Consider the following 55,930-nt stretch of genomic DNA (forward strand, 5'->3'; position numbering starts at 1 on the left):
GGCGCGAACACCTCCCCGGCGAACTCCTCCAACCGGCCACGACACGCTGAGAGTTCATCTGCCCTCATCCCTGCAGAGAAGCACCAGCCTGCCGCCGCGACAAGAGACCTAACAAAGCCCTACTAGGACCTGTCGTTTGGATCACGTCTGGGCCGCGGGGTGTGGCACGCACATCTGCCGCGTTGTCGTCACTCGCCGACGCTCCGCGTCGACTCCCTCCTCCGCCTTGCAGCTGCACGCACCACACCCCGCTCACCGGCAGAAACACGGCACCGCAGCCCGGAGCCGACGTGATCCAAACGACAGGCCCTAGGCGCCGGGACCCGATCCGGCGCCCGCCTCTCCCTTGCCTACCGTCACCAGCGCGGCAGTCGCTTCTCGTACTCCGGCCTGATCCGCCGCATGTACCCGGTGTCGTCCCGGTCCCGGATGCCGGAGTCGAGGTAGCGGCGGTGGGCCCGGGCGAGGGCGTCGGGGTCCAGCTCGACGCCCAGGCCGACGCCGGTCGGCACCTTCACCGCGCCGTCGCGGACCTCGATGGCGCCGGGGACGATGACGTCGTCGGCCGAGTTCCACGGGTAGTGCGTGTCGCAGGAGTGCGCCAGGTTGGGGATCGCGGCGCCGACATGGGTCATCGCGGCGAGGCTGATGCCCAGGTGCGAGTTGGAGTGCATGGACAGTTCGATGCCGAACGCCTCGCAGACGGCGGCCAGTTGGCGGGTCCGGCGCAGTCCGCCCCAGTAGTGGTGGTCGGTGAGGAGGACCTGGATCGCGTTCTGCTCGACGGCGGGCCGCAGGTGTTCCCAGGCGATCACGCACATGTTGGTGGCGAGCGGCATCGGCGCGTCCTTCGCGACCTCGGCCATGCCCGGGATGGTGGCGGTCGGGTCCTCCAAGTACTCGATGACACCGTCGAGTTCACGGGCGACGTACTTCGAGGTCTCCACCGTCCAGGCGGTGTTGGGGTCCAGGCGCAGGGGCTGGCCCGGGAAGGCCTCGGCGAGCGCCTTCATCGCGGCGATCTCCTCGTCGGGCGGGAAGACTCCCCCCTTGAGCTTGAACGAGGTGAATCCGTACCGCTGTTGCATCAGGCGGGCCTGTGCGACGACCCCGGCCGGGTCCAGCGCCTCGCCCCACTCGTCGCCGATGGCCTCGCGGCCGTCGAGGGCGGGGTGTTCGGCCCACTTGTAGAAGAGGTACGCGGCGAAGGGCACCGCGTCCCTGACCTTGCCGCCGAGCAGGTCGGTGACCGGGCGGCCGAGCAGCTTGCCCTGGGCGTCGAGACAGGCGACCTCGACGGCCGAGGTGGCCCAGCCCCGGTCGTGCGAGCGGGGCACGGTCGGTGCGAGGACGGCGTCGATCGCGGCGGCGATGGCGGTCGTGTCGAAGACGTCCATGCCGACGACGACCTTCGCGGCCTCGTGCAGCCGTTCGAGGCGGGCGGTGCCGCCGGGTGACTCGCCGAGGCCCACCGTGCCGTCCTCCAGGACGAGTTGGAGGACGCAGCGCAGGGCGAGCGGCTCGTGCACCCCGTCGGCGTTCAGCAGCGGCGGGTCGCTGAACGCGATGGGGGTGACGACGAGTTCGCGGATTCGGGTGCCGACTCCGGTACTGCTCATGCGCGGACCGCCTCCAGACCGTGGTCGATGAGTTTCGCCAGCCGGGCCAGGTGCTCCGGCGTCGGGTCGAGCAGCGGGGCACGGACGCCGCCGACGTCCAGGCCCCTCAGGGTCACCCCGGCCTTGACCAGGGCCACCGCGTATCCCGGTACCTCGTCGCGGAGTTCGACGAGAGGACCGTAGAACTCGTCAAGGAGCTTGGTGACCAGGGCCTGGTCCCCCTCCCCCAGCGCCCGGTGGAACGCGGTGGCGATCTCCGGGGCGAAGGCGAACACGGCTGACGAGTAGAGGTCGACGCCGACGCCCTGGTAGGCGGCGGCCGTCATCTCGGCGGTGGGCAGGCCGTTGAAGAAGGCGAAGTCCTCGCCGCCGGGGAGTGCGCGGATCGCGCGCACGATGCGGTGCATGCGTTCGAGGTCGCCGAGGCCGTCCTTGAGGCCGACCACTCCGGGCAGCGAGGCGATCTCGACCGCCGTGGCCTCGGTGAGGCGGGCGGTGCCCCGCTGGTAGAAGATCACCGGGAGCGCGGCAGCCGACGCCACCTCACGTGCGTACCGGACGAGGCCCTGCTGCGGCGCGGTCACCAGATACGGCGGCAGCAGCAGGACGCCGTCGGCACCGGCCTCCCGGATACGGGCCGCCTGGTCGAGGGCGACGGGCAGCGGACCGCCGGCGGCGGCCAGCACCGGGACGCGGCCGGCCGTCGTGGCGACCGCGATCCTGGTCGCCTGCTCGATCTCGGCCGAGGTCAGCGCGTGGAACTCACCGGTGCCGCAGGCGACGAACACGCCACCGGCCCCGGCCGCGACCCCGGCCTCGATGTGCCGGGCGAGGAGTTCCCCGTCCAGCGCTCCGTCCGCCCCGAAGGGCGTGACCGGAAAGAACAGCACTCCTTGGAACTTCATGTCTCCCTCAAACGTGGGGGGTTGATGGGGTGTCAGCCCGTGTCGTGTCAGCCCTTGGTCGCGCCGGCCGCGATGCCGGAGACCAGCGAGCGCTGGAGGAGCAGATAGACGATCAGGCTGGGTACGAGGGCGATGACCGCGCCCGCGAGGACCACCCCGGAGCCGACCTCGGGGTCGGTGCGCAGGACGGACAGGGCGACGGTGACCGTGTAGTCGGTGGGGTCCTTGGCGGCGATCAGCGGCAGCAGGTACTGGTCCCAGATCATGATGAAGCCGAGGACACCGGCCACCCCGAGCGCCGGCTTGCACAGCGGCAGCACGATCTGCCACAGCATGCGCAGCTCGCCCACACCGTCGAGACGCGCGGCCTCCTCGATCTCGTCGGGGATGTCCTTCATGAACTCGGTCAGCATCATCACCGAGAAACCCCAGGCACCCAGCGGCAGGATGACGCCCCAGACGGTGCCCTTGAGGTCGAGGTGGACCACCGGGACGTCACCGAGGACCAGGGACAGCGGGATCGCGATGACCTCCTCGGGGAGCATCATCGTCAGCATGAACAGGGTGAGGACCAGGGCCTGGCCCCGGAAGCGGTGTCTGGCCAGGGCGTAGGCGGCGAGCGTGCAGACCACGAGCTGGAGGAGCAGTCCGCCGCCCGCGATGACGAGCGAGTTGGAGAAGTAGTCCCAGATGCCGCGCTCTCCGGCGACCGTGAAGTTCAGCAGCGTGCTGTCGTGCGGGAGGAAGGACAGGGAGGAGCCGCTGGCGTTCTTGGTGAAGGCGCCGGAGAGGATCGCCAGGAAGGGCACGGCGAAGATGCCCAGGGCTGTCGCGCAGAGCAGGATGCGCAGGGCCCAGGCGGCACCCGGCTTGTCGTTCCAGCCGAGGGCGGTGTCGAAGCGGGCCGGGGTGGTCCGCTGCCCCTTGCCGGACCGTTTCGGCGCCGGCCGCGGAACCGTCGTACGGACGGGGTCGATGACGGGGGCGCTCATCGCGCGTCTCCCCTCTTGCGGAAGTGGTTGACCGTGACGGTGAGCAGCAGCGTCACGCAGAGCAGCACGACGGAGGCCGCGGAGGCGCCGCCGATGTCGTTGCGGGTGAAGCCGAGGGTGTAGGCGCGGGTCATCCAGACCTCGGTGGACCCGGCGGGGCCGCCGCCGGTGAGGACGTAGACCTCGGTGAAGACGCGCAGTCCGCGGATGGTGGCGAGGGTGAGCACGATCATGAGCGCCGGGCGGATCGCCGGGAGCGTGACGTGGCGCAGCCGCTGCCAGAGCGAGACGCCGTCCATCGCAGCCGCCTCGTACAGCGAGCGGTCCACACCGGCGAGACCGGCCAGGAGGATCACCATGTTGTAGGGCGCCCAGATCCAGATGCCCATCGCCATCGTCGAGTACAGCGCGATGTCCGGGTTGTCGAGGAACTGGACCGGGCCGAGGCCGAGCAGGTGCAGGCCGCTGTTGAGAAGGCCGTCGGAGGTCGGGTAGTACATCAGCCGCCACAGCTCACCGACGACCGCGGTCGCGGTGACCGCCGGCAGGAAGACCGCCGTACGCAGGATCTTCAGCGAGCGCGTCTGGCCTTCGAGCAGCAGGGCGAGGGCGAAACCGAGGAGGATCGCGCCGAGGGACTGGCCGATGCCCAGGATCAGGGTGTGTCCGATGGCGTCCTGGAAGCGGTGGTCGGTCAGGACCCGGGTGTAGTTGTCGAGGCCGGTCCACTTGTCGCCGAGGAAGGGCCGGACGTCGAAGAAGCTGAGCCAGACGCCCTTGGCCATCGGCCAGAACTTGAAGACGAGGGCGAGCAGCAGGCCGGGGGCGAGGAACAGCCACGGCACCACGGACTTCCTGGTCGGGCCCCGGCCCCTGCGTGTCGCGGGGGTGGTCACGGTAGCGGTCATTTCAGCAGGTCCTGGTCCTTGAGGTCGCCGTCGAGGGTCTCGTTCAGCTCCTTGAGCTGGGAGCGGACGTCGCCGCCGCAGTAGGTGAAGATCGCGTTGAGGCTGTCGGCGGTGTCCTGCTTGATGGGGGCGAAGTCCGGCGCGTTCGGGAACTGCTGGGAGGCGTCCTCGTATGCCTTCTGTACGACGCTCCAGCGCGGGTCGTCGCGGACGGTGGCCGCGTCGAGCGTGGAGTTCACCGGGATGCGTACGACGGGCTGGTTCTCGCCGGTCATGGCGAGCTGCTGGCCCTCGGCGGAGATCAGGAAGGCGGCGAGGGCCTGTTCCTGCTTGGTCTTGCCGGTCCTGGCGCCGAAGTAGATGTTCTCGCCGTCGGCCAGTACGTCGCCGCCCGCCGGGCCCGCCGGGGCCGGGACGACCTCGTACTTGTCCTTGCCGAGGGTCTGGTCGAAGGTGGCGATGTTGTACGGGCCGGTCAGGTACATCCCGGCGTTGCCGTCCTGGAAGTTGGTGGCGGTGCCGGTGACCGCGGTCAGGGCGCCGGGCTGGGTGACAGCGTTGTCACCGCAGAACAGGTTGTCCTTCATCCAGGTCACGGCGTTGACGGCGGCGGCCGAGTCCATGGCCGCCTTGTAGGTGCCCTTGCCGTCGGGTTCGACGATCTTCGCGCCGCCCTGCCAGAGGAAGCTGGAGCCCCACCAGGCGGCGTAGCCGTTCTGGGCGCTGCCGGGGACGACCATGCCGTAGGTGTCGGCCTTGCCGTCGCCGTCCGGGTCGCGGGTGGCGAAGGCCTTGGCGACGCTCAGCATCTCCTGCCAGGTGGTGGGGGCCTTGAGGCCGAGCTTCGCCAGCCAGTCCTTCCTGATCATCAGGGTCTGGGCCTGGCGGGAGTAGGGGATGCCGTAGTGGCTGCCGTCGATGCCGACGGTCGAGGACCAGGACTTGGCGGTGATCTGATCGTGGCCCGCGATCGAGTCCGGGTCGATGACCTTGAGCAGGCCCTGGCTCTGGTAACTGCCCATCAGCGCCGTGTCGTTGATCATGACGTCCGGCAGGTCCCTGGTGGACGCGCGGCTCTGCAGCTGCTGATCGAAGTTGATGACCGGCTGGTAGTCGATCTTGATGCCGGTCTTCTTGGTGAAGGCCGCGAACACCCGCTCATAGGTGGCCGCGGGGTCCGGGTTGCTCCGGGTCCACACCTCCAGCGTGTTCGGGTCACCGCCGGAGGTGTCGGAGCCGGCTCCGCAGGCCGCCGTTCCGAACGCGAGCCCTGTGGCGACGAGCCCTGCGGCCAGGCGGCGACTTCGTCGGCGAACGCCCATGGAAGTTCTCCGTTCATATTCGTGAACGCCTTTCACGAATCTAAATGATCGCTGTAAGCTACGAACGGTTTCATCCGTATGTCAATACATGGCCGGGAGTTTTCACGGACGTCACACCACCCGCACCGGCCCGATAACCAGGTGCCCTCCCGCACCCCCGTGGGGGATGCTGGCCGGTGTGACCGAGATCGCCTGCGACGAGTCGGGGTCGGACGGCGAGAACCTGACCGGCGGGAACACCGACGTCTTCGCGCACGGCAGTGTGGACGTGCCCATGGCGGACGCGGCGGCGGCGATCCGGGAGATCCGCGACCGCATCCGCTCGCCCGCCGAGGAGTACAAGGCCAACCATCTGCTCCGGGAGAAGCACCGGGCGGTCCTGGAGTGGCTGCTCGCACCGTCGGGGCCGCTGCACGGACGCGCGTACGTCCACCTCACGGAGAAGACCTTCTTCATGGTCGAGCGGGTCGTCGACCTGCTCCTCGGCGACCCGTCCCCCGCCGCTCCCCTCTTCCGCGCGGGCGCACCCGCCTTCGGGCCCGAGCCCTGGAAGGCGTTCCTGGCGGCGACCAACGCCCTGCTCCGGGTACGGGGCGACACCGACGCCGGTCCGGCGGCGCCCGTGGACGCGTTCGCGCACGCGGTGGACGCCCTGGCCGAGCGGGCGCCCGCGTTCGGGGACCAGGAGGTGACGGATGTGCTGAAGCTGCTCGGCGGCGCCCGCTCCCGGGCCGCGGACCACCGGGCCCGGCTGCTCGCCGCGCCCGCGCTGAACCCCGTACTGAACCCGCTGCTGCCCGCGATCGTGCGGACGGCCGCACGCTGGAGCGCGGGCGGCGGGGCCGTCGTCCTTGTGCACGACCGGCAGAACATGCTGACGGACGAACGCATCGAGTGGCTCAAGGAGACCGCCCGGATCGACGGGCTGCGGCTGGTCGTCGCGCGGGACGACACGCGGGTCCAGCTGGCCGACTTCCTCGCCGGGATAGCGCGCAGCGTCGCCTCCCACGAGCTGAACGGACGCGGTGACGCGACACTCACGGCGCTGCTGCGGCCGTATGTGGACTGCGGTCGCGCGTGGGGTTCCGTCTGGGGCGACGAGCGCAGCGGGGAGCGGCTCTTCGGGGCTGTTCGGAACTGATCCGTCAGGACCCTCGCCAACATCAACAACCTTGTCTAGATTGCCGGTTGACACTCCTCCGCAGGCACTCAGGAGCCGTATCCGTGCCCGAGAACTCGCCGGCCGCCTCGCTGCACTCGCGGATCAACTCGCGACAGCCGCACACGGCCCGCATCTGGAACTACTGGCTGGGCGGCCGGGATCACTACGAGGTCGACCGCGCGGCCGGTGACCGGATACGTGAACTGCACCCGGGCATCGGCGAGTACGCCCGCGCGGACCGGCTCTTCCTCGGCCGGGCCGTACGGCACCTGGTCACGGCGTGCGGAATCCGCCAGTTCCTGGACATCGGGACGGGGTTGCCGACCGCCGACAACACGCACGAGGTGGCCCAGCGGATCGCGCCGGACGCCCGGGTCGTGTACGTGGACAACGATCCGCTGGTCATGGTGCACGCCCGCGCGCTGCTCACCAGCACCCCCGAGGGGCGTACCGACCATCTCGACGAGGATCTGCGCAACGTCGACGCGATCCTCGAACAGGCCGCGCGCACCCTGGACTTCACCCGGCCGATCGCCCTGATGCTGCTCGGCGTGGTGATCTTCCTCGGGGACGACGAGGATCCGTACGGCGTCGTACGACGGCTGCTGGACGGTCTGCCCCCGGGCAGCCATCTCGCGCTCTCGCACACCATCACCGGGCCCAGGCTGGCCGAGGTGGACGCGGCGGTCCGCTACTGGAACGCGCACGGCACGCCCCGGCTGGTCCAGCGCACCCCGGAGGCGGTCTCGCGCTTCTTCGACGGCCTCGAACTGCTGGAGCCGGGGGTCGTCTCGTGCTCGCGCTGGCGGGTGGACAGGCCCTGCCCCGGGGAGGACGAACCGGCCGAGGTCGCCATGTACTGCGGGGTGGCGCGCAAACCCTGACCGGATCCTGGACCGGGCGGGACGGGATCTTGGACGCGGTGAACACGAACACCGGCTGCCACGTATGGAAGTGAGGGCCACTCAACGACCGGAGGGCTCCGCGGTGTCGACACCGCGCATTCAGGGTTCGGGAGCCATTGATGAGGCACGCACGACGACGGATCGTCCGGCGAGCGACACGGCTGGCGGCCGTCGGCGGAGTCATCCTCGGCGGATTAATGGTCACCCAGGCCGTGGCGAGCGAACCCCCACAGACCACGAACCTGCCCCTCAGTTCCGCCCGCGCGGCCGGTACCACCGGTACCGGTCTCGTCGACGAGCTGGGCACCGCCCGTACGGCGGGCAGTTGGATAGCCGCCGACGGGAAACCGGTCGTCGCGGTGACCGACGAGGAGGCGGCGGCGGAGGTCAAGAAGGCGGGCGCCAGGCCCAAGGTCGTGGACTACAGCATGGACACCCTCAAGTCCGCGACGGAGACGCTGCGTTCGGCACCGCGTGTGGCGGGCACGGCGTGGTCGGTCGACTACACGAAGAACGAGGTGGTCGTCCAGGCCGACACCACGGTGTCGAAGGCCGACTGGGCCAAGCTGTCCGCGGTCGCCAAGGAGATCGGCGGCTCGGTACGCATGGAGCGCACCCGGGGCACCTTCACCACCCGCATCAACGCCGCCCAGCCCATCCTGTCGACGGGCGGGCGCTGTTCGGCGGGCTTCAACGTGACCAACGGGACGGCCGACTTCATCCTGACCGCCGGTCACTGCGGGCCGAACGGCTCGGTGTGGTTCTCGGACACCGGGGGCGCGCAGGAGATCGGCAAGACGATCAGCAGCAGCTTCCCGATCAACGACTACTCGCTGGTGCAGTACGACGGCGGCTCGGCCGGCGACGGCGCCGACGTCGTCTCCATCGGCAACGGCCGGGGCGTGCGGATCACGGGCGCGGCCGACGCGACCGTCGGGCAGAAGGTGTTCCGCAGCGGCAGCACGACCGGGCTGCGCAACGGTGAGGTGACCGGGCTCAACGCCACGGTCAACTACCCGGAGGGCACGGTGTCGGGCCTGATCGAGACCACCGTGTGCGCCGAATCCGGCGACAGCGGCGGCCCGTTGTTCTCCGAGGGCATCGCCCTCGGGATCACCTCGGGCGGCAACGGCGACTGCACACGCGGCGGTACGACGTTCTTCCAGCCGGTGACGAAGGCGTTGAGCGCGCTCAACGTCCGGTTGATCGGGCAGGCGGGACAGGCGGTCGCGCCCGCGCCTGCCGCGACGGCCTCGCAGAGCGCGATCGCCCCTGGGGACGCGCAGCCCGGTTCAGTGACCCCGGTCACGGGCGGGTCCGCGGGTGAGGCGCTCCTTGAGCGGTTGTCCGATCCGAAGAACGTGGGGCCGGGGTTGCTGATCGTGGGGGGCAGCCTGATCGCGCTGGTCGCTACGCGGTGGTTCCGGGTGGAGCAGGATCGGCGGGACTACCGGCGGTCGTATGCGGCTACCTGGCGTTGAGTCGAGTACTCCGTCGGCCGGGTGGTTCGTCGCCATCCGGCCGGTGGGGGCTGGGCGCGCAGTTCCCCGGGTGTGCGCACGCACAAAAGGCCGGGGCTTCGTCGCCCCGGCCCTGCTGCTGAGATGTTGAACTGGATGGTTACGCGTCGCGTCCGGGGTGCGGGGAGACCGCGGCCCATTCGGCTACGAGCTGCTGATACGTCAGCCGCTGCTCGGTGCTGAGGATCCCGCCCGACCGGAACCACAGGGCCCGGATCTCTTCGTTGACGTCGGCTGCCGATCGATCAGGGGCGGATTGAAGAGTGATGGACATGCTGTGAAGCATATGACGACACCACGGAAAGCCGAATCGGTTAAAACAGACTTTTCCGGCATCACGGACCGTGTTGCTGATCACGTCCGTCGGCCGCCCCGAGCACCAGTACCTGGATGGCGAGTACGGCCGCCCCGCGCGCCCAGTCATGGAAGTCGGAGACCTTCGTCTCCAGGTTGACCGGGTCCGCGAGGGGGTGCCGCTGGGCGCGGATGCTCGCCTCGACCGCTCCCCCGGCCGCCTCCACAAGTCCGACACCTTCTCCGGCCAGCAGGATCTTCTCGGGCATCGCGAAGTTGGCGATCTGGGCGACCAGGGTGCCGAGGGCGTGGGCCGCCTCGTCGACGACCCGGGCGGCCATGGGGTCACCTTCGACGGCCCGGGCGAGGATCTCGTCGTAGGTCAGGTCCTGGCCGGTGGCTGCGCGGAGCTGGTAGCGGATGCTCGGGATGGTGAGCAGGGAGATGGCGCTGCCGCGCTCCCCCTCGGGGGTGAGCGGGCCGTTCGGGTTGACGATCCAGCGGCGTCCGATGCCCCGGCCGTCCTCGGAGGACGGGACCCGCCGGCCGCCGTTGACCAGGCCGTAGCCGAGGCCCGCTCCTATCGTGAGGACGGCGAAGCGGTCCAGGCCCCGGCCCGCGCCGAACCAGCTCTCGGCCTCGACGAGGGCGTTGACGTCGTTCTCGACGACCACTCGCAGCCCGGTGCGCTCCTCGACGAGGGCGGCGAGCGGGACGTCGTACCAGTCGAGGAAGACGGAGTCGGCGACCACGGCGCGGTTCTCGACGCGTCCGCCGACGCCGATCCCGACGCCGGCGACGGCGGGGTGGGCGGCGGTCAGCTCGGCGGCCAACTCGGCCACCACGTCGGCGACTTGAGCCGGTTCATGGGTGGTGAGGGGCCGGTCCAGGCGGGCGACGACCTCGCTGCGGAGGGTGGTGACGACGCCGTAGACCATGTCCTCGGTGATCTTGAAGCCGAGGAAGGCGCGGGACTCGGCGACGACGTCGAGCGGCTGCGAGGGGCGCCCCTGGCGGACCTCGGCGGGGGTGCCGGCGTCGGGCACCTCGACGAGGAGGCCCGATTCGAGCAGCGGCTTGGTCAGCCGGGTGAGGCTGCCGGCCGAGAGGTCCAGCCGTCGGGCCAGTTCGGCGCGGGACAGCGGGCCGTGGACGAGCACCTCGATCGCCACCGAGCGCTCACCGGCGCTCAGCGGCGGCCAGCCGTCGGCCAGTGCGGTCATGACGATCAGACCCCTCACCTTTTCTTTTGCTCTGAAACTAACAGAGCGATCATACGTCTCGATCCGACTGGATCACTGTCCCGAAAAAGATATCTCCCCGCACCTTGACGGATGGATTCTTTCGCCTCGAAAGTAAGTGCCCTGAGGACGAGCCGCCGACGAGCAGACGAGGGAGTCGCTCCATGACTGTCGCCTCCACCAGCCCACCCCTGCGTCGACCACGCGGCGACGGCGCGCTAGCGGCGCTGTTCGTCGCTCCGGCGATGCTGGGCTTCCTGGTGTTCCTGCTCTGGCCGACGCTGCGGGGCGTCTACCTGAGCTTCACCCGCTTCAACCTGCTGACCCCCGCCGAGTGGGTGGGGCTCGACAACTACGTCCGGATGGTCAACGACCCTATCTTCTGGGACTCGCTGACAGTGACCGTCGAGTACGTCGCCATCAACATCGGTGTCCAGACGGTGTCGGCGCTCGCCATCGCCGTACTGCTCCAGCGGCTGACCCAGTCGGCGGTGCTGCGCGGGATCGTGCTCACCCCCTATCTGATGTCGAACGTCGTCGCGGGCATCGTCTGGCTCTGGATCCTCGACACCCAGCTCGGCATCGGCAACGAGATCATCGCGGGCCTCGGCTTCGACCGGATCCCGTTCCTCGCGGACGAGACCTGGGCGATCCCGACGATCGCGCTGATCAACGTCTGGCGGCACGTCGGCTACACAGCCCTGCTGCTCTTCGCGGGACTCCAGGCCATCCCGAACGACATGTACGAGGCCGCCAAGGTGGACGGCGCGAGCGAGTGGCGGATGTTCTGGCGCATCACGATGCCCCTGCTGCGGCCCATCCTCGCGGTGGTGCTGATCATGACGGTGATCGGTTCGTTCCAGGTGTTCGACACCGTCGCGGTGACGACGGCGGGCGGTCCGGCGAACGCCACCAACGTCCTGCAGTACTACATCTACGGCTCCGCCTTCGGCCGCTTCCAGTTCGGCTACGCCTCCGCGATGTCGGTGGCCCTGCTGGTCGTGCTGAGCGCGATCACCTTCCTCCAGTACCGGCTCACCCGGGCCGGCCACACCGACCTCGGCTGACCGGAAGGAGCGACACAATGACAACTCCGACAACGCTGACCTCACCGGCTCCGGCCCCGGCGCCGACACCGACCAGAGCCGTCGTACTACCGCCGCGGCCCAGGCCCACTCTCGGGCGGATCGCCGCCTGGGCGGTACTGGCCGCGATCATGCTGGTCACCCTGCTGCCGTTCTACTGGATCCTGCGCACCGCCCTGTCCACCAACACCGGCCTCGCGGCGAACCCCGCCGACCCGCTGCCGGTGGGCCTCACCACCGGCGGGTTCGAGCGGGCACTCGGGCTCCAGTCGACCAAGGAGGCCATCGCGCAGGGCGGTGCGGGCGGCAGCCTGGACTTCTGGCGCTATCTCCTCAACTCGGTGATCGTGTCGACCCTGATCACCGGCTGCCAGATCTTCTTCTCGGCGATGGCCGCCTACGCCTTCGCCCGGCTGCGCTGGCGGGGCCGGGACACCGTCTTCGGGCTGTTCCTGGCGGGCCTGATGGTCCCGGCGATCTTCACCCTCCTCCCGAACTTCGTGCTCATCAAGCAACTCGGCCTGATCGACAGCCTGTTGGGCATCTCTCTGCCGACGATGTTCATGACGCCGTTCGCGGTGTTCTTCCTGCGGCAGTTCTTCATGAACGTGCCCCGGGAGGTGGAGGAGGCGGCCCTCCTCGACGGCGCCGGGAAGATCCGGATCTTCTTCAGGGTGATGCTGCCGATGGCGTCGACGCCCGTCGTCACGCTGGGCGTTCTGACGTACATCACCTCCTGGAACGACTACTTCTGGCCGCTGATGGTGTCCTACACCGACAACTCGCGCCTGCTCACCGTGGCGTTGGCCATGTTCCGCGCGCAGACACCGCAGACCGGCTACGACTGGTCCGGTCTGATGGCGGCCACTCTCATCGCCGCCCTCCCGATGCTCGTGCTCTTCGGCTTCTTCGCACGGCGCATCGTCAGCTCCATCAGCTTCACCGGCGTCAAGTAAGGGGACAGGGATGCGAATTCACATGCGAACGGTCGGCGCGCTGACCGGGGCGCTGGCGCTGTCCCTGGTGACCGGCTGCGCCCAGGGCGGCACGGCCGGGTCGGACGGCAAGACCGTGACGTACTGGCTGTGGGACGCCAGCCAGCAACCCGCGTATCAGGCCTGCGCGAAAGGGTTCGAGAAGGAGAACCCTGGCCTGAAGGTGAAGATCACCCAGCTGGGCTGGGGCGACTACTGGACCAAGCTCACCGCGAGCTTCATCGCGGGCACCGAGCCGGACGTCTTCACCGACCACATCCAGAAGTTCGGCCAGTTCGCCGACCTGAACGTGCTGGAACCGCTGGACGACCTGGACATCGACGACTCCGCCTACCAGACGGGCCTCGCCGCCAACTGGAAGGGCCAGGACGGCCATCAGTACGGGACACCCAAGGACTGGGACACCGTCGCCCTCTTCTACAACCGGAAGCTGACCGACGCGGCCGGGCTCACCGGCGACCAGCTCAACTCCCTCTCCTGGAACCCGAAGGACGGCGGCACCTTCGAGAAGGCCATCGCGCACCTGACCGTCGACAAGAACGGCAAACGCGGGGACGAGCAGGGCTTCGACAAGGACAACGTCAAGGTCTACGGGCTGGCCACGGGCGGCGCCGGTGACGGCGACGGCCAGACCACCTGGAGCCCGTTCGCCGCCTCGGCAGGCTGGAACTACACGGACAAGGCCCGCTGGGGCACCAAGTACCAGTACGACAGCGAGACCTTCCAGTCGGTGATCGACTGGTACTTCGGCCTGGCGAAGAAGGGCTACCTCGCGCCCTTCACCGACTACACCGACGGCGCGAACCCGGCCAACGCCCAGCTCGCCTCCGGCAAGGCGGCGGCCTCCTTCGACGGTGCCTGGATGATCTCCACGTACTACGGCACCAAGGGCCTCGACGTCGGCACCGCGCCCACGCCGACCGGCCCGACCGGGAAGCGGGCCACCATGATGAACGGCCTCGCCGACTCGGTCACCAAGAACGCCCCCAACAAGGAGGGCGCGAAGAAGTGGGTGCGCTACCTGGCCTCCGACGAGTGCCAGAAGACCGTCGGCGGCTACGGGATCGTCTTCCCCGCCACCCCTGACGGCACCAAGGCGGCTGTGGCGGCGTACAAGAAGAAGGGCATCGACGTGTCCGCGTTCACCGAACCGGTCACCGACAAGAAGAACTCCGCCACCTTCTCCTTCCCGGTCACCGACTACGCGGCGGACGTGTACGCCCTGATGCGCCCCGCGATGCAGGACGTCTTCGCCAACGACGCCCCGGTGAGCGGGCTCGACTCGACCAACGACCAGATCAATCTCATCCTCGGCCAGTGAAAGGCACACACTTCATGACGTTCTCCCTCGGCATCGTGGGCGCCGGGCAGTTCTCCGGCCAGTTCGCCAAGCTGTTCCTCGCCCATCCGGGCGTCGGCGACGTGTACGTGACCGACCTCCTGCCGGAGCGCGCGGAGCAACTGGCCGCCAGTGAAGGCCTGTCGGGCACCTTCCCGTCGTACGAGGCGATGCTGGAGTCGCCCGACATCGACGCGGTGGCGATCTTCACCCAGCGCTGGACCCACGGCCCGCTGGTCCTCCAGGGGCTCGGCGCGGGCAAGCACGTGTACTCGGCGGTGCCGATGGCGGTCACGGCGGAGGAGATCGGCGCGATCATCGACGCCGTGCGGGCGACCGGGCTCACCTACATGATGGGTGAGACGAGTCAGTACAACCCGGCGACCGTCCACGCCCGCAACCAGATCGCGGAGGGCGCCTTCGGCAGGATCTTCTACGCCGAGGGCGACTACGTCCACGACATGGACCTGGGGTTCTACGAGGCCTACCAGTACAGCGGCGGCGAGAACTGGAAGGCGACGGCCAGCTATCCCCCGCTCCTGTACCCGACGCACTCGGTGGGCGGGGTGCTCGGCGCCTGGCAGACGCACGCGGTGAGCGTGTCGGCGATCGGGGTGCGGGACGAGCGCGGCGACGGGGTGTTCGACAAGGAGGTCAGCCAGTTCGGCAACGACTACTCCAACGCGAGCGCGCTGTTCGAGGTGGCGGGCGGCGGTTCGTTCCGTACGAACGAGTTCCGCCGGGTCGGCTACCCGTCCCAGATCCGTGAGTCGCGGTTCCGGTTCTTCGGTACGGACGCGAGCATGGAGCAACTGGCCACGGTCGCCTTCTGGCAGGACAAGAAGGGGGTCACGGACATCAGCGAACTCCTGGAACCCAAGCCCACCCTGTCTCCTGACGATCCGTCACTCCAGCACATCGCGCCCGACCTGCGGGCCGCGTTCACCTCGGGCTCGGCCCCGGTGCACGACCGCTCGCGCCTGCCGAGGGAGTTCGACAACCTGCACAACGGCCACGAGGGCAGCCACCACTTCCTGGTGGACGACTTCGTGACGGCGGTCAACACCCGCACCCTGCCGCCGGTGAACGCGTGGGTGGCCGCCCGCTACACCCTGCCGGGCATCGTGGCGCACGACTCGGCGCGGCAGGACGGGGCGCGGCTGGCGATCCCGGACTTCGGAAACGCCCCCTGACGGACCGTCAATTTCCTTCACCCGGACCGTCCTTGACGGTACGGCCGCCGTCGCCCAGGCCCGCGTCCCGGGCCCGGGCGACGGCGGCGGCACGGTCGGAGACCTGGAGTTTGAACAGGATCGACGACACATGGTTGCGGACGGTCTTCTCCGACAGGACAAGCCGGGCGGCGATCTGGTGGTTGCCGCAGCCGAGCGCGACGAGGTCGAGCACCTCCCGTTCGCGCTCGGTGAGTTCGGGGAACACCCGCTCCGCGTAGTCGCGGTGGGCGCCGGTGAAGAAGCCGACGATCCGGCGGGCCACGACTCCGCCGTACACCGCGTCACCGGCGGCGAGGGCGAGCACCGCCCGGACGATCTCCGTACGGTCGGCGTCCTTGAGGAGATAGCCACGGGCGCCGGCGCGCAGCGCGCCGAAGAGCGCCTGGTCGTCCTCGTACATGGTCAGCACCAGGACACCGAGGCCGGGGTGGCGGGCCACCAGGGCACGGGTGGCCGCGGTGCCGTCGAGGCCGGGCATGGCCAGGTCGGTCAGGACGACGTCGGGGGAGGTCCGTTCGACGGCCGCGAGGAGGTCTTCACCGTTGGCGGCCTCGGCGACGACGTCCACTTCTCCGCTCTCGCGCAGCGCGGCGGCGAGACCGTAGCGGAACATGGGGTGGTCGTCGGCGATGACCACCCGGACGGCGGGGTCTGCGGTCATGTTCCCTCCCTGGTACGGGGGTTGAGCCGACGTTCCGGGCGGGTGTCCCGGTGGCCGGGTGCGGGCGCCCCGCCCGGCCCGGACGATCCGCCCGGCGGGGTCGGGACGTGTGCCTCAGGCGGGTACGGGGGCGGCGCTCCAGGATGGCGGCCTGTGCCGCGACTCCGAGGAGCACCATGAGCATGCCCCTTTCCCCGTCCCCGTCCTCTTCTTCTCCGTCCCCCGGTTCCTCATCCTCTTCCTCTTCCTCCGACGCTCACAACTGGCTGCCGGCCGTCATGGCCTCGATCGCTCCTGTCGTCGGCTCCGTCGTCACGCTGGTGCTGCGCTCGCGCGACGCCGAGCAGGTCGCCCAGGTGGTCGTCGGCGTGCTCACGCTCATCGCCACCGGGCTGCCCCTGCTGCAGCGCTCCACCCTGGCCGACTGCCGCCGGGCCGCCCGACCTGGGCAGTCGCCGCTTCCCGTCCTCGGACCGCCCCTGCGGATCGTGCCGAGCCGAACCACCGTCGTCCTGTCCGCAGCGCTGGGCGTCGCGGCGTTCTGGCTGCTCTATCTGCTGACGACCTGGCTGGGTCTTGGCAGCCTCGGCTACTGGAGCGGCAAGTACCCCAGCGACCCGGCGGCGGTCTATCGCGCGGTCGCGCTGCGCAGCCTCGTCTTCCTGCTGGCCGGCATCTTCGCCCTGGCGGTCGCGATCGCGCACCGGCTGCGCCAACGGGCGCAGCCGGTGCTCACCTTGGCGGTCGTGCTGTACACCGGCGCCGTACTGCTCACCAACCTGGTGCTGGTGCACCACAAGGGCAGCGAGCCCCTGCCGGAGAACATCCTGGTACCGCTCCTGCTCGGGGTACTGGCCTGGCCGGTGTGCCGTGCCGCCTGCCGGCGTGCGGCGCGCACGCAGGACTTCTTCGACCTCGTGCAGGAGTTGAGGGCCAGGTCTCACCGGTCGGTGGGGTGATCGCCGAGCCAGAGGAGGGACTTCGTGGCGTTGGCGAGTCCGTATCCGGTCGCGGGGTCGTGGCCGGGGCGCGCGACGCCTCCCGTCATGAGGTTGCTGTGCCCCCTGACGACATCGGTCGCACCGCGTCGCAGGGCCTCACGGATCTCGTGCGGCTTCGCCTTCGGATATGCCTGCAGCAACAGTGCGCAGATCCCGGCCAGTTGTGGCGCGGCGGCGGACGTGCCGCTGGAGACGATCCAGCCGTCGGACGCCTTGGTGCCGTCCCCGTACTCGGCGTAGTTCCGGTCGATCTCGGAACCGGCCGGCGCGGGCAGCCTGATGTAGGCGCCGTTCGGCTGCATCCCCACGAGACCGCACAGGTCGGGAACGGTCCGTCCCGGAAACACCTTGCTCCTGAAACCGCTCGCGTAGTCGGACGCCTCGAACTGACCGCGCAGGTCCACGTGGACCCCGCCCACCGCGATGACGTCGGGATGCTGGGCCGGGAAGGCGTGGTGGCCGTTGCCCGCGGCGCACACGACCACGATGTTCTCGACGACCGCGAGCGCCAACGCCACGCAGAAGGCCTGCTGGACCGCCGAGAGGAACGGGTCGTCGATCTCCGGGTCCTTGATGTCGTAAGCCAGGCTGCAGCTGATGATCTGGGGCTTCGGGTCCTGGGCCACCGCGATGTTGAAGGCACCGAGCAGGTCTTTGCTGTGGCTCTTGACCATGGTGAAGTCGATACCGGGTGCCACGGCGAACGCGTTCGCGGACTCGGCGGTGCCGTGCCCGTCCGGATCGGCTTCCGGTCCTTCGGCCCCGGGACCCGGTACGACCCTGCCGGTCAGCTTCCTGTCGGCGAACCACCGGTGGCGTTCCCAGCCCGTGTCGACCATGGTGAGCCGGACGTCCTGGCCGATGATGCCCTTCTCCCGGACCGGCCGGACGCCGAGGTTCTCCGCCACCTGGTCGAGCGTGAGGTACGGCTGGTCGGCACTGGGCCGTGCCGCGGCGCGGTCGCTCATCATGACGGCCGGCTGTTCCAGCGCCACGCCCTCCAGGAACGCCGCCGCCGCGCACCGGTCGGTGGCGATGAAGCCGCGCAGGTCGCCCGTGGCAGTGTCGATGAACGTGCTCAGCCTGCGCTCGTCGACCGCGCCCGGCTTGATGACCTGCCGCTGCCGGGGTTTCAGCTCGGTGTGGAAGTAGCTCTCGTAGAGTTCGGGCGGGCCGGCGATGTTGATGGTCGCCGGGGAGTGTCCGAGGATGGTGAAGCCCGCCTCGGCCAGCGCGGTCTCCGCCCGGCGGGCGGCGTCCTCGTCGGAGATGAATTCCGTCGCGTTCTCCGTCGTGATGGAGTCGGCCTCGAAGAGCGAGATGTCTCCCCGGGATCGAGGGGAGGCATGGGCGTACACAATTGGTGGCAGGTGAACCTCTGTCGTGTGAGCCATGGTCGATACCCCCGGTGTTGTGGAGATCAGGGACGCTTCGCCGGAACGGCGAGCGCCACGTTCAGCGGGCCGTCCCGGAACACGATTCCGGCGTCCGCGAATTCCGAGAGGACACGTTCCACCTCCGCGACCGGCACCGGTGCGTCCAACCGCTCGCGCACACCGGCCACCGTGACGGGACGTTCGCAGCAGGCGATATGGATATCGGCCGCCAGTCCCTCCAGGAGATACGTGCCTTCGCTCCCCTTTCGCCGCCCGTCGTATATCTGTACGTAGTGCGGGGCCTGCCAGTAGTGCAGTACGGGAGGTGCCGTACCGTCCCGCCAGGCCTCCCGCCAGCCCGCCACCGCCCGGCGCAGCGGAACGTGGTCGGTGTCGGGGAGCGCCCCCTTCACCTCGCCTTCGAAGAAGTAGGCGATCCTGTCGAGGTCGACGTCGGCGGGGTAGACGTACGCGTAACTGGGTTCGGGGCGTAGGTCGTTCAGGAACTCCGCACGGCCGGTGTGGAGCGGGCTGAAGCGTTCCAGGGTGATGCGGTCGGCGCTCGCGGGCGGCTGGAGATGCCACAGGTACGGCAGCAGGGCGGCCTGGTCCGCGCTGTCCTGTGGGGTCTCGCCGGGAAATCCCCAGAGGATGTTCCAGGACACTTCGAGGCCGTAGTGCAGCGCCCAGCGCAGCAGGTTGACGTTCTGCGCGGCGGTGACTCCCTTGCGCATGAGGCGCAGCACGGACGAGCTGAGCGATTCCAGTCCCGGCTGGATCTGGGTGACGCCGGCTTCCGTCAGGAGTTTGATCTGCGCCCGGGAGACATTCGACTTGATCTCGTAGAAGATGTCGTAGCGCGTATCGCTTTCGACGAGAGCGGGAAGGAGTGTTCGCAGATAGCGGGTGTCGAGGATGTTGTCCACGGCCTCGAAACGGAAACTGCGGTATCTGCGGGCCAGTTGGGCGAATTCGACGAGAACCCGATCGGCCGATTTGGCACGGAACCGCATGTTCTCCCCGTTGAGTCCGCAGAACGTGCAGTGGTGTTTCATTCCCCACCAGCAGCCGCGGGCGGTCTCCAGCGGCAGGTACACCGTGCGCCGTGCCGTGCGCCGCAGCAGTCCGAGTTCCTCCGCGTGCCGGAAGTACTCGTCGTAGTCCGGTACCGGCAGATCGTCCAGCCGCTCCACGGGCCGCGCCGCAGGACCGGTCACCACCCCGTCGGCCGTGCGGCGTGCCAACCCGGGCACCCGGCTCAGGTCACCGCCCTCGGCGAGGGTGTCCAGGAGCAGCGGGAAGGACTCGTCCGCCTCGCCGATGACGGCCGCGTCGACACAGTCGGCGGCACGCAGCAGCTCGGTGCCCATGGTGCCGTCGAGGTTGGCACCGCCGAACAGGACGAACAGGTCCGGGTGGCGCTCCTTGAGCCGCCGGGCCAGCGCGACGGACGCCGTGTTCTGCTGGAACGTCGAGGTGAAGCCCACGACCCGGAAGTCACCCCAGGGGTAGCCATCGACGAGTGCGTCCAGGTAGGCGGGGATGTGGTCCCGGCGGACGCGCAGGAGCTGGTCGCGCAGCTGTTCCGGCTCGCCGTTCCACGCCTTGGCGATGTCGTCCACGTACTCGTCGAGGAACCGTGCCTCGGGATCGGGTGCGGCCGGGCCGAAGGCCTCGACGGAGAACAGCCAGTCGCCCAGCTGGCGCGGGCAGCGGTCGGCGAGGAAGCGGTAGAGGTCCGTGCCGAGGCCCGCCGCGAAGTCGAGGTTGGCGTGGAAGGTGCGGGCGGGGAAGCCGCGGGCGCTCGCGATCGCGCGCAGGAGGCCGAGCGGGAGGGAGGGCCGCCGGTCGTCCATGAACGGCATGCACACGAGGACCACCGGCCAGGCCGAACGGCCCCGGGCCGGGGCGTCCGCGGTGTCGCGCGCCGCGACAGGGGCGGGCACCTCACGCGTCCTTGGCATCAGCACCCCCTTCCGACGTCGACAGCACCCACGCCTACAGGTCCTCTCGCGGCTCCCTCCACCCGGGCAGCCGAGTTTTGCAGCTCGGGCACTTGGGGATCTTCCTGTCCTCCCGCGGCGGCTTGGAATACGAGACCTTGAACACCGTTGCCCCGCCGGTGCTCCCGCCCGGGACAGCCGCCGCGTCCAGCGCCTGAGCCATGGCACCGTCGCTCAGCGCACGACCGGCCACCTTGAACACCCTTTCGAGAGTGGCCTGTTCGTCACGCGTCAGCTCAGGCCCCAGGGTTCCCAGAGTCTTGGTGAGCCTCACGACCTGTTCCCAGTGGACCCGCACTTCGTCCATGAAGACCTCCCGCTGGCTGAATTGTCCGTTCCGGTCGAGATGTTCGGTCACGCCCAAGAATGTCGGGGAGTCTGGCGAGGGACGCCCCCTCCGTCAAGAGGCTCCGCCACCGTTCCGGGCCGTCAGTCGTACAGGCCGTCCAACTTGGCGCGTACGCCGGATGCCTCCCGGTGGTCCAGACCCTCAAGGAGGGTCAGCGCGCGGGTCCACGCGGCCCGGGCCGCCCCCGCGTCACGTGCGGCCAGATGCACGTCCCCGAGCGAGGACAGGGTGTCCGCCTCGTTGTAGCGGTCACCCTTCTCCCGGTAGAGGTCGAGCGCCCGCCGGTAGCACTCGGCGGCCTCCTCGAACCGGCTCAGCCGATGGTGCAGCCGACCGAGGCTGTCCCAGGTGTCGGCCTGGTCGAACCGGTCTCCCGTCGCCTCCTGGAGCCGCAGCGCCCGCTCGCAGTGGCGCAGGCCCTCTTCGTGCCGGCCCTGCTGGGAGCAGAACCAGCCGAGCGCGTTCAGCGCCCGGGCCTGACCGGTGCGGTGCCCCGCGGACTCGAACAGGAGGAGCGACCTCCGGGTGTGGACGAGCGCCTCCTCGTAGCGTCCCTCCCGGTCGCCGAGCCAGGCCAGCGTCCGATGCGCGTGCGCCTGACCGACCGGGTCACCGAGCGCCTCGTACAGGTCGAGTGCCCGCCGCAGATGGGTGGCGACGTCCTCATAGCGGCTGAGCCGCATGTACGCATAGGCCAGACAGCCGTGGCTCACCGCCCGACCCCGCCTGGTCCTCTGCCGACGCGCCGCCTCCAACGCCCGCCGGTGCACGGCGACGGAGTCCTGCCAGTGTCCGCCGCGGTCGAAGTACGGCATGAGGGTCCAGGCCAACTGCCAGACATGGGTGTTCAGTTGTGTGACCACCGCGCGCTCCTGCACCGCCAGCAGCACGGCGTGTTCAGTGGTGAACCAGGTGAGCGCCTCCTGATGATCCGCGAAGTCCTCCCCGACGACGGGTCCGGCGGCGGGTTCGGGCAGTGGCTCGGTCAACGGGTCGTCCCGGTGCGGGTTCAGGTGCAGGCTGGCCCGGTGGGCGCTGTGCAGATAGTGGTCGAGCATCCGGCGGACCGCCGTGTTCCGCTCGGGCAACGGGTCGTGGGTCAGGGCGAGTTCGGCGGCGTAGTCGCGCAGCAGGTCGTGCAGGGTGAAGCGGCCGGGTGCGGGCTCGGAGAGCAGGTGGCTTTCGGTCAGCTCGGTCAGCAGTGGCCGGGCCTCGGCCGGTGGCAGTCCGGCCAGTCCGGAGACCGCCGCCGTGCCGAGGTCGGGGCCGGGGTGCAGTCCCAGCAGGCGGAACAGCCGGGCCGCCGGTGCGCTGAGCCGTCGGTAGGACCAGGAGAACACCCTGCGGACGTTGGTGGCCTCGTCGCCGCCGTCCAGCAGGCTCAACGGGCCGCCGGAGGCATGCAGTTCCTTGGCCAGCGCGGCGAGCGGGAACTGCGGGTGGGTGGCCGCGCGGGCGGCCACCACGGCCAGGGCGAGCGGCAGCCGGGCGCACGAGGTGATGATGTCCCGCAGCGCTTCGGGGTCGGCGGCCAGGCGGTGCGCGCCGATACGGCGGCCCAGCACGCCTGTTGCCTCGGCGCGGGACATGAGGTCGAGGGCGACGGGTGTGGCGCCGTCGGTGGCGATCAGGCCGGTGAGCCGGTCCCGGCTCGTGACGACGCTGAAGCAGTCCGGGGAGCCCGGCAGCAACGGCCGCACCTGGTCGGCGTCGTGGGCGTTGTCCAGGACGACCAGCATGCGGCGGTTCGCCAACAGACTGCGGTACAGGCCGAGTTGGCCGTTCAGGTCGACGGGTATCCGGTGTGGCGGTACGCCCAGGGCGTCGAGGAAGCCGCGGATCGCCTCGGCCGGTTTCATCGCGGAGCCGCTCGGGTCGTAGCCGCGCAGGTTGACGTAGAGCTGTCCGTCGGGGAACCGGGCGCGGATCCGGTGGGCCCAGTGCACGGCCAGGGTGGTCTTGCCTACTCCGGCGGTGCCTCCGATCGCGGTGATCACGACGGCGCCGCCGTTCACCGGAGGCTCCGGCACGTCCGCTGTCGCCGGGCCGCCCGGCAGGAGGGCGTCCAATTGGGCGAGTGCGTCCTCGCGGCCGACGAAACCGGCCATGGGGTGCGGCAGTTGGGCGGGGACGACGGTGGTGGGCTCCGCCATGGGAGGAGGAGCTGCGCGGGTGATCGGGGCGGTCCTCGGCGGGTCCGGGGCGTGCGGCGCGTCGAGTTCGGGGTCGGCCGCCAGGATGCGCGCGTGCAGTCGGCGCAGTCGCTGTCCCGGCTCGATGCCGAGTTCGTCGCGGAGCAGGCGGCGGGCGTGGTGGTAGACGGCCAGGGCCTCGGCCTGCCGGCCACCGCGGTGCAGGGCCAGCATCAGCAGACCGTGCAGGCCTTCGCGCAGCGGGTGTTCGACGGTGAGCCGGCGCACCTCGCCGACCAGGTCGAAGTCATCGCCCAGCAGCAGGTCGGCCTCGATGCGCTCCTCCAGCACACTGAGCCGACGCTCCTCGAACCGGTCGCGCTCGGCGTCGAGCAGCGGACTCGACATGCCCTCGCAGAGCCGTCCCTGCCACAGGTCCAGCGCGGCGTGCAGTGCCCGTGCCGTGGCGGACAGGTCGCCCCCGGCCCGGGCGGCGTGCGCCTGGTCGATCAGCCGGTCCACGTCACGCAGGTCCAGTCGGCCGGTCCCGAGAGTCAGCAGATAGCCGGCCTCGGTCCAGGTGAGCAGGCCGGACGGCGCCCGGGGTGAACGTTCCGGCTCCAGCGCGCGGCGCAGTCCGGAGGCATGGCGTTGCAGGAGGTTGGCGGCGCGGGCCGGTGCCGTCCCGCCCCACACCGCGTCCATGAGCCGCTCCCGGCCCACCGGTCGGCCGGAGTTCAGGAGCAGTACGGCGAGCACCACGCGCTGCTGCAGCTGCCCGAGGTCCACCTCGGCGTCGCCGCGCCACGCCCGCAGCTGCCCGAACAGCTGAAAACGCAGTCCCATGGACGGCGATCGTGCGGTCATGACCGGCCCCCACCCCGGACGGCCCGGACAGCGACTGCCCTCCGCCTCGCAGTCCAAGCTAGCGCCGAACCGGGACAGGCACCCCCAACTTGTTGTGGAGCCCTGGTCGTTCGGACTGCAGCGGCGCGTGCAGCGGGGCCTGCAACGCGGGCGCGCACGCTGAGCGCAGACCCATCGGGCGGCGCCGGGCATCCGGTCGCTGATCCGTCCCTTTCCGTCGGCGACCAGCGAGGATCCCATGACCGACCTTCTGACCGCGGCCCGGGCCGAGGCGCTGTTCAGCAGCGACCTCGCCACGGGCACCGAACCGACACCGGCCGAGATCGCCGCGGCCATCCGGCGGTCGATCCGCAGCCACGGCGGCAGTCGCGGCTGTGCGTGCGCGCTGGCCGGGGCCTTCGGCGACCGCCCGGAGACCGCCGTACCCCGAATGCGCTGGGCCCTGCGCCTGGTGCGCGCCGTCTACCCCCGTACGACCCCGGTCGCGACCCGGACCCGTACGGACCGGAGGGCCGAGCGGTGAGGGCCCTGGTGCCGGGCGGTCCCGTAGCGCAGTCGTACCCGGTGTCCGTCGGGCACTCCGTGGGGCACGCCGTCGAGGCGGAGCGGGCCCGGTTGCGGCAGGACCTCCACGACGGGCTGGGCCCCCTGTTGTCGGGCATCGGGCTGTGTGCACACGCACTGTCGGACCGGCTCGGCGGGACGGGTCACGAGGTCGAGCACGCGCTGCTGGAGCGCATCCGTTCCGAGGTGGTGAACGCCGTGGCCGAACTGCGTCGGCTGATCGACGCGCGGCCCCCGGCCGCCGTGGAGGCGTACGGCCTCGTCGACGCGGTGCGCCGGTACGTCCGGTCGGCGCCGCCCGCGGCGGCCGTCGAGCTGGTGGCGACCGCGCTGCCGCCGCTGCCACCGGCGCTGGAGGCCGCCGCCTACCGGATCGTGACCGAGGCCCTGACCAACGTCGTGCGCCATGCCGACGCCCGCCTCACGCGCGTCACGCTCACCGCGGCGCACGGCTCCCTCCTGATCGGGGTGGCCGACGACGGCCGCGGCATCGCCTCTCCGCCGGGCGAAGCGGGGCTGGGAGTCGGGCCGGGAGCCGGACTGGGGGTCGGGCTGGGTTCCATGCGACGCCGGGCGGAGTCCCTGGGCGGGACCCTCAGCATCCGTACCGCACCGGGCGACGGCACCGAGGTGACCGTCGTGCTCCCGCTGCCGTGAGGACGGTGTCCCGGCGGGTGCGGGCAACGCGTCCGGTGCCGACGGGACCGCCGCCCCATGCGCCCGGAGAGCCGGGCGCCGCACGGTAGGAGGCATCCGACGACCGGCCCTCGACGGCCGGTCCCAGACAAGGAGTTCAGATGGCTTCCGGAAGCTTCCAACCGCTCGCCGTGCCCTCGAAGGCACTCGACGGCCGCATCAGCGCGATTCTCCTGGACCCGGACGGCAACCCGTCCGACGTCGTCAACAACGGAACGCCGGTCACCGTACGGGTCGAATGGAACCTCACCGGGTCCCTCGTCCCGTCGCTCGCGGGCACCTGGTACCTGCACGTCACCGTCGAGGAGGAGGGCGGCCCGAACGACTTCAAGGTGCCCGCACCTTCCCTGCCGGTGCCGCTGAACGGGCGCCCCGACTACCGGCGCGACATCGTCCTCACGACGCTGCAGGCCGGGAGCACCTACTCGCTCAGCGTCTCGCTGGCCTACCGGGACGTCCTCGGCTCGCCCCAGCAGCTCGGTGGCCGCGTGGACGTCGGCAAGGTGAACGTCCTGCTCTGACCACTGTCCCGGGGGAGTCCGCGTCCCGTTCCGCCGCGTCGGCGGGGCGGGACGCGGGCGTTCCGTCAGGTGCCCGGCTTGCGCCCGTACACGAAGACGTCGTCGCCGTTCTTCAGGAGCGACCAGTACTTCTTGGCGGTCGTCTTCGTCATGTTGACGCAGCCGTGCGAGCCGGGCGGGTTCCACATGCTGAGGCCGACCGAGTGGAAGGCCTGGCCGCCGTCGAAGAACTGGCTGTAGGGCATGGGCACGTCGTAGATGGACGAGACGTGGTCGATGTCCCGCCAGTAGATCTGCTTCAGGCCGGTGCGGGTCTCGTAGTTGTTGCGGCCGGTGCGGACCGGGACCGGGCCGTAGACGAGCCGGCTGCCGTCCTGGATCCAGCTGAGCTGGAGCGTGAGGTTGACGCAGGCGATCCGGCCCTTGTTGGTCGGGCACTTGCCTTCCTTGTTCGGCTTGTTGCCGACGGCCCGCTGCTTCAGCATCAGGTCCATCACGCCCCAGGTGACTGAGCCCGCGTAGCCCTGGTTGGGGGTGATGCCGTGCTTGTTCTGGAAGGCCTGGATCGCCTTGCAGTCGCCGGTCGACTGCACGCCGTCGACGGGCCGCCCGAGGAACTTCTCGACCTTCTTCTGGTACGGGCCTGTCTGCGTCGTACAGCTCGCGGCCTGTGCCGGGGCGGTGCCGAGCGCGAACGTGAGCGGCGCCACCAGCGCCGTGATCCCGAGCGCGACGGCGCCTCGTCTGCGTGCGTCCCCCATGGTGGACCCTCTCTCCTGCGTTCCGCTTACTACGTACGGGTGGTCATGCGTGTTCATACGTGTTCACGCGTGGTCTCTGCCAGCTAGACTCGCGTTTCGGATGATCGGTTGTGGTATTGGCCGGGTCGGGACGAAACGGTGACATTGCGGCCGGTGGCCCGGCTGTTCCCCCCGATCCGTCTCTTGCCCCGTCGGCGGCCCCGCCACCCTGTCGCGGGCCCAGGTATCGTCCGACGACCGCCTCGACCGTCAGACGGTACTGTCCCGGAGATCAACTGGGCGGCTAACGTGCGGACATGTCCGCGTTCATTCAGCAACTCCCCGCGCTCATAGGGGTCGTCATCGGCGCCCTCGGCTCCTACTGGGCCGTCGCACGAGGGGAACGTGTCCGCTTCCGCCGTGAGCGGGAGGCGCGTTGGGAGGAACGGCGGCTCGCGGTGTACACGGACTACGCGCGGGCGTTGAAGAAGTCGATCACCCTGACGTACCGGGTCGCGGCGGGCCTCGGCAACGACCCGCACCCGCATCCCCTCACCCTTGAGGAGGCGGCCCCGCTCCTCACCGAGGCCACCCTCGCCCGCGACCCGTCCGGCGAGGCACTGCTGCTGCTCGGCGACCCGGAGGTGGTGGCGAAGGCGCGGGAGTGGGTGGCGACGCTGCTGGCGATGGAGGGGTTCCTGCGGGCGCGGACCGAGGATCCGGCGGCCTGGCAGGCGCTGCTGGAGCGCCAGCGGGCCGGCCGCGAGGGCTACTACGCGGCCGTACGGAACGATCTGGCCCTGCCACCGGGCCACTCCGCCCGCTGGCCGGTGCTGCCCGCTCCCGGGAACACGGGCGGCTCGGGCGACACGGGAGGCGTGGGCGGCGGGGGCGGCGGGGGCGGCCGCAACTGACGTACTCCCTACCGGTATCCGCTCGTGTCCGCCGGCTTCCCCGGGTCCTGGACCTCGACCAGATAGCGCCAGGCGTCCGGGCGGCTGCCGTCGAGGTCGGTGAAGCCGTACACCTGGGCGAGCCCGCCGCTGGAGAGGGACTGGCCGTTCCAGCGGGCCAGGTCGGGGTCGGCGGCCAGGGCGGTCACGGCGCGGCCGACGAAGCGCGGGGTCTCCGAGATGGCGAAGTGCGGGATGCGTTCGATCGCGTCGCGCCAGTTCTCCTCGGCGACGCCGAAGTGTTCGAGCATCATCTCGGAGCGCAGCCAGCCGGGGGTCAGCGCGACGGCGGTGGCACCGCGCGGGCCGAGTTCGTGGCCGAGGGCGAAGCCCATGCGCAGGACGGCGGACTTGGCGAGGTCGTAGAAGAAGGTGCTGCGGTAGGTGGTGCCGTTGTATTCGGCGGTGCCGTCGGTCATCTCGACGACCAGGCCGCCGGGGTTGCGCAGCAGCAGGGGCAGGGCGTGGTGGCTGGTGATGGCGTGCGTCTCGACGGCGAGGCGCAGCAGGCGCAGGCCGTTGTCGAGGTCGTGCTCCCAGACCGGGCTCTCCCACTCGAAGAGTTTCTCGCCGCCCCAGATGTCGTTCACGAGGACGTCGAGCCGGTTCTGCTCCTGGGTGATGCGTTCGACCAGCGCCGCGACCTGGGCGGGTACGAGATGGTCGGTCGGTACGGCGATGCCGTGGCCGCCCGCCTCGGTGACCAGGTCGGCGGTGTCCTCGATGGTCTCCGGCCGGTCGTACTCGGAGCGCCGCTGCCGTGTACTGCGGCCGGTGACGTAGACGGTGGCTCCGGCGGCCCCGAGTTCCACGGCGATGCCGCGTCCGGCGCCTCGGGTGGCCCCCGCGACCAGGGCGACCTTGCCCGCGAGTTTCCTGTCCTGCGTCATGTCCGTGTCTCCTCCGTGCGTGACCGCGGGCCCGACGGCCCTGCCCTTGAACGGGCGTCACGACCAGGGTGTCGCCAATTCCGGACATCTGCTGTCGGGTATTCCGCTCACGGCGTGCCGCAGTGCGGGCAGATGCTCCGCCAGCGGGTCCAGCCCCACGTCCTGACGGCGCTCCTCGACCGTCTCGGGGTGGCGGATCGGGTACGGGCAGAGGGTCGCGGCGTCGATCCGGGTGCCGTAGAACTGCGGCTGGCCGAGTTCGACCGCGCAGTGGTCGGCGATGTAGGCGTGGTGGACGGCCGGGCAGCCGCCGTCGGCGACGGCTTCGGCGATCAGGTCTCGGCAGGTGAGCTGGAAGCCGAGGTCGGCGGTGTGCAGCAGGATCATCAGGGCGGCGGTGGAGGCGTGCTCGCCGACCTGGCCGGCCTCGGGCCAGCCGCGCCGGGCCACGAGCGATCTGAGGGCGTCGGCGTTGGCGGCGCGGCAGCGGGTGACGAAGTGCCGGTTGAGCCCCGTGGGCGACTCGCGGGCCCGCCGGGACAGTTGCTGGTCCTCCTCGGCCCGGCGTACGAGTTCGGCGGCAAGCGCGGCCTGCCCGGTCAGCGCGGTCAGCGCGGTCAGCGCGCCCGGTGGCGGCTCGCCGTCCGGGCCTCGTCGGGTCTCCATCTCGGTTTCCGTCTCGGTTCCCGTCTCGGTCTCCATGGGCGGTGCGCTCCTCATGCCGGTGTCCTGCCCCCGTCGGCCTTCACGTCTTCTCTCCTGTGACCAGCGAGAACCACACCTTCTTGCCCGGGGTGCCCGGATCCGGCGGCGCGGTGCCCCAGTCGTCCGCGAGCGCGGCGACGATCGCCAGTCCGCGCCCGGACTCGGCCGCGGTGCCCGGGGTGCGCGGCCGGGGCAGCAGGGGTGAGGGGTCCGAGAGGGTGACGCGCAGTTCGTGCTCCGTGTGTTCGAGGACGACGCCGATCGAGTCCGCGGCGCTCGTGCCGGTGTGCCGGACCGCGTTCGCGAACAGCTCGTCCGTCGCGAGGACGGCGTCGTCGAGCAGATGGGAGAGCTGCCAGAAGGTGAGGTTCGCGGCCACCGTGCGCCGTACCCAGGCCGCGCACGAGGGGCACGCGGGCACGGCGACCTGGAACAGGCGGGGCCTGCTGAGGGAGATCAAGGGAGCCTCACCTGATAGTTCACGTACACGTACACATCGTCCAAGCGGCCCGGAATCTCCGAGATCTCCGGGATCTCCGTACGGCCCGGGTCGCCGCCGCCCCGCCCGGTGCGACGGCCGGATAAGCCAGACGGGGACGCCGTCGATGCCGTCATCAGGACTCCTTCCGGTGCGCCGGAGCGCCGGTGGCTGTTGTCGTAGACAACAGCACCGGGGGCCTGCCGGGACAGGGAGTGCGGGGGTTGTCCGGTTGCATATGCGTAGTGACGGGGGCGGTAGGTTCCCGGACATGGAGTACGTGAACGAAGACCGGGCCACCGGCTCGCGGTACCGCTCCGGCGGCCCGGCCGGGGTACGGGGCAAGAGGGTGCTGGTCACCGGGGGTACCCGGGGGCTCGGCGAGCGGATCGTACGGCTGCTGCTCGCCGAGGGCGCCCTGGTGGCGACCTGTGCGCGCACGGAGGCCGGGCTGGCGGAACTCAGGGCGTCCCTGGACGAGGAGGAACGCGACCGGCTCCTCGTCGAGGTGCTGGACGTGGTGGAACCCGAACGGCTGGAGGAGTTCACCGCCAGCACGGCGAAACGTTTCGGCGGTGCACTGGACGGCGTTGTCGCCTGTGTCGGAGGCTCCCGGGGCGGCCGGATCGAACGGGCCGCCGCACAGGACTGGACGGCGACCTGGGAGCTGAACGCCGGCCACACGGCCCGCCTGGTCCGGGCCGCGCTGCCCGCGTTGCGGAGGGCGGGCGGTGGCTCGGTGGTGGTCATCGCGTCGATCTCCGGCTGGAAACCGGGACCGTACGCGCAGTACGGCGCGGCCAAGGCGGCCCAGATCCACCTGGCGACGTCCCTCGCCCGCGAACTCGGCCCCGACCGCATCCGCGTGAACGCGGTCTCCCCGGGCTCGATGCTGATCCCCGGCCGCCGCTGGGACCGTATGCGCAGGGAGGAACCAGAGGCGTACGCGGCGTTCACCGCCCGCGAGTTGCCCGGCGGCGAGCCGGTCACACCGGAGGAGGTGGCGGAGGTGGTCGCGTTCCTCCTGTCCGACGCGTCGAACGGCATCTCGGGCGCGAACGTACCGGTGGACCGGGCACAGAACGCGCCTACGCCGGAGGGGTATTGAGGTTGTGTGGGGCTGCGTGTGCGGGTGGCTGGGACACGGGGTGGCCGGATGGCCGGGCGGAGCAGTGGCTCGGGGGTCGGGCGGCCTGGTGGTCCGGCGCTCCGGCGCTCCGGCGCTCCGGCGCTCCGGCGACAGCGTGCCCCGGTAGCTCGATGGCGCGATGATCCGCTGGCCCTGCGACCCGACGGCTCGGTGGTCCGCAGGTTCGGTGATCGAGTGGCCCAGCGGCTCGGGGGTCCCGGAAGTCCGGTGATCCAGCGGCAGGCGGCGCAGCGGCCCGGTGATCGATTGGCACCGTGACCCGGTGATCCAGCGGCCCATGACCCGATGCCCCGGCGGCTCGGCGGCTCGGCGGCTCGGCGGTCCGGTGGTCCGGTGGTCGAGTGGCTCCGCCACCGGACCGCCCTGCCGCTAAGCCACCGCCCCCAGCACCGCCCGCGACCTCCGCTCGAAATCCTGTACCGTCGGCTCCCCCCGATGCGGAGCCAATCGCCCCCGGAAGTCGCGCAAAGCCTGGATCGAGCGTTCGCTGTGGACTCCGCTCAGGGCGTCGAGGGCCTCCGTCGCTGTGTCGAGGGCCTCGTCCAGGCGGTGTTGTTGCAGGTGGGCCGTGGCCAGTACCGAGCGGCTGATGGCCTGGCGGCGGCGGCGGTCGGCGTGGGCTCGTACCGATTGTTTCGCCGTGTTCTCCGCCTGGGACGCCCAGCCGAGGTCGCGGAAGCACACCGCCGACTCCGCCTCCAGGTAGTGGTGGTCCAGGAAGCGCACCCACGGGGACTCCTCTGCGCTGCCCCGGCTCGCGGCCAACTGCCGCTCGGCCGCTTGCAGGGCGTCGGAGGTCTCGCGGGGGCGGCCCAGTGCCGCGTGGCCCCGGGCCGACATGGCGTACAGGCGCATCAGACCGAGCGGGCTGCCCGCGCCCCTCGCCGTGGCGAGGCCCGCGCGGGCCAGGCACACGCCCTCGTCGGGGCGGCCGAGGCTGGTCGCCAGGTGGGACAGGCCGGCCAGGATCTGGCCGCCGAGCACCCGGTCGCGACCCTCGGCGCAGAGCCGCAGCCCCTGGGTCATGTAGCGCTGCGCGAGCCCGTACTCCCCCGCGTCGTAGGAACTCCAGCCGGCCATCGCCGCGAGGCGGGCGGCGGCGGCGAACAGTTCGCGCAGCCGGAGCGGGGCGAGGCCGCGCTGCTGGAGCATGGGGATGATCTCGGTGGACAGGTAGTGCACGATGCTGGTGCGCACCCCGCCGCCCCCGTAGTGGTTGTCCATCTCGTCGAACATGCCGATCATCGCGTGGACCTGTTCCACCGGACCGGCGGAGCCGGGGGGCGGCACAGCGGCCGTCGCGAGGCGGACGGCGCCCGTGTCACGGGCCTCGCCGCTCGCCCCCTCGTTCTCCAACAGCCAGAGCAGCCACTCCCGCTGAGGGTTCGTCAGGGCGCCCGCGACGAACGGGACCGTGCCGAGGAGCGTGCGCCGGGAGATGTCGGTGGAGCCCAGTTCCGCCAGCGTGTGCAGGGTTTCCGCCACGTCCTCTCCGTACACGAGTGCCCTGCCCACGACGGGTCGTTGCTGCTCGGGTACGAACCCCAGGTCCGCCGGGGAGAGCGGGCGGGACAGGCGTTCGCAGAGCACGGCCGCGATCAGCTCGGGCGTGCCGCCCCGGGGTTGCTGACCCTGGAGCCAGCGGGTGACCGACGCCTTGTCGTAGTTGGTGTCCACGCCCTGCCGGCGGCCCAGTTCGTTCACGCGGTGCGCGAGTGAGGCGTACGAGCAACCGGCGTCCTTCAACGCGGTCGCCAGCGCCTTGTTGGCGCCGCCCGCGCCCTTGCCGGAACTTCTCGGTTGTCCGTTCGTCACGGCGGCCATCCAGGTCTCGCAGTCTCGCATCACGTCGTATGGGGGGGGCTTCGTCGCCCCGGCCGGAGCTGTCGGGTCGTCAACTTCCCGGCGGGCGGACGAGGTTCGGGGACACCGGCGCGTGATGTGCGCCAGGTCACTCGATCACTATGGTGACCGACAGGCACAGCTCGCAACCTTCGTTCTGATAATTTCAGAATGAAGCGCAAAGGCCTGTCGGTGTCAACCGAGGACGTGGCACACTGCCCGCTGTGACGGCGGTCCCCGGAGGTCCCACGTGAGCGAGAACCGCTCAGGCGGAAGTGCCCCCACGGTCCTTCGGATGGTCCTCGGCAAGCGGCTGAGGCATCTGCGGGAGCGGGCAGGCGTGTCGTTCGAGGAGGCCGCTCGGGCGATCGAGGTCACGCCGTTGACGGTCCGCCGGATGGAGAAGGCCGAGGTCGGCCTCCGCATCCCCTACGTGAAGGAGTTGCTGCGCACCTACGGGGTCCTGGCCAAGGAGGTCGACGACTTCCTGAAGCTGGCCAGGGAGGCCAACAAGCCCGGCTGGTGGTACAAGTACCGCGATGTGCTGCCGGACTGGTTCAGCGCCTATGTGAGCCTGGAGAGCGAAGCCACCGTCATCCGGCTCTACGAACCCCACTACGTCCCGGGCCTGTTGCAGACCCACGACTATGCCGCCGCGCTGCTGCGCATCGGCTTTCCCAACGAGAGTCCCGAGGACATCCGGCGCCGCGTCGACCTGCGGCTCAGGCGCCAGGATCTGCTCGACAAGCCCGAGGCGCCCGCCGTCTGGGCCGTACTGGACGAGACCGTACTGCGTCGGCCCGTGGGCGGAGCCGAGGTGATGCGGGCTCAGATCGACCACCTCGTCGAGGTGTTGGCGTACCCGAAGGTCCGTATCCAGATCATGCGCTTCGCCGTCGGCCCGCATCCCGGAGCCTTCGGCCCCTTCCACTACTTCCGCTTCGGCTTCTCCGAACTGCCCGACGTCGTCTACACGGAGAGCCTCGCCGGCGCGCAGTACTTCGACCAGCCCGCCGACGTCGTGACATACCTGGAGGTACTGGACCGGATGTCCGTCCAGGCGGAGCCGGTCGCTCGGACCAGGGAGACCCTGGCAGCACTGCGTAAGGAGTTGTGAACCATGGCAACCGACGGCCCCATCCACAGCGGGATGCCCGCGTCCGAACTCGGCTCCGAGGGCTGGCACAAGCCCTGGAGCGGTACCAACGGCGGCAGTTGCGTCGAGGCCAAGCGACTGCCCGACGGCAGCGTCGCGTTCCGGCAGTCCAAGGACCCGGACGGGCCCGCGCTGGTCTACTCCCGGGACGAGATCGTGTCGTTCCTCGAAGGCGCCAAGTCCGGCCAGGCCGACTTCCTGATCGCCTGACCGACCGACCGCCCACCCGCCTGACCCATCGGCGCGGGGTTCCGGCGCACGGCGCACCACCACACCCGCACAACCGGACAACCCGCACGCGCACTCCCGCCGTGCCGGAGTCCCGTACACACTGAGGGAGTTGACGCACCACCCGCACGCACCACACTCCGAAGGGAGCGGCATGCGCACGCCGCCTCGCGTCCAGGGCCGAGCCATGCCGCCCGGGCGCACCGGCCTCCCCTGCCGAGCCGCTCCCCGAGGGGTGGGGACGACCTCGCGATGAGCCTGCCGCCGTCCGCCGCGGAGAGCATCGCCTCGTACCGGACCCTGGTCGTCGAGGGCCACGAGGGTGTCCGCCGCACGCATCTGTTCGCCGAACTGGCCTTGCTGGGCTTCCCGTTACGGTGCCGGCCGGGCGGTCTGCACCATCTGGACCCCACCCTGCCCTACCGCGACCTGCTGGCCGCGCCGGGCCCGCTCGTCATCGACGGCGGGATCGTCGGGGAACTCGTCTACGGTCCACTGCGCCACGGACGGTCCCGGGTGACCTGGATCCAGGTGCTCGACCTCGCCGAGGCGGTCGCCGAGCGCGACGGCGCGATGCTCCACCTCACCGGCGCCGGGCCCGCCGCCGACGGCTCGGAGGCCACGGCCGCCGCCCTCGCGTACGCCCGGGTGTTCCGCACACTCGCCCAGCACGTACCCGTCGTCACCGTCGACATCACCGGACCGGCCACCGACCTGCCCGCCGAGTCGCCCCCCGAGCCGGGCCACCGCATCCGTGCACCCTCGTTCCGCCAGTCCCAACTCCGGCATACAACACGGAAGTTGACGATAGGTTAGCGAAGTCCGCGCGAGGCGAATCAGGAGAACCCCGATGACAGACGGCCGGCCGACCCCCGACCAGGAAGCACTGTCCAAGATCGACACCACGGTGCCGCACTCCGCCCGTATCTGGAACTACTGGATGGGCGGCAAGGACAACTACGAGGTGGACCGCCAGGCGGGCGACGAGTACCGCGAGATCGCCCCCAACATCGAGACGATGGCCCGGGCCTCGCGCGTCTACCTCATCCGCGCGGTCACCTTCGTGGCCCGCGAACGCGGCATCCGCCAGTTCCTCGACATCGGCACCGGCCTGCCGACGTACGACAACACGCACCAGGTGGCCCAGAAGGTGGCCCCCGAGTCGCGCATCGTCTACGTCGACAACGACCCGCTGGTCCTGCGGCACGCGCAGGCGCTGCTCACCAGCACCCCCGAGGGCACCACGGACTACGTGGACGCGGATCTGCGCGAGCCCGAGAAGATCATCGAGGCGGCGGGCAGGTTCCTGGACTTCGACAAGCCGGTCGCGCTGATGCTGATGGGCATCCTCGGCCACATCCAGGACTGGGAGGAGGCCAAGTCGATCACCCACCGCCTCCAGGCGGCGCTGCCCCCGGGCAGCTACTTCGTGCACTACGACAGCACCGACACCGACGAGGAGCTGAAGCGCGCGCAGCAGGGATACGACGACACGGGCGCCGTCCCGTACGTCCTGCGCAGCCCCGACAAGCTCTCCGCGCTCTACGAGGGTCTTGAGCTGCTGGAGCCGGGCATCGTCTCCTGCCCCCTTTGGCGCCCGGAGCCCGGCACCTCGCCGGAGCCGACGGACGTGTTCGGAGGGATCGCCTACAAGGCGTAACCCCCGCCGCCGGGACAGCCTCGCCGTCCGAGGCCGGCCCGCCACCCGAGGCCGGCCCGCCACCCGGGGCCGACCCGCCACTCGGAACCGATCCGTCGCCCGGGGCCGATCCTTCACCACTTCCGCTGTACCGAGCGGTCGTGTTTAATGTCAGCCTGTCGATCGACAGGATTCCTGGCAATAGCCCGACCGAACGGAACCGCATGTCCCTCCTCGCCAGGCCTGCGGTGGCCTCCCTCATCGCCAAGACGATGCAACGTCTCCTCACACTGGCGGGCAGTCGGTCCAGCGGGCGCGGTTCCGCCGCCGCGTACCACGCCCGCCTCCCCGAATTCCCGCGCCGGACCAGCGAGTTGACGATCCCGACCTCGGTCGCCCCGGCCCGCGTCACGGTCCACCGGCCCGCGACCGAGGACCCGGCCCCGCCGGTCCACGTGAACTTCCACGGCGGCGGTTTCATCCTCGCGGTGACGGAGACGGACGACGCCTTCTGCCGTGCCGTCGCAGCGCAGGCGGGCGTGGTGGTAGTCAATGTGGACTATGTCGTCGCTCCGCAGTACCCCTTCCCGGCCCCGCCCCGGCAGGCGTACGAGGTGGTCCGGTGGATCGCCGGGCACGGCGCCGAGCACGGCTGGGACGGCACCCGGCTCACCGTCGGCGGGCAGAGCGCGGGCGGCGGTCTCGCGGCGGCCGTGGCACGCCAGGCCCTGGAGGAGAACGGCCCGTCGATCGCCCTCCAGGTCCTGCACTACGCGCCGCTCGACCTCGCGACCGCCGCGAAGGACAAGCCGGCGGCCATCGCCAAGCCGCTGCTGCGCCCGTGGATGGGCGAGGTGTTCGACAGCGCGTACGTCCCGGACCCGGCCCTGCGCGCCGACCGCCTCGTCTCCCCCGGCCACCCGAAGGAGACCGCGGACCTCAAGGGCATCGCCCCGGCCCTGGTCGTCACGGCCGCGCACGACCGCCTCCTGGCGGAGAACAAGCGCTACGCCGAGCGGCTGCGCCAGGTGGGCTCCCTGGTCGAGCACCACGACATGGCCGGCGTCGACCACGGCTACGACCTCGACGACGACGAGAAGGGCCGGGAGATCTACGCCTTCATCGCCGACCACGTACGGCGGGCCACGGCGGGCGCCTGACTCCGGCGCCCGCCCCTCCCGTACGGCGCTGACCGCCGGCGTTCGCCGCCGGCTCAGCGCAGGGTGAGCGGGGTCTCCGTCTCGGCGCGGGTCAGCTTCTCCGGATTCCGGACGTAGTAAAGACCGGTGACGAGGCCGTTCTCGACGCGCATCGCCATGATGCCGTCGAGAACGCCGTCCAGGTGTACGGCGAGTGCGGTGCCGCCGTTGACCACGGTGGGGGCGACGGTGACCAGGCTCTTGTTCTTGCCGAGGGCGCCGACCAGGAAGCGGGCCACCTTCTCCGCGCCGTTGATCGGCCGCAGCGCGGCCTGTTTGATGCCGCCGCCGTCGTTCACCATGACGACGTCCGGGGCGAGGACGTCGAGGAGGGTCCGCGGATCCCCCGTCTCCAGCACACGCTGGAAGGACTCCAGAACGGCCCGGCTCTCGGCGGCGCTGACCGTCTGCCGGGGACGACGGGCGTCGACGTGCCGCCGCGCACGGCTGGCGATCTGGCGGACGGTCGCGGGTGTCTTGTCGACGGCGGCGGCGATCTCGTCGTACCCGGTGTCGAAGACCTCGCGCAGGACGAAGACGGCACGTTCGGTCGGCGAGAGGGTTTCGAGTACGAGCATCAGCGCCATCGAGACGCTCTCGGCCAGTTCGACGTCCTCGGCCACGTCCGGCGTGGTGAGCAACGGCTCGGGCAGCCACTGGCCGACGTAGGCCTCCTTACGGCGGCTCATCGTGCGCAGCCGGTTCAGGGACTGCCGGGTCGTGATCCGGACCAGGTAGGCGCGCTGGTCCCGGACCTCGGCGAGGTCGACCTTCACCCAGCGCAGCCAGGTCTCCTGGAGGACGTCCTCGGCGTCGGCGGCCGAGCCGAGCATCTCGTAGGCGACGGTGAAGAGGAGGTTGCGGTGGGCGACGAACGTGTCGGTGGCGGGGTCGATCTCCGGGACGGGGACGGGGACGGGGACGGAGACGGGGGCGGCGGCAGAGGTGGGGGCAGGGGTGTGTGCGGGTTCGGGTGCGGGGGGCTGCTCGCTCATGTCCTGGCTCCTGTCCGGTGCGGGTCCCGGCGGGGGGCCTGGTCGCCGGCGGTCCTCAGGAATGCTTGCACTGCATGCTCCCTTTCGGTTTGGGTTTCGGTCTCGTGGGCGGCCGTTGGCTGGGCGGATCGGCCCAACGACCCGACGACCCGTTCACCGGTCAACGGATCGTCGGCTTGTCGGGCCGACAGGTCGACGCTGCCCGGCGCTCCGGTGCGACATGCGTGGCCGTGGCTCAGGCCGCGGGCTCGGTGACGGGCCGCTCCTGGTCGAGCTTCGCGCGGACCAGCGGGCGACGCTTGGCGTCCTTGGACCACCAGGTGTGCGCGCCGGGCTTGCGGGCCTCGTACGACAGCTGCCAGGGGATGCCACGGCAGATGAGTTCCTTGATCTTCGCGCCCGCCCGACCGCCGACGTAGTACTTCTTGGCGAGGTCGTCCTTGCTCATCACCTGGAAGACGCCGCCGCGTCGGCCCAGGCTGATGCAGGTCGCGACGAACCCCACCTCGACGGCGGCGGGCTGCTCGCCCGTGATCCGGCTCAGTACCGTCTCGGCGGCCTGCGGGCCGAGCTGGACGGCTGCCTGGCAGCTCATCCGGAACGGCAGGTCGGAGGGGGCGGCGGAGTCTCCGGCGGCGACGATGCGCGGGTCGTCCACGCTCGTGAGCGTCTCGTCCGTGAGCAGGCGGCCCAGGGTGTCGGTACGCAGTCCGCTGCGGGCGGCGAGATCCGGTACGCCGAACCCGGCGGTCCAGATCGTCACGTCGCTCGGCAGTTCCCGCCCGTCGGCGAGGGCCACGGTGTCGCGGGTGACCGCCGTGACCTTGGTGCCGGGGCCGTCGAGGACGCGCACGCCGAGCGCGGTGAGCCGCTTGGCCACCGAGCGGCGGCCTCGGGGGTGCAGGGAGGGGCCGAGTTCGCCGCCGCAGACCAGGGTCACGGCGCGGCCCTGCTCCGCGAGTTCGGCGGCGGTCTCGATGCCGGTGGGGCCGGCGCCGACGACGGTGACGGGGGCGGTGGTGGGTGTGGCGTCGAGGACCGGGCGGAGTCGCTTCGCCTCCTCCAGGGCGGCGAGGGGGTGGGCGAACTCGGCGGCGCCCGGTACGCGGGGGGTGGCGCTGCCGCTGCCCACCGCGTAGACGAGGTGGTCGTAGCGGACGGTGGCGCCGCTGCCGAGGGTCACGGTGCGGGCGGGGGCGTCGATCAGGGTCGCGGTGTCCACGACCAGGTGGACCCTGTCGGCGAGGATCTTGCGGTAGTCGACGAGTGCGTCTGCGGTGCCGCCGATGAGTTGGTGGAGGCGGATGCGGTCGACGAAGGTGGGGCGGGGGTTGATGAGGGTGACGGTGAGGTCGTTGCGCTGGGTGAGCCTGTTGGCGGCCATGACGCCCGCGTAGCCGCCGCCGATCACGACCACATCGATGTTCTCGCTCATGGTGTCTCCTCCGTTTGGCCGACGCCCCTGGGGTGGGGTTCGGTCTCAAGACACCGGTGGGTCGGGGGCTGTGACAGGTCCGGACAGATTTTTTTCGCCCCCGCCGCCCCTACCCGTCCCATCCCTGGGGGCTGCCGCCCCCAGACCCCCCTTGGGGTGGGTGGGCAAGGCGGCGGTGGGTGGGGGGTTGATCGGCCTGAACGGCCTCGTCCTCAAGCGCCGGACAGGCTGAGTGGTGCCGGCCGCGGTTTGAGTTTTCAGCGCAGGCCGGCATCTCCAGCCCGTCCGGCGTTTGAGGACGAGCGCGTTCAGCGCGATAGGCGGGGGTCTGGGGGCGCAGCCCCCAGAGGATGGGAACGGGTAGGGGCGGCGGGGGCGAAGAAAGCCGCTGCGGTCAGGCCGTCCTCGTCAGTTCCTCCGCCTTCTTCGGCGCCTGCCGCCCACCCCGAGCCCCCACCCCCGTCAACCCGACGAACACCGTCGCCAGAACCGCCGCCACAGCGAACGCAGTGAACCCCCAGCTCTCCGACCCGTTCGCCACCAACCGACCCCCCAGCCACGGCCCGAACACCGCCCCGAAGCGTCCGATGCCGGACACCCAGCCCACCGCCGTCGCCCGGTTCGCGTCGGTCGAGCGGCCTGCCACCGTCGCGTAGATCATCGCCTGGGCGCTGAAGAGGAACAGGCCGGTCAGGAACACCACCGTGTACGTGAGCGGCAGTGCCATGTGGATGCCCAGGAGGTAGACGCCCACCGCCGTACCCGCGAACCAGATCGTGGCGATCCGCGCCGAACCGTAGCGGTCGGAACAGCGGCCGGCGATCAGCATGCCCACGATGCCACCAAGGTTGATCACGATCAGGAAGGAGAGCGACGAGCCCAGCTCGTAGCCCGCGCCCCGCATCATCGTCGGGAGCCAGTTGCTGACGCCGTACACCAGGAGCAGGCCGCAGAAGGACGCCAGCCAGAACAGCACCGTCGTACGCCACAGGCTGCCCCGGAACAGGGCCGCCACCGCGCTCCAGCGGTCCCCGGCGGCGGGGCGGTCCGGTGCCGCGGCCGGCAGTTCGACGTCGTAACGGTCCGCCAGGGCGCGGGCCTCCTCCATGCGGCCCTTGGCCATCAGGAAGCGCATCGACTCGGGCAGGTACTTCGCGACCAGCGGGACCCCGACCAGAAGCGGGAGCACGCAGATCCAGTAGGCGACACGCCAGCCGTCGGGGCCGCTCGTCCACAGGCCCAGGAAGCCCGCCATGATGCCGCCCGCCTGGTGCGCGGTCATCAGCGTGCCGACGATCAGCGCGCCCCGGCCGCGTGGGGCGTACTCGGAGACCATCGTGATCGTCGTGGGGAGAAGGCCGCCGAGGCCCAGGCCCGCGATGAAACGGCCGAGGCCGAACACGCCCAGGCTGGGGGCGACCGCGCACAGGGCGGAGGCCAGCGAGAAGACCGCCGTGCAGGTGAGGATGACCTTCTTGCGGCCGATCCAGTCGGTGACCGTGCCCGCGGACAGGGCACCGATCAGCATGCCGAAGGTGGCGTAGCTGCCCAGGTCACCGGCCTGGGCGGGGACCAGCCCGAGCGCCTTGTGCTCCAGCATGTGGGGCAGTTCGGCGCCGTAGACGAACATGTCGAGGCCGTCGAAGAAGACGACCAGCCAGCACAGGCCGACGACGAGCACGGCCAGTCTGCCGCCGCGCGCGGGCGGGGCGGCGGTGGGGGCGGGGACGGGAGACGGAGACATCGTTGTTTCCTATCGTCCGGCAGGAGAGCGGAGTGAGGGTATGGGGGGGTGGGGGGTGGGGAGATGCGGTCGACCGTAGGGAGCCGTCCCGCTAGTGTCAACGTTTTTGTCAACAATCTCAGGTTGCAGTGCGGCAGAGTGCAGCGCAGTGGGGTGGGTGGGATGCTCCCTGGACTGGACTGGTAACGGCCTCAGGCGTCCAGCGGGGGCGTCCCGTGCGTGTGGAACGACTCGATGGTCTTCAGGCCCCACGCCTGGCCCTTGGCCCGTTCCGCCTGTGTCCAGGTGATCAGCGGCCAGTCGGGAGCCAGTACCAGGCGCGTCAGCGGGTTGCACAGTTCGACGCGGTTGCCGCCCGGCTCGTAGACGTACAGGAAGAACGTCTGCTGGATGGCGTGCTTGTGCGGACCCGTCTCGATGTGCACGCCGTTGTCCAGGCACAGGTCGGCCGCGCGCAGGATGTCCTCGCGGGTGTCCGTGGCGAACGCGATGTGGTGGAGGCGGCCGTTGGAGCCGGACCAGTCCTCCGTGTAGACGATGTCGTACGACTTGTTGGTGAACGTCAGCCACTGCGCGGCCAGGCGCCCCTCGTCGAGCACGATCTGTTCGGTGGGGCGGGCGCCGAGGACGTGCTGGACGAAGCCCGCGTTCGGTTCGACCGACTCGGCGAGGAAGTTGACGTGGTCGAGGCGGCGTACGCCTACGCCGGTCGCGGGCTTGGCCTGGGGCTGGTTCTTGAGGCCGGGGCGCAGCTCGGGCGGCGCCTCGTACCACTCGCTCTCCCAGTAGAGGGCGTACTCGTGGCCGTCGGGGTCGGTGGTGACGTAGAGGGGGCCGAGGCCCGGTTCGTCCTCGACCCAGCGGCCGGGGCGGCCCGTGTTCTCCGTCTCCTTCACCCTTCGCCGCAGTGCCTCCTCGCTGGAGGCGCGCAGGGCGGTGCGGCGGATGCCGGAGGTCGGGTGAGCGGTGAGGGTGAGGCTGTGGTGCTCGTAGTCGTCCCAGGTGCGCAGGTACACCGAGTCGCCGGAGCGGCCGTTCTCGGTCAGGCCGAGGATCTTGGTGAAGAAGCCGACGCTGGCGTCGAGGTCGGGGGTGAGGAGTTCGACATGGCCGAGGTGGGCGATGTCGCCGAGCGGCGGGGTCATCGGCTGCTCCTGTCGGTGTGGGGGGCGGTAGCGGGCGGGGTGGCAGGACGGGGGAAGACCGTGCCGTCGAAGATCTTGCGGGCGGTGCGGACGACGCCGGTGCGGAGCGCCACCGGGGCCGGGCCGTCGGCGGCAGCCGCAACTCCAGTCCCGGCCCCGGCTCTGGTTCCGGCCCCAGCGGCCGGTGCGATGGAGACCTCGGTGTCGACGTCCAGGAACCCGGTGGGATGTTCGATGCGCAGCGGGGCGTCGTCCTGGGCCGGGAGACTCGCCACCCCCTCCCCCACGCCACCCGGAATGCGCAGGCCCGCCGCGACACTCGCCGCGCCCAGCACGCCGATCGCCGTGTGGCAGCGGACCGGGATGAAGGTGCGGGTCATGACGGCACCGCCGTGCGCGGGCGGGGCGAGCAGGCTGAGCTTGGGTACGGTCGTCGCCGAGACATCGCCGAGGCCCATCAACCTGCCCGCCGCCAGGCGGAGTTCGTGCAGGCGTTCGTTGAGGGTGACGTTCTCCTCCAGGTCCCCCGGTTCCTCGTAGCCGGTGACGCCGAGGGCGGCGGCGGCGATCAGTACGGTCGGCATGCCGTTGTCGACGCAGGTCACCGGTACATCGGCTATGACGTCCCGTACCCGGCCGGTCGGCAGCAGGGGACCGCTCCCCCGCCCGAAGCCGATGGTCACCGGGGCGGCCGTGCCGGGCACACCGGAGATCTCCGTCGTGCCTTCGTAGACGACGCGCCCGTCGGCCGTGGGGAAGGTCGCGGTGGCGTGGTCGCCGCTGTTGACCATGCGGATGCGTACGGAGGCCGACTCCCCCTTCGCCACCACCAGTCCGCGTTCCACCGCGAACGGGCCGACGCCCGCGAGCAGGTTGCCGCAGTTCTGACGGTCGGTCACCTCCGGCCGGTCCACGCCGACTTGGAGGAACAGGTAGTCGACGTCGGCCTCGTCGTCGGCCGAGCGGGAGACGACGGCCACCTTGCTGGTGAGGGGGTGTGCTCCGCCGAGGCCGTCGATCTGGCGGGGGTCGGGGCTGCCCATGACCCGCAGCAGCAGTTCGTCCCGGGCGGCCGGGTCGGCCGGGAGGTCCTCGGCGAGGAAGTAGGCGCCCTTGGAGGTGCCGCCGCGCATCAGCATGCAGCGCAGGCCCTCCCCCGAGCCGGCGCTCATGAGTCGGCTCCGCCGCGGACGTACTCCTCGTACGACTGGTAGGTGACGCCGAGCCGTACGAGGGTCTCGCGCAGCCCGTACCGGTCCAGGCCCAACTGGCCGTCGGCGAAGGCGAGTCGGGACGCCTCCTCCTTCGCGATGCGGGCCTCTGACGCCTTGACCGCCTCGGCCGAGCGCAGCCGGGGGACGACCATCACGCCGTCGTCGTCCGCGATGATCACGTCACCGGGGCGGATCTGCTGGCCGCCCACGACGACCGGGACGTTCACCGAGCCGCCCGTCGCCTTCACTGTGCCCTGGGCGGACACGGCCGCCGACCAGACGGGGAAGTCCATGGCGCGCAGTTCGGCGGTGTCGCGTACACCGGTGTTGATGACCAGGCCGCGTACGCCCCGGTGGCGGAGCGCGGTGGCGAAGAGTTCGCCGAACAGGCCGTCCGTGCAGGGGGAGGTGGTGGTGACGACCAGGATGTCGCCCTCGGCGCACTGTTCGACTGCTGCGTGGATCATGAGGTTGTCGCCGGGCCAGCACAGGGCGGTGACGGCGGTGCCCGCGATGCGTACGTCCTGCTGGATGGGGCGCAGGTGCGGGCCGAGGAGGCCGGTGCGGCCCAGGGCCTCGTGGACGGTGGCGACGCCGTGGCCGGCCAGTGTCTCGACGTCCGCCGCGGCTGCGCGCGGTGGGTTGGTGACGATGATGCCGCTCATGCCAGTTCCTCCGTGACCTGCGGGTAGGGGCGCATATAGGCCTCGCCGTAAGTGGTGTGCGGCAGGCCGAGGTTGGGGCCCGCGTTGCGCTTGAGCTGGACTCCGCGCCGCTTGGCGAGGTCGGTGTAGTAGTCCCACAGGTGCTGTTGGGCGGACAGGCACTCCATGGCCTTGCGCTTGGTGTCGAACACCGGGGTGATGTCGAGCAGTACCTGCGGGGTGAAGTCGCACATCTCCGGCTGGTGGGGTTCGAAGAAGAACACCGGTGGTGCGCCCAGGACTTCGCCGGGGGCCGGGTAGCCGATGGCCTGCGCGAGGATGCGCGCGTCGAGGGCCATCCGGGCGGCGGCCGGGTGGTCGGCGTTGTAGGGGTCGGCGAGCGGGTGGGTGAGGACGACGTCGGGTTGCGTGTCGCGGTAGATGGCGACCAGCTTGTCGGTCAACTCGGGGGTGGCCAGAAGGGGATAGTCGCCGGCGTCGAGGAAGCGGACCTCGGCGCCGAGTGCGGCGGCGGCCTGCTCGGCCTCGGTCCGGCGTATCCCCTTGATCTCCTCCAGCGATTTACCCTCCCGCCAGGCCTTGGCGGACTCACCGCGCTCCCCGTACGAGAGGCAGGCGATGACGACCTTCTCGCCCCGGGAGGCCGCCAGCGCGATGGCACCTCCCGCCCGCCAGACGAAGTCACCGGCGTGCGCGCTGATCACCAGTGTCGAGCGAGCGGCTGCGGGCGCCGCACCTTGTGTCATTGCAGAAATCTCCTTGGTGGACAGGACGTCGGGCCCACCTCGGCGAAGTCGTCCACGCGACGCGCGGTTCGTACGACGGACGTACGACACGCGCCGGCACACGCCGGCACGCACTCACACGTACTGGCACGTACTCACACGTACCGGCACGTGTTATTCGCGCAGCGCGGCGATCACGCTCGTGAGATGGGCGCGAGCAGCCGCTTCGGCCGCCTGCGGGTCCCTGGCCGTGATCGTCTCGACCATGGCCAGGTGTTCGCCCAGGGACCGCTGGGGACGCCCCGGTCGCAGCGCGAGCTGGAAACGGTGGCGCACCAACTGGGCGTTGAGCTTCTCCAGCAGTTCCACGGCCGTCCGCTGGCCGGAGAACTGCCTGATCCGGGCGTGCAGTTCCTGGTTGAGTTCGGAGTAGGTGACCGGCTCGCCGTCGGCGACGGCCTTGGTCATCGCCCGGCCGATGGTGGTCAGTTGGGCCAGTTCGTCGTCGGTGGCGGCGACAGCGGCCTTGGCCGCACACAGCCCTTCGAGGACCATCCGGCATTCGGTGATCGCGACCGCCTCCTCCACGGTCACCACCCGCACCCGCGAGCCTCGGTTGCGGATCCGTTCGACGAGTCCCTCCGACTCCAGCTCGATCAGCGCCGCCCGGACGCTGGCCCGTGTCACACCGAACTGCTCGGCGAGTTCGTTCTCCACCAGCCGCTGGGCCGGTGCCATGTCGCCGCGCAGGATCGCCTGCCGCAGCCGCTCCAACGCGTGCTGCCTGGCCTGCTCTCCGGTGCCTGGACGGGCTTGGTTCGGCATGTGCCCTCCTGAGTGAGTGCCTGTCGACGCTAAATCTAGACGGACAACATTGTCAACAATATTGTTCTCCATGTTCACACACAGTTGACGCACAGTTGACCCGCGATTGGCGCGCACTTGGTCCGCGGTTTACGCGCGGAAAACCGCCGTTACGGCCCTCCGCGCTATCAGGTCAAGCGTCCCGGACTATTGACTCCATCACCTTCCTGTCGCGATCCTCGTCACAGAATTGCGCGCGCCATGACAACCCTTGTGCGAGGACGTGAGTGATGACCGAGCCTGCCTTCCCGCCTCGCCCGCGTCGTGGACGCGGACGCGGCCCCCTGACCGTGCTGCCCCTGCTGCTCGCCGTCCTGTCCCTGATGCTCGGCACCGGACCCAGCTCGGCGGCAGGCACTGACTGGTGGACGCCCACCGCGCGTCCGACGCCCGACTCGCAGATCAACGTCGCGGGTGAGCCCTTCAAGGGCACCAACTCCGCGGGCGAGGTACAGGGGTTCGTCGACGCGCACAACCACCTGTTCTCCAACGAGGCCTTCGGCGGCCGGCTGATCTGCGGCAAGGTCTTCTCGACCAGCGGGATCGCGGACGCCCTCAAGGACTGTCCGGAGCACTACCCGGACGGCACCCTCGCGCTCTTCGACTACATCACCCACGGCGGCGACGGCAAGCACGACCCGGTCGGCTACCCGACCTTCAAGGACTGGCCCGCGTACGACTCGATGACCCACCAGGCGAACTACTACGCCTGGATCGAGCGCGCCTGGCGCGGCGGTCAGCGTGTGCTGGTCAACGACCTGGTCACCAACGGGGTGATCTGCTCGATCTACCCGTTCAAGGACCGCAGTTGCGACGAGATGACGTCGATCCGTCTCCAGGCGAAGCTGACGTACCAGCTGCAGGACTACATCGACGCGCAGTACGGCGGCACGGGCAAGGGCTGGTTCCGGATCGTCACCGACACCGCGCAGGCGCGTGAGGTGATCAAGGCGGGCAAGCTGGCGGTCGTGCTCGGCGTCGAGACGTCGGAGCCCTTCGGCTGCAAGCAGATCCTGGACATCGCGCAGTGCAGCAAGGCCGACATCGACGCCGGTCTGGACGAGTTGTACTCCCTGGGCGTGCGCAGCATGTTCCTGTGCCACAAGTTCGACAACGCGCTGTGCGGGGTGCGGTTCGACGAGGGCGGGCTCGGTACGGCGATCAACGTCGGCCAGTTCCTGTCCACGGGCACCTTCTGGCAGACGGAGACCTGCACGACCGCGATGCACGACAACCCCATCGGCGGCGCCACGGCGACCAGCGCGACGGAGGACCTGCCGGACGGCACCGAGCTGCCGACGTACAGCACGACCGCCCAGTGCAACAAGCGCGGGCTCACCAGTCTCGGTGAGTACGCGGTGCGCGGCATGATGAAGCGCAAGATGATGCTGGAGATCGACCACATGGGCGTCAAGGCGGCCGGCCAGGCGATGGACATCTTCGCGGCCGAGGCCTACCCGGGCGTCCTCTCCTCGCACAGCTGGATGGACCTCAACTGGACCGACCGGGTCTACGGCCTCGGCGGTTTCATCGCCCAGTACATGCACTCCTCCGAGGAGTTCGTCGCGGAGGCCGCGCGCACCGACGCCCTGCGCACCAAGTACAACGTGGGCTACGGCTACGGCACCGACTTCAACGGGATCGGCGACCACCCGGCGCCCCGCGCCACCTCGACGGTGACGTACCCCTTCACGAGTGTCGACGGCGGCTCGGTGATCTCCCGCCAGACCACCGGTGAACGCACCTGGGACTACAACACCGACGGCGCCGCGCATGTCGGGCTGATCCCGGACTGGATCCAGGACATCAAGCAGACCGGCGGCGCGGACGCGGTGAGCGACCTGTTCCGGGGTGCCGAGTCCTATCTCGACACCTGGGGCGCCTCGGAGAACCACAAGGCCGGGGTCAATCTCGCCAAGGGCGTGTCGGCGACGGCGAGTTCGTCCGAGTCGAACCCGTTCACCAGCTACCAGCCGGGCCGTGCGGTCGACGGCGACTCGGGCACCCGCTGGGCGAGCGACTGGAGCGACGACCAGTGGCTCCAGCTCGACCTCGGGTCGACGAACCTGGTCAAGCGGGTCACCCTCGACTGGGAGAAGGCCTTCGGCAAGTCGTACCGCGTCGAACTGTCGACGGACGGCACGACCTGGCAGACCGCGTGGTCCACGACCGTCGGCGACGGCGGCCTGGACACGGCGCAGTTCACCGGAGTCCCGGCCCGCTATGTGCGCGTCCACGGCCTGGATCGGGGTACGGACTGGGGATACTCGCTCTACGAAGTGGGTGTCTACAGCACCTGAGTTCCGCATCTAGGGGGAGTTCATGGCACGCAAGCCGTCGGCCGAGCGGCGCCGGCAGCTGACCGAGGCGGCCATCCGCGCGATGACCCGGGACGGCGTCCCCAGGACGACGACCCGGTCCATCGCGGCCGAGGCGGGCGTGTCACTGAGCGTCTTCCACTACTGCTTCGACTCCAAGCAGGCCCTGATCGAGTCGGTCATGACGACGATCACGGACCACACGGTCGACGTGGTGCGCGAGGCGATCCAGCCGCAGGAGACCCTCCAGGAGACGGTCCGGGCCGGCTTCAGGGCGTACTGGGACCATGTGGCCGCCCATCCGGGCGAGCACATGCTGACGTACGAACTCACCCAGTACGCCCTGCGCGAGCCGGGGTTCGCGCACCTGGCCCGCCGCCAGTACGAGCTGTACGCGGACGCGTACGCCGGTCTGCTGGAGCAGCTGCGCGAGAGCATGGGCTTCGAACTGAGCGTGCCCGTCCCGGTGTTGGCCCGCTACCTGGCCGCGATGACGGACGGGCTGACCCTCAACTTCCTCGCCCTGGGCGACGAGAAGGCCTGCGCGGACATCCTCGACACGGTCACCGACCATGTGGCCTCCCTCGTACGGGAGTAGCCGGTAAGGGAGTTGGGACCGCCCGCCCTACTTCTGCGAGGTGAGGATGCTTACGGCATTGGCGGCGACGATCGCCCCGATACTCGCCCACTCCAGGGCGCCGAGCCCCTCCCCCAGGCCGATCCAGCCGACCAGGGCGGCCATGACCGGGTTGACGCTCATGAACAGGCCGAAGGCGCGGGCCGGTACCCGGCGCAGGGTGAACATGTCGGCGAGGTAGGGCACGGCCGAGGCGAGCACCCCGGCGACGACGGCGTACCCGACGGCCGCCGGGGTCGGCGGACGCTCGGCGACCAGGACGATCCCGACCGGCAGGAAGAGCAGCGCGGAGACGCCCGCGGCGGCGGCCGAGCCCTCCGCTCCGGGCAGCCGCCGTCCGATCGCCCGGTTGAGCAGGATGTACGAGGCCCAGCAGGCGGCGGCAAGCAGCCCGAGGCCCATGCCGAGGTAGTCGGCGGACGGCTGGGGGCGCAGCAGGGCGACGACCCCGGCCGCGGCGATCAGCGCGCAGCAGGCGTCCACGCGCCGCCGGGTGGCCGCCAGCGCGACGGCGAGCGGCCCGAGGAACTCCAGGGTCACCGCGAGGCCGAGGCCGATCCGGTCGATGGCGGTGTACAAGGACAGGTTCATCGTCCCGAAGACCAGGGCCAGCAGGAGTACGGGTCCCCACTGGGCGCGGGTGAAGGCGCGCAGACGGGGCCGGGCGACGGCGAACAGGACGAGGGCGGCGACGTACTGGCGGACGGCCACGACGCCGATCGGGCCGAGCACCGGGAAGGCGAGGGAGCCGGTGGCGGCGCCGACCTGGTTGGTCAGGCCGCTGCCGAGCATGACGGCCACGCCGGTGAGCTTCCCGGTGCGGGGCTCCGGGGGCGCGGGGATGGCGACGCCGCTGGATGCGGCTGCGGTGTGTGCGGGGCCTGCGGTCATACGCCGATCGTGTGCCGGTCCCGTCGATGCGCAAAATGCATGGGCTTCACCATCTATACGCTGGAGTCATGGATACACATCCGGGCCGGACCCCGCAGATCGAGCTGCGGCAGTTGCGCTGTCTCGTCGCGATCGTCGACGAGGGCACCTTCACCGATGCCGCCATCGTGCTCGGCGTCTCCCAGGCGGCCGTCTCCCGCACCCTGGCCTCGCTCGAACAGGCCCTGGGGGTAAGGCTGTTGCGTCGGACCTCGCGCGAGGTGAGCGTGACGGCCACCGGGCTGCGGGTGGTGGCGCACGCCCGGCGGGTGCTCGGTGAGGTGGACGACCTGGTCGGAGAGGCGACATCCGGGCAGGCCCGGCTGCGGATCGGGTACGCCTGGTCGGCGCTGGGCCGGCACACCCTCGACTTCCAGCGGCGCTGGGCCGAGCGGCGGCCCGAGACGGAGGTGCAGCTCGTCCGTACCAACTCCGGTACGGGCGGGCTGGCGGAGGGGGCGTGCGATCTGGCCGTGGTGCGCCGGCCGCTCGACGACCGGCGGTTCGACTCCGTCGTGGTGGGGCTGGAACGGCGGCTGTGCGCGATGGCGGCGGATGATCCGCTGGCGCGGCGGCGGTGGATCCGGCTCGCCGACATCAGTGGGCGGACGCTGCTGGTGGACCGGCGTACGGGTACGACCACGGAGGAGTTGTGGGCGGTGGGGTCGCGTCCGGTGTTCCAGGAGACGCACGATGTCGACGACTGGTTGAACTCGATCTCGACGGGCCACTGCGTGGGGCTGACGCCGGAAGCCACCGCGCACCAGTACCGGCGGCCCGGGGTGGTCTACCGACCGGTGCGGGACGCTGAGCCGGTTGTGGTTCGGCTTGCCTGGTGGCGGGACGATCCGCATCCCGCGAGGGCGGCGGCGGTTGAGTTGTTGACCGAGCTCTATCGCGAGGCGTGAGGGGTGGTTTGTTGTCTGCGGGTCGGTGGGGGCTGGTCGCGCAGTTCCCCGCGCCCCTAAAGGCGGGCGCTGTCCTACCGTTTGCTCAGTGCCAGCAGGCGTTCCGCGTACTCGGTCAGGTATTCCTCCCGCTGTTTTGGTGACACCTCGGCCGGGGCCCTGGCCACGAATGGAGGTTGGACCTCGAAGCCCAGGCAGTCGAGGATGCCGTGGTGGATGGGCCAGAGGGTGCGGTCCAGGTCCTCTTCGGTGGCGTGGGGGCCGTAGAGGCCGGTGGGGGTGCCCGTGGTGGTGCAGATCAGGGCGCGTCTGCCCTTCAACGGGGCCGTGTCGTGGGTGCGGCCCTCGCCGTAGGCGAAGCCCCGGGCCATCGTGCGGTCGATCCAGCCCTTGAGGATGGCCGGCATTCCGGACCACCACAGGGGGAACTGGAGGATCATCAGCTCGCAGCGGGCGACCTTCTCCTGTTCCGCGAGGACGTCGGGCGGGGTCTCGTGGGCGGCCTGGACGCGTTCCTGTTCGGCGGTGACGTCCAGGTAGTCGGGGTCGGTCCAGGCGCCGGGGAAGTCGTCGGCGTCGACGGCGGCCTTCCAGCCGAGCCGGTAGAGGTCGCTGACGACGACCTCGTGGCCGGCCCGTTTCAGGACGTCCACGGCTCTGACTTTCAACGCTCCGTTGAAGGAACAGAGTTCGGGGTGGGCGAAGACGATCAGTACGTTCACTGTGGGGGGTCTCCTCAGATGCGTGGGTGCTGAGGTGTCGCGTTCAGCCGTGCGGCGGTCGGTCCGTCCTGTCGAGCGGGATACGGAGGGTGAAGGCGGTCGTGCCGGGCCCGCTGGTCAGGTCGAGGGTGCCGCCGTGCGCCCGGACGAGGGACAGGGCGACCGCGAGGCCGAGGCCGCTGCCGCCCCGGTCGCGGCTGCGGGCCTTGTCGACGCGGTAGAAGCGGTCGAAGACCCGGTCCTGGTCGGCGGCGGGGATGCCGGGCCCGGCGTCGGCGACCCGGACCACCGCGTGGCCGGCTTCGACGCTCACGTCCACGGACACCGGGGTGCCGGCGGGCGTGTGCACGGCGGCGTTGGTGAGGAGGTTGTCCAGGACCTGCCGGATACGCAGCGGGTCCAGGCGCAGCGGCAGTTCCTTCGGGGCGGCCGTCAGGGTCAGCGGATGTGCCGGGTGGCCCGCGCGGAAGGCGTCGGCGGCCTGGGCGGCCAGTTCCACCAGGTCGGCGGCCTCCTGGCGGAGCGGGGTCTCGATCTGGGCCGCGTCGAGGCGGGCGAGCAGCAGCAGGTCGTCGAGAAGGATGCCCATCCGGGCCGCCTCGGCGCGCAGCCGGGCCAGGTGCTTGTCCCGTTCGCCCGGCTCGTTGGCGGCGGCGTACTGGAAGAGGTCCGCATAGCCCCGTACCGACATCAGTGGGGTACGCAGTTCGTGCGAGGCGTCGGCGACGAAGCGGCGGAGGCGCTGTTCGGCCTCGGTGCGCACGGCGAGGGAGTCGTCGATGTGTTCGAGCATGGTGTTGAACGCGGTGCGCAGCTCCTCGACCTCGGGACCGCCGCTGCCCCGGTCGGCGCGTACGGGCAGCCGGGCGGAGTCGGTGAAGTCGTGCGAGGTGATGCCCCGGGCGGTGTGGGCCATGTCGCTCAGGGGGCGCAGGCCGCGCCGCAGGACCGCGCGGCCGAAGATCACCAGGCCGAGCAGGGCGAGGGCGAAGGCGACGACCTGGACCGTGATCAGCTGGTCCATGGTGTTCTCTATGTCGTCCATCGGCGCCGCCGTGACCAGGACGACTCCCGTCTCGACCTCGCAGGCGCGCAGCCGGTAGGCCTCCCCGTCGATGCGCGCGGTGCGCAGGACGGGGTCGGTGCCGGAGGCCCGCAGGGTCGCGGCGGTGGCGAGGAGTTCGCCGGAGTCCCTGGGCACGTCGGCGGGCTCCCGCAGGACGGGTGCGCTCCCGGAGACCTTGTACGAGGCGGTGTACCAGCCGTAGTAGGGCTTGCCCTGGACGCTGCCGTAGTCGACGACGTCCTTGGACTGGGAGATCTGGACGAGCTTCATCTGGTCGCTGAGCTGGCGTTCCAGATAGTCCCGCATGTACATGGAGAGCGCGGCGCCGACGACGGCGAACACGACCAGGGAGAGCACGCCCATGCCCAGGGCCAGCCTGGTGCCCAGCCGCAGTCTGCGGTAGTTCTCCCGGCAGTGCCGGATCACTCGGATCACTCGGCGACCTGCCGGACCACGTAGCCGACGCCCCGCACGGTGTGGATCAGCGGTTCGTCGTGCTGCTCGGGGTCGTCGAGCTTGCGGCGCAGGCGGCTGACGACGAGTTCCACGACGTTGGACCGGCCGCCGAAGCCGTACTCCCAGACGTGGTCGAGGATCTGTGCCTTGGTGAGCACGGTCGGCGACTTGCGCATCAGGTAGCGCAGCACCTCGTACTCGGTCGGGGTGAGCGTGAGCCGCTTCTCGCCGCGTCTGACCTCGCGGGTGTCCTCGTCCATCGTCAGGTCGGCGACCCGGAGCACCGAGCGCTGGAAGGCGGGACCGGCGCTGCGGCGCAGCACGGTGCGCAGCCGGGCCATCAGCTCCTCCACGGCGAAGGGTTTGACCAGGTAGTCGTCGCCGCCCCGGGTGAGTCCCGCGACCCGGTCGGCGACTCCGTCACGGGCGGTGAGGAAGACCACGGGCACCATGGTGCCCGACAGCCGCAGCCGGTCGAGCACGGCGAAGCCGTCGAGTCCCGGCAGCATCAGGTCGAGCACCACGATGTCCGGATGGAACTCGGCGGCCCGGGTCAGCGCGTCCTCACCCGAGTAGGCGGTGACCGCCTCCCAGCCCTCGTAGCGGGCGACGGTCGCGACCAGGTCGGCGATGGGCGGATCGTCGTCCACGACGAGGAGTCGTACTTTTTCCACGTGTTCATAGTGCTCCACGTGACTCGCGTGCCATACCTCCGTCCCCTCCCTGCGCGAGATCGATAACAACTTGAAAGTCCAACGACAGCATCCCGACAGCTACCGTCGGTCATGCTCTGTCTCCCCGGACCCGATCAAGGAGCACTGTCCGTGACGACCGTCCAATCGCCCCCCGCGCCCCCCACGGCGATACGACCCAAAGTGGTGGCCCGCACCGGCCTGTACGCCGTGCTGGCCGCCAACGTGGCCGTCGTGACCGTCTTCTTCGCCCAGGCAGGCTTCGCCTCCAACGCGCTGATCGTGATGGGCCGGCTCGCCGGGCTGTACGGCGCCCTCTTCATGGCCTTCCAGCTGGTCCTGGTGGCCCGGCTGCCCTGGCTGGACCACCGGATCGGCATGGACCGGCTGACGTCCTGGCACCGCTGGGTCGGCTTCGGGCTGCTGTGGACGCTGCTGGCGCACGCGGTGTTCATCGTCTTCGGCTACGCCGAGGGCACCAGCATGGGTCCGGTCGACGAGCTGGTGGAGCTGGCCGAGACCACCGAGGGCGTGCTGCGCGCGATCGTCGCCCTCGTCCTGATCATGATCATCGGCGCGGTCTCCGCGCGCTACGCCCGCCGCCGCCTCGCCTACGAGACCTGGCACTTCATCCACCTCTACACCTACGTGGCCGTGGTCCTGGCGTTCACGCACCAGGTCGCCGTCGGTACGACGTTCGCCTCGTCGTCGACCGCCACCGCGTACTGGTACGGCCTGTGGGGCGTGGCGCTCGGTTCGGTGTTCCTGGGCCGGGTGGTGCTCCCCCTGCGCAAGAACCTCCGGCACCAGCTGCGCGTCTCGGCGGTCGTCCCCGAGGCCGACAACGTCGTGTCGATCTACATGACCGGCCGTGACCTGGACAAGCTGCCCGCCCGCGCCGGCCAGTTCTTCCTGTGGCGCTTCCTCACCAAGGACCGCTGGTGGCAGGCGAACCCGTTCTCGCTGTCGGCGGCGCCCGACGGCCGCTCGCTGCGCCTGACGGCGAAGGTGGCGGGCGACGGCACGGCCACCCTCAAGCACATCCCGGTCGGCACCCGCGTCTTCGCCGAGGGCCCGTACGGCGCCTTCACCTCGATGCACCGCACCCGCCCCGAGGCCGTCCTCATCGCCGGCGGTGTGGGTGTCACGCCGATCCGCGCGCTGCTTGAGGAGATCCAGGGCCACGCCGTGGTGATCTACCGGGTGGCCAGGGACCAGGACGCCGTCCTGTACGAGGAGCTGCGGGACATCGCCCACGCCAAGGGTGCCGAGCTGCACCTGGTGTCCGGTCCGGTCGCCCCCGACAAGCTGGCCCCGGCGGAGCTGGCCAAGCTGGTGCCGGACATCACGGACCGTGACATCTTCCTGTGCGGCCCGCCGCCCATGATGAACGCGGTGCTGCGCAGCCTGCGGGACCTGGGCGTGCCCAGGTCGCAGACCCACTTCGAGCGCTTCAGCCTGGCCGGATAAGAGGATCAACGTCGTGAAACGAGCACTTCCCGTACTGGTCCTGAGCATCGCGGGCCTGGTCCCCGTCTGGCTCTACCAGCCGTCACTGGGTGTCACGTCCTCCGAGGCCTCGACCCCCGTCACGACGCCGTCCGCGTCGTCGTCCGCCGCTTCGGGCTCCTCGGGCACGTCGTCGACGGTCGTCCAGGGCACGACCGTGGCCACCGAGAAGGGCGACGTCCAGGTCGAGGTCACCTTCGCGGGGACGAAGATCACCTCGGTGCGGATGCTGAAGCAGCCGAACCACCCGCAGACGACGGCCGCCGTCCCGGTCCTGATCAAGGAGACCCTCACGGCGCAGAGCGCGGACATCGACACGGTGTCAGGCGCGACGATCACCAGCGACGGCTACCGGGAGTCCCTCCAGGCCGCGATCGACTCCCAGGCGGATGCCGCAGCGTCGTCCCCGTCGCCCTCCGCGTCCGCGTCCACCTCGGCCCCGGCCGAGGAGTCCGCGTCGCAGACCGTCCAGGGCACGGCGGTGGACACCGAGAAGGGCACCGTGCAGGTCGAGGTGACCTTCGAGGGCGACACGATCGCGTCCGTGAAGATGCTCCAGCAGCCGAACCACCCGCAGACCACGGCGGCCGTGCCGGTGCTGATCGAGGAGACCCTCGCGGCGCAGAGCGCGGACATCGACACGGTGTCGGGTGCGACCATCACGAGCGACGGCTACAAGGAGTCCCTCCAGGCCGCGATCGACGCGAAGGGCTGAGCGGATGCGGCGCGTCGAACACATCATGGGGTTCCCGATCTCGCTGCGCATCGACGACGAGAACGCCCCGGCGGAGGCGGCCGACGCCGTGTTCGCCTGGCTCCACGAGGTCGACGCGCGCTTCAGCCCCTTCAAGGACGACAGCGAGGTCTCCCGCCTGGACCGGGGCGAGCTGGAGCCCGCCGACCTGAGCGCGGACCTCACGGAGGTGCTCGCCCTGTGCGAGGAGTACCGGATCGCGACGAAGGGCGCCTTCGACGTACGGCTGCCCGGCCGGGGCCTCGATCCGTGCGCGATGGTGAAGGGCTGGGCGGTACAGCGGGCGGCGGATCTGCTGACGGCGGCGGGCGTACGGACGTACTGCCTCAACGCCGGCGGTGACGTGGTCGCCGCAGGACGCCCCTGGCGAGTGGGGGTACGACACCCCGAGCACGCCGACCAGCTGTGCACGGTACTGGAGCTGACGGAGGGCGGCGTGGCGACGTCGGCCCGCTACGAGCGAGGCGACCACATCCTCG

Annotated in this window: 53 protein-coding genes (1 of these 53 cut by a window edge); 24 read left to right on the forward strand and 29 right to left on the reverse strand. The window is 70.5% G+C overall.

All coding sequences use genetic code 11. The features are described from left to right. Window positions 1-356 precede the first annotated feature (356 nt). From CW359_RS28775 to CW359_RS28795, 5 genes are read right to left on the reverse strand one after another with little or no spacing between them, the layout of a single operon-like run. Window positions 357-1,619 (reverse strand): glucarate dehydratase family protein, encoded by a 1,263-nt coding sequence (locus CW359_RS28775; RefSeq protein ID WP_105973095.1) that lies wholly within the window; start codon window positions 1,617-1,619, stop codon window positions 357-359. Then, on the reverse strand, window positions 1,616-2,524 hold the full coding sequence (locus CW359_RS28780) for a 5-dehydro-4-deoxyglucarate dehydratase (protein ID WP_105973096.1): 909 nt from the start codon (window positions 2,522-2,524) through the stop codon (window positions 1,616-1,618). Before CW359_RS28780 ends, CW359_RS28775 begins: the two co-directional genes overlap by 4 nt. Before the next feature lie 47 nt (window positions 2,525-2,571). Continuing rightward, window positions 2,572-3,516, reverse strand: a complete 945-nt coding sequence (locus CW359_RS28785) for a carbohydrate ABC transporter permease (protein ID WP_105973097.1) — start codon at window positions 3,514-3,516, stop codon at window positions 2,572-2,574. Further along, window positions 3,513-4,424: a carbohydrate ABC transporter permease gene (locus CW359_RS28790; protein ID WP_105973098.1), complete on the reverse strand. Its 912-nt coding sequence runs from the start codon at window positions 4,422-4,424 to the stop codon at window positions 3,513-3,515. The genes CW359_RS28785 and CW359_RS28790 overlap by 4 nt, the downstream gene beginning before the upstream one ends. Then, on the reverse strand, window positions 4,421-5,746 hold the full coding sequence (locus tag CW359_RS28795) for a sugar ABC transporter substrate-binding protein (RefSeq protein WP_105973099.1): 1,326 nt from the start codon (window positions 5,744-5,746) through the stop codon (window positions 4,421-4,423). Before CW359_RS28795 ends, CW359_RS28790 begins: the two co-directional genes overlap by 4 nt. A 166-nt stretch (window positions 5,747-5,912) precedes the next feature. Between CW359_RS28795 and CW359_RS28800 the strand changes: the two genes are divergently transcribed. From CW359_RS28800 to CW359_RS28810, 3 genes are all read left to right on the forward strand, one after another. Then, on the forward strand, window positions 5,913-6,887 hold the full coding sequence (locus tag CW359_RS28800) for a hypothetical protein (protein ID WP_105973100.1): 975 nt from the start codon (window positions 5,913-5,915) through the stop codon (window positions 6,885-6,887). A gap of 83 nt (window positions 6,888-6,970) precedes the next feature. Beyond that, window positions 6,971-7,792, forward strand: a complete 822-nt coding sequence (locus CW359_RS28805) for an SAM-dependent methyltransferase (RefSeq protein WP_105973101.1) — start codon at window positions 6,971-6,973, stop codon at window positions 7,790-7,792. Window positions 7,793-7,932: 140 nt separating this feature from the next. Then, window positions 7,933-9,294, forward strand: coding sequence for a S1 family peptidase (locus tag CW359_RS28810; protein ID WP_105973102.1), 1,362 nt, complete (start codon window positions 7,933-7,935; stop codon window positions 9,292-9,294). A gap of 139 nt (window positions 9,295-9,433) precedes the next feature. Here CW359_RS28810 and CW359_RS28815 read toward each other — a convergent pair whose 3' ends face one another. Continuing rightward, window positions 9,434-9,619: a hypothetical protein gene (locus CW359_RS28815; protein ID WP_105973103.1), complete on the reverse strand. Its 186-nt coding sequence runs from the start codon at window positions 9,617-9,619 to the stop codon at window positions 9,434-9,436. 49 nt (window positions 9,620-9,668) lie between these two features. After that, window positions 9,669-10,850 (reverse strand): ROK family transcriptional regulator, encoded by a 1,182-nt coding sequence (locus CW359_RS28820; RefSeq protein WP_105973104.1) that lies wholly within the window; start codon window positions 10,848-10,850, stop codon window positions 9,669-9,671. Window positions 10,851-11,032: 182 nt separating this feature from the next. Between CW359_RS28820 and CW359_RS28825 the strand changes: the two genes are divergently transcribed. From CW359_RS28825 to CW359_RS28840, 4 genes are read left to right on the forward strand one after another with little or no spacing between them, the layout of a single operon-like run. Next, a complete protein-coding gene (locus CW359_RS28825) occupies window positions 11,033-11,935 on the forward strand; it encodes a carbohydrate ABC transporter permease (protein ID WP_105973105.1) in 903 nt (300 codons plus the stop codon). 17 nt (window positions 11,936-11,952) lie between these two features. Next, window positions 11,953-12,909, forward strand: coding sequence for a carbohydrate ABC transporter permease (locus tag CW359_RS28830; RefSeq protein ID WP_105973106.1), 957 nt, complete (start codon window positions 11,953-11,955; stop codon window positions 12,907-12,909). Between the two features lie 22 nt (window positions 12,910-12,931). Beyond that, on the forward strand, window positions 12,932-14,269 hold the full coding sequence (locus CW359_RS28835; RefSeq protein WP_105973107.1) for an ABC transporter substrate-binding protein: 1,338 nt from the start codon (window positions 12,932-12,934) through the stop codon (window positions 14,267-14,269). Between the two features lie 14 nt (window positions 14,270-14,283). Continuing rightward, window positions 14,284-15,480, forward strand: a complete 1,197-nt coding sequence (locus CW359_RS28840) for a Gfo/Idh/MocA family protein (protein ID WP_105973108.1) — start codon at window positions 14,284-14,286, stop codon at window positions 15,478-15,480. Window positions 15,481-15,487: 7 nt separating this feature from the next. Here the strand turns inward: CW359_RS28840 and CW359_RS28845 are convergent, their stop codons facing one another. Beyond that, on the reverse strand, window positions 15,488-16,183 hold the full coding sequence (locus CW359_RS28845) for a response regulator transcription factor (protein WP_105973109.1): 696 nt from the start codon (window positions 16,181-16,183) through the stop codon (window positions 15,488-15,490). 278 nt (window positions 16,184-16,461) lie between these two features. Here CW359_RS28845 and CW359_RS28850 point away from each other — a divergent pair, with 278 nt between their 5' ends. After that, on the forward strand, window positions 16,462-17,142 hold the full coding sequence (locus tag CW359_RS28850) for a hypothetical protein (RefSeq protein WP_105973110.1): 681 nt from the start codon (window positions 16,462-16,464) through the stop codon (window positions 17,140-17,142). Here CW359_RS28850 and CW359_RS28855 read toward each other — a convergent pair. The 4 genes from CW359_RS28855 to CW359_RS28870 all read right to left on the reverse strand — a co-directional run bounded on the left by CW359_RS28855 (window position 17,124) and on the right by CW359_RS28870 (window position 23,890). Further along, entirely contained in the window at window positions 17,124-18,578 is a 1,455-nt protein-coding gene (locus tag CW359_RS28855; RefSeq protein ID WP_105973111.1) for a S8 family serine peptidase, read from the reverse strand. The genes CW359_RS28850 and CW359_RS28855 overlap by 19 nt on opposite strands. 26 nt (window positions 18,579-18,604) lie before the next feature. Then, a complete protein-coding gene (locus tag CW359_RS28860; RefSeq protein ID WP_105973179.1) occupies window positions 18,605-20,524 on the reverse strand; it encodes a RiPP maturation radical SAM C-methyltransferase in 1,920 nt (639 codons plus the stop codon). Between the two features lie 34 nt (window positions 20,525-20,558). Continuing rightward, entirely contained in the window at window positions 20,559-20,921 is a 363-nt protein-coding gene (locus tag CW359_RS28865) for a hypothetical protein (RefSeq protein WP_157968656.1), read from the reverse strand. Between the two features lie 71 nt (window positions 20,922-20,992). After that, window positions 20,993-23,890, reverse strand: a complete 2,898-nt coding sequence (locus tag CW359_RS28870) for an AfsR/SARP family transcriptional regulator (RefSeq protein WP_198655420.1) — start codon at window positions 23,888-23,890, stop codon at window positions 20,993-20,995. A gap of 259 nt (window positions 23,891-24,149) precedes the next feature. Here CW359_RS28870 and CW359_RS28875 point away from each other — a divergent pair, with 259 nt between their 5' ends. From CW359_RS28875 to CW359_RS28885, 3 genes are all read left to right on the forward strand, one after another. Then, window positions 24,150-24,434: a hypothetical protein gene (locus tag CW359_RS28875; RefSeq protein ID WP_198655421.1), complete on the forward strand. Its 285-nt coding sequence runs from the start codon at window positions 24,150-24,152 to the stop codon at window positions 24,432-24,434. Further along, a complete protein-coding gene (locus tag CW359_RS28880) occupies window positions 24,431-25,132 on the forward strand; it encodes a sensor histidine kinase (RefSeq protein WP_198655422.1) in 702 nt (233 codons plus the stop codon). Before CW359_RS28875 ends, CW359_RS28880 begins: the two co-directional genes overlap by 4 nt. A 140-nt stretch (window positions 25,133-25,272) precedes the next feature. Further along, window positions 25,273-25,692 carry a hypothetical protein gene (locus tag CW359_RS28885; protein WP_105973114.1) on the forward strand — a complete coding sequence of 140 codons (420 nt, stop codon included), beginning with the start codon at window positions 25,273-25,275 and terminating at the stop codon, window positions 25,690-25,692. A 65-nt stretch (window positions 25,693-25,757) separates the two neighbouring features. Here CW359_RS28885 and CW359_RS28890 read toward each other — a convergent pair whose 3' ends face one another. Beyond that, on the reverse strand, window positions 25,758-26,453 hold the full coding sequence (locus tag CW359_RS28890) for a L,D-transpeptidase family protein (protein ID WP_105973115.1): 696 nt from the start codon (window positions 26,451-26,453) through the stop codon (window positions 25,758-25,760). 296 nt (window positions 26,454-26,749) lie between these two features. Here CW359_RS28890 and CW359_RS28895 point away from each other — a divergent pair, with 296 nt between their 5' ends. Further along, window positions 26,750-27,346: a hypothetical protein gene (locus tag CW359_RS28895; RefSeq protein WP_105973116.1), complete on the forward strand. Its 597-nt coding sequence runs from the start codon at window positions 26,750-26,752 to the stop codon at window positions 27,344-27,346. Between the two features lie 8 nt (window positions 27,347-27,354). Here the strand turns inward: CW359_RS28895 and CW359_RS28900 are convergent, their stop codons facing one another. From CW359_RS28900 to CW359_RS28910, 3 genes are all read right to left on the reverse strand, one after another. Continuing rightward, a complete protein-coding gene (locus CW359_RS28900) occupies window positions 27,355-28,275 on the reverse strand; it encodes an SDR family oxidoreductase (RefSeq protein ID WP_105973117.1) in 921 nt (306 codons plus the stop codon). Window positions 28,276-28,332: 57 nt separating this feature from the next. Then, complete coding sequence (locus CW359_RS28905) at window positions 28,333-28,941, reverse strand: DUF6624 domain-containing protein (RefSeq protein WP_408647530.1); 609 nt, start codon at window positions 28,939-28,941, stop codon at window positions 28,333-28,335. Window positions 28,942-29,020: 79 nt separating this feature from the next. Beyond that, entirely contained in the window at window positions 29,021-29,440 is a 420-nt protein-coding gene (locus tag CW359_RS28910) for an ATP-binding protein (RefSeq protein WP_105973118.1), read from the reverse strand. 289 nt (window positions 29,441-29,729) lie between these two features. Between CW359_RS28910 and CW359_RS28915 the strand changes: the two genes are divergently transcribed. Beyond that, window positions 29,730-30,566: an SDR family NAD(P)-dependent oxidoreductase gene (locus CW359_RS28915; protein ID WP_105973119.1), complete on the forward strand. Its 837-nt coding sequence runs from the start codon at window positions 29,730-29,732 to the stop codon at window positions 30,564-30,566. Window positions 30,567-30,977: 411 nt separating this feature from the next. Here CW359_RS28915 and CW359_RS28920 read toward each other — a convergent pair whose 3' ends face one another. Continuing rightward, the gene (locus tag CW359_RS28920; protein ID WP_105973182.1) at window positions 30,978-32,432 is read right to left on the reverse strand and encodes an NsdA family TPR-like regulatory protein; all 1,455 of its coding nucleotides are present in this window, start codon (window positions 32,430-32,432) and stop codon (window positions 30,978-30,980) included. A 313-nt stretch (window positions 32,433-32,745) separates the two neighbouring features. Here CW359_RS28920 and CW359_RS28925 point away from each other — a divergent pair, with 313 nt between their 5' ends. The 5 genes from CW359_RS28925 to CW359_RS28945 all read left to right on the forward strand — a co-directional run bounded on the left by CW359_RS28925 (window position 32,746) and on the right by CW359_RS28945 (window position 36,633). After that, window positions 32,746-33,567, forward strand: coding sequence for a helix-turn-helix domain-containing protein (locus tag CW359_RS28925; RefSeq protein WP_105973120.1), 822 nt, complete (start codon window positions 32,746-32,748; stop codon window positions 33,565-33,567). A 3-nt stretch (window positions 33,568-33,570) separates the two neighbouring features. After that, on the forward strand, window positions 33,571-33,816 hold the full coding sequence (locus CW359_RS28930) for a DUF397 domain-containing protein (RefSeq protein WP_105973121.1): 246 nt from the start codon (window positions 33,571-33,573) through the stop codon (window positions 33,814-33,816). A gap of 270 nt (window positions 33,817-34,086) precedes the next feature. Next, window positions 34,087-34,650, forward strand: a complete 564-nt coding sequence (locus CW359_RS28935; RefSeq protein WP_105973122.1) for a hypothetical protein — start codon at window positions 34,087-34,089, stop codon at window positions 34,648-34,650. 34 nt (window positions 34,651-34,684) lie between these two features. Next, window positions 34,685-35,494 (forward strand): SAM-dependent methyltransferase, encoded by an 810-nt coding sequence (locus CW359_RS28940; protein WP_105973123.1) that lies wholly within the window; start codon window positions 34,685-34,687, stop codon window positions 35,492-35,494. A 203-nt stretch (window positions 35,495-35,697) separates the two neighbouring features. After that, on the forward strand, window positions 35,698-36,633 hold the full coding sequence (locus CW359_RS28945) for an alpha/beta hydrolase fold domain-containing protein (RefSeq protein WP_105973124.1): 936 nt from the start codon (window positions 35,698-35,700) through the stop codon (window positions 36,631-36,633). A 53-nt stretch (window positions 36,634-36,686) separates the two neighbouring features. Here the strand turns inward: CW359_RS28945 and CW359_RS28950 are convergent, their stop codons facing one another. The 8 genes from CW359_RS28950 to CW359_RS28985 form a co-directional block, all read right to left on the reverse strand. After that, window positions 36,687-37,667 carry an RNA polymerase sigma-70 factor gene (locus CW359_RS28950; RefSeq protein WP_105973125.1) on the reverse strand — a complete coding sequence of 327 codons (981 nt, stop codon included), beginning with the start codon at window positions 37,665-37,667 and terminating at the stop codon, window positions 36,687-36,689. A gap of 235 nt (window positions 37,668-37,902) precedes the next feature. Further along, window positions 37,903-39,102, reverse strand: coding sequence for an NAD(P)/FAD-dependent oxidoreductase (locus tag CW359_RS28955; RefSeq protein WP_105973126.1), 1,200 nt, complete (start codon window positions 39,100-39,102; stop codon window positions 37,903-37,905). 394 nt (window positions 39,103-39,496) lie between these two features. After that, window positions 39,497-40,846 carry an MFS transporter gene (locus CW359_RS28960; RefSeq protein ID WP_105973127.1) on the reverse strand — a complete coding sequence of 450 codons (1,350 nt, stop codon included), beginning with the start codon at window positions 40,844-40,846 and terminating at the stop codon, window positions 39,497-39,499. A 191-nt stretch (window positions 40,847-41,037) separates the two neighbouring features. Further along, window positions 41,038-41,991 (reverse strand): catechol 2,3-dioxygenase, encoded by a 954-nt coding sequence (locus tag CW359_RS28965; RefSeq protein ID WP_105973128.1) that lies wholly within the window; start codon window positions 41,989-41,991, stop codon window positions 41,038-41,040. Further along, a complete protein-coding gene (locus CW359_RS28970; protein ID WP_105973129.1) occupies window positions 41,988-43,163 on the reverse strand; it encodes a 4-oxalomesaconate tautomerase in 1,176 nt (391 codons plus the stop codon). The genes CW359_RS28965 and CW359_RS28970 overlap by 4 nt, the downstream gene beginning before the upstream one ends. Further along, window positions 43,160-43,870, reverse strand: coding sequence for a 4-carboxy-4-hydroxy-2-oxoadipate aldolase/oxaloacetate decarboxylase (locus tag CW359_RS28975; protein ID WP_105973130.1), 711 nt, complete (start codon window positions 43,868-43,870; stop codon window positions 43,160-43,162). The genes CW359_RS28970 and CW359_RS28975 overlap by 4 nt, the downstream gene beginning before the upstream one ends. Further along, a complete protein-coding gene (locus CW359_RS28980) occupies window positions 43,867-44,616 on the reverse strand; it encodes a PIG-L deacetylase family protein (protein WP_105973131.1) in 750 nt (249 codons plus the stop codon). Before CW359_RS28980 ends, CW359_RS28975 begins: the two co-directional genes overlap by 4 nt. Window positions 44,617-44,769: 153 nt before the next feature. Next, a complete protein-coding gene (locus CW359_RS28985) occupies window positions 44,770-45,420 on the reverse strand; it encodes a GntR family transcriptional regulator (RefSeq protein ID WP_105973132.1) in 651 nt (216 codons plus the stop codon). Window positions 45,421-45,689: 269 nt separating this feature from the next. Here CW359_RS28985 and CW359_RS28990 point away from each other — a divergent pair, with 269 nt between their 5' ends. Both CW359_RS28990 and CW359_RS28995 read left to right on the forward strand, forming a co-directional pair. Then, entirely contained in the window at window positions 45,690-47,759 is a 2,070-nt protein-coding gene (locus CW359_RS28990; RefSeq protein ID WP_198655423.1) for a discoidin domain-containing protein, read from the forward strand. 22 nt (window positions 47,760-47,781) lie between these two features. Continuing rightward, window positions 47,782-48,375: a TetR/AcrR family transcriptional regulator gene (locus CW359_RS28995; protein WP_105973133.1), complete on the forward strand. Its 594-nt coding sequence runs from the start codon at window positions 47,782-47,784 to the stop codon at window positions 48,373-48,375. A gap of 27 nt (window positions 48,376-48,402) precedes the next feature. On the opposite strand, the gene CW359_RS29000 is transcribed toward CW359_RS28995, so the two are convergent. Beyond that, complete coding sequence (locus tag CW359_RS29000) at window positions 48,403-49,305, reverse strand: EamA family transporter (protein ID WP_105973134.1); 903 nt, start codon at window positions 49,303-49,305, stop codon at window positions 48,403-48,405. Between the two features lie 68 nt (window positions 49,306-49,373). Here CW359_RS29000 and CW359_RS29005 point away from each other — a divergent pair, with 68 nt between their 5' ends. After that, window positions 49,374-50,252, forward strand: a complete 879-nt coding sequence (locus tag CW359_RS29005) for a LysR family transcriptional regulator (RefSeq protein WP_232838651.1) — start codon at window positions 49,374-49,376, stop codon at window positions 50,250-50,252. A gap of 74 nt (window positions 50,253-50,326) precedes the next feature. On the opposite strand, the gene CW359_RS29010 is transcribed toward CW359_RS29005, so the two are convergent. The 3 genes from CW359_RS29010 to CW359_RS29020 are packed head-to-tail and all read right to left on the reverse strand — an operon-like array spanning window position 50,327 to window position 53,170. After that, window positions 50,327-50,974 carry an NAD(P)H-dependent oxidoreductase gene (locus CW359_RS29010; RefSeq protein ID WP_105973135.1) on the reverse strand — a complete coding sequence of 216 codons (648 nt, stop codon included), beginning with the start codon at window positions 50,972-50,974 and terminating at the stop codon, window positions 50,327-50,329. Window positions 50,975-51,017: 43 nt separating this feature from the next. After that, complete coding sequence (locus tag CW359_RS29015) at window positions 51,018-52,466, reverse strand: sensor histidine kinase (RefSeq protein WP_105973186.1); 1,449 nt, start codon at window positions 52,464-52,466, stop codon at window positions 51,018-51,020. Between the two features lie 5 nt (window positions 52,467-52,471). Beyond that, window positions 52,472-53,170: a response regulator transcription factor gene (locus CW359_RS29020; RefSeq protein WP_105973185.1), complete on the reverse strand. Its 699-nt coding sequence runs from the start codon at window positions 53,168-53,170 to the stop codon at window positions 52,472-52,474. A 150-nt stretch (window positions 53,171-53,320) separates the two neighbouring features. Here CW359_RS29020 and CW359_RS29025 point away from each other — a divergent pair, with 150 nt between their 5' ends. The 3 genes in view from CW359_RS29025 to CW359_RS29035 are tightly spaced (at most 13 nt apart) and all read left to right on the forward strand, a layout consistent with a single transcriptional unit that may run on beyond the window. Continuing rightward, window positions 53,321-54,658: a ferredoxin reductase family protein gene (locus tag CW359_RS29025; protein ID WP_105973136.1), complete on the forward strand. Its 1,338-nt coding sequence runs from the start codon at window positions 53,321-53,323 to the stop codon at window positions 54,656-54,658. A gap of 13 nt (window positions 54,659-54,671) precedes the next feature. Next, a complete protein-coding gene (locus CW359_RS29030; protein ID WP_105973137.1) occupies window positions 54,672-55,412 on the forward strand; it encodes an FMN-binding protein in 741 nt (246 codons plus the stop codon). Between the two features lie 4 nt (window positions 55,413-55,416). Beyond that, window positions 55,417-55,930: the 5' portion of an FAD:protein FMN transferase gene (locus CW359_RS29035; RefSeq protein WP_105973138.1), read on the forward strand. The gene runs 209 nt beyond the window's last position; only the first 514 of its 723 coding nucleotides appear in the window; the start codon lies at window positions 55,417-55,419; the stop codon falls past the right edge of the window.

It is taken from the genome of Streptomyces geranii (assembly GCF_002954775.1).
Taxonomy (GTDB): domain Bacteria; phylum Actinomycetota; class Actinomycetes; order Streptomycetales; family Streptomycetaceae; genus Streptomyces; species Streptomyces geranii.

Coding starts and splice junctions, on each gene's coding strand:
- CW359_RS28775 (WP_105973095.1), bottom strand. CDS start 1,619: ATGAGCAGTACCGGAGTCGGCACCCGAATCCGCGAACTCGTCGTCACC.
- CW359_RS28780 (WP_105973096.1), bottom strand. CDS start 2,524: ATGAAGTTCCAAGGAGTGCTGTTCTTTCCGGTCACGCCCTTCGGGGCG.
- CW359_RS28785 (WP_105973097.1), bottom strand. CDS start 3,516: ATGAGCGCCCCCGTCATCGACCCCGTCCGTACGACGGTTCCGCGGCCG.
- CW359_RS28790 (WP_105973098.1), bottom strand. CDS start 4,424: ATGACCGCTACCGTGACCACCCCCGCGACACGCAGGGGCCGGGGCCCG.
- CW359_RS28795 (WP_105973099.1), bottom strand. CDS start 5,746: ATGGGCGTTCGCCGACGAAGTCGCCGCCTGGCCGCAGGGCTCGTCGCC.
- CW359_RS28800 (WP_105973100.1), top strand. CDS start 5,913: ATGCTGGCCGGTGTGACCGAGATCGCCTGCGACGAGTCGGGGTCGGAC.
- CW359_RS28810 (WP_105973102.1), top strand. CDS start 7,933: ATGAGGCACGCACGACGACGGATCGTCCGGCGAGCGACACGGCTGGCG.
- CW359_RS28815 (WP_105973103.1), bottom strand. CDS start 9,619: ATGCTTCACAGCATGTCCATCACTCTTCAATCCGCCCCTGATCGATCG.
- CW359_RS28820 (WP_105973104.1), bottom strand. CDS start 10,850: ATGACCGCACTGGCCGACGGCTGGCCGCCGCTGAGCGCCGGTGAGCGC.
- CW359_RS28825 (WP_105973105.1), top strand. CDS start 11,033: ATGACTGTCGCCTCCACCAGCCCACCCCTGCGTCGACCACGCGGCGAC.
- CW359_RS28830 (WP_105973106.1), top strand. CDS start 11,953: ATGACAACTCCGACAACGCTGACCTCACCGGCTCCGGCCCCGGCGCCG.
- CW359_RS28835 (WP_105973107.1), top strand. CDS start 12,932: ATGCGAACGGTCGGCGCGCTGACCGGGGCGCTGGCGCTGTCCCTGGTG.
- CW359_RS28840 (WP_105973108.1), top strand. CDS start 14,284: ATGACGTTCTCCCTCGGCATCGTGGGCGCCGGGCAGTTCTCCGGCCAG.
- CW359_RS28845 (WP_105973109.1), bottom strand. CDS start 16,183: ATGACCGCAGACCCCGCCGTCCGGGTGGTCATCGCCGACGACCACCCC.
- CW359_RS28850 (WP_105973110.1), top strand. CDS start 16,462: ATGGCCTCGATCGCTCCTGTCGTCGGCTCCGTCGTCACGCTGGTGCTG.
- CW359_RS28855 (WP_105973111.1), bottom strand. CDS start 18,578: ATGGCTCACACGACAGAGGTTCACCTGCCACCAATTGTGTACGCCCAT.
- CW359_RS28860 (WP_105973179.1), bottom strand. CDS start 20,524: ATGCCAAGGACGCGTGAGGTGCCCGCCCCTGTCGCGGCGCGCGACACC.
- CW359_RS28870 (WP_198655420.1), bottom strand. CDS start 23,890: ATGGGACTGCGTTTTCAGCTGTTCGGGCAGCTGCGGGCGTGGCGCGGC.
- CW359_RS28875 (WP_198655421.1), top strand. CDS start 24,150: ATGACCGACCTTCTGACCGCGGCCCGGGCCGAGGCGCTGTTCAGCAGC.
- CW359_RS28885 (WP_105973114.1), top strand. CDS start 25,273: ATGGCTTCCGGAAGCTTCCAACCGCTCGCCGTGCCCTCGAAGGCACTC.
- CW359_RS28890 (WP_105973115.1), bottom strand. CDS start 26,453: ATGGGGGACGCACGCAGACGAGGCGCCGTCGCGCTCGGGATCACGGCG.
- CW359_RS28895 (WP_105973116.1), top strand. CDS start 26,750: ATGTCCGCGTTCATTCAGCAACTCCCCGCGCTCATAGGGGTCGTCATC.
- CW359_RS28900 (WP_105973117.1), bottom strand. CDS start 28,275: ATGACGCAGGACAGGAAACTCGCGGGCAAGGTCGCCCTGGTCGCGGGG.
- CW359_RS28905 (WP_408647530.1), bottom strand. CDS start 28,941: ATGGAGACCCGACGAGGCCCGGACGGCGAGCCGCCACCGGGCGCGCTG.
- CW359_RS28915 (WP_105973119.1), top strand. CDS start 29,730: ATGGAGTACGTGAACGAAGACCGGGCCACCGGCTCGCGGTACCGCTCC.
- CW359_RS28920 (WP_105973182.1), bottom strand. CDS start 32,432: ATGGCCGCCGTGACGAACGGACAACCGAGAAGTTCCGGCAAGGGCGCG.
- CW359_RS28925 (WP_105973120.1), top strand. CDS start 32,746: ATGGTCCTCGGCAAGCGGCTGAGGCATCTGCGGGAGCGGGCAGGCGTG.
- CW359_RS28930 (WP_105973121.1), top strand. CDS start 33,571: ATGGCAACCGACGGCCCCATCCACAGCGGGATGCCCGCGTCCGAACTC.
- CW359_RS28935 (WP_105973122.1), top strand. CDS start 34,087: ATGAGCCTGCCGCCGTCCGCCGCGGAGAGCATCGCCTCGTACCGGACC.
- CW359_RS28940 (WP_105973123.1), top strand. CDS start 34,685: ATGACAGACGGCCGGCCGACCCCCGACCAGGAAGCACTGTCCAAGATC.
- CW359_RS28945 (WP_105973124.1), top strand. CDS start 35,698: ATGTCCCTCCTCGCCAGGCCTGCGGTGGCCTCCCTCATCGCCAAGACG.
- CW359_RS28950 (WP_105973125.1), bottom strand. CDS start 37,667: ATGAGCGAGCAGCCCCCCGCACCCGAACCCGCACACACCCCTGCCCCC.
- CW359_RS28955 (WP_105973126.1), bottom strand. CDS start 39,102: ATGAGCGAGAACATCGATGTGGTCGTGATCGGCGGCGGCTACGCGGGC.
- CW359_RS28960 (WP_105973127.1), bottom strand. CDS start 40,846: ATGTCTCCGTCTCCCGTCCCCGCCCCCACCGCCGCCCCGCCCGCGCGC.
- CW359_RS28965 (WP_105973128.1), bottom strand. CDS start 41,991: ATGACCCCGCCGCTCGGCGACATCGCCCACCTCGGCCATGTCGAACTC.
- CW359_RS28970 (WP_105973129.1), bottom strand. CDS start 43,163: ATGAGCGCCGGCTCGGGGGAGGGCCTGCGCTGCATGCTGATGCGCGGC.
- CW359_RS28975 (WP_105973130.1), bottom strand. CDS start 43,870: ATGAGCGGCATCATCGTCACCAACCCACCGCGCGCAGCCGCGGCGGAC.
- CW359_RS28980 (WP_105973131.1), bottom strand. CDS start 44,616: ATGACACAAGGTGCGGCGCCCGCAGCCGCTCGCTCGACACTGGTGATC.
- CW359_RS28985 (WP_105973132.1), bottom strand. CDS start 45,420: ATGCCGAACCAAGCCCGTCCAGGCACCGGAGAGCAGGCCAGGCAGCAC.
- CW359_RS28990 (WP_198655423.1), top strand. CDS start 45,690: ATGACCGAGCCTGCCTTCCCGCCTCGCCCGCGTCGTGGACGCGGACGC.
- CW359_RS28995 (WP_105973133.1), top strand. CDS start 47,782: ATGGCACGCAAGCCGTCGGCCGAGCGGCGCCGGCAGCTGACCGAGGCG.
- CW359_RS29000 (WP_105973134.1), bottom strand. CDS start 49,305: ATGACCGCAGGCCCCGCACACACCGCAGCCGCATCCAGCGGCGTCGCC.
- CW359_RS29005 (WP_232838651.1), top strand. CDS start 49,374: ATGGATACACATCCGGGCCGGACCCCGCAGATCGAGCTGCGGCAGTTG.